The sequence below is a fragment of the Pseudomonas sp. B21-036 genome, from assembly GCF_024748925.1.
Lineage (GTDB): Bacteria > Pseudomonadota > Gammaproteobacteria > Pseudomonadales > Pseudomonadaceae > Aquipseudomonas > Aquipseudomonas palmensis.
On the sequence record NZ_CP087178.1, the window covers coordinates 5220825 to 5278495 of the forward strand.

47 protein-coding genes and 2 pseudogenes (2 of these 49 cut by a window edge) are annotated in these 57671 nt (G+C 65.7%); 18 read left to right on the top strand and 31 right to left on the bottom strand.

What is annotated here, in order from left to right:
- The 6 genes from LOY33_RS23850 to LOY33_RS23875 form a co-directional block, all read left to right on the top strand.
- Positions 1 to 389, top strand: the 3' portion of a protein-coding gene (locus tag LOY33_RS23850; RefSeq protein ID WP_043863669.1) for a PolC-type DNA polymerase III. 322 nt of this gene lie to the left of the window's left edge; only the last 389 of its 711 coding nucleotides appear in the window; its start codon lies beyond the left edge, outside the window; it ends in the stop codon at positions 387 to 389.
- Positions 390 to 496: 107 nt separating this feature from the next.
- On the top strand, positions 497 to 1015 hold the full coding sequence (locus tag LOY33_RS23855) for an RNA polymerase sigma factor (protein ID WP_258660271.1): 519 nt from the start codon (positions 497 to 499) through the stop codon (positions 1013 to 1015).
- Complete coding sequence (locus LOY33_RS23860) at positions 1012 to 1980, top strand: FecR domain-containing protein (protein WP_258660273.1); 969 nt, start codon at positions 1012 to 1014, stop codon at positions 1978 to 1980. The genes LOY33_RS23855 and LOY33_RS23860 overlap by 4 nt, the downstream gene beginning before the upstream one ends.
- Positions 1981 to 2124: 144 nt before the next feature.
- The gene (locus LOY33_RS23865; protein ID WP_258660275.1) at positions 2125 to 4560 is read left to right on the top strand and encodes a TonB-dependent siderophore receptor; all 2436 of its coding nucleotides are present in this window, start codon (positions 2125 to 2127) and stop codon (positions 4558 to 4560) included.
- An 8-nt stretch (positions 4561 to 4568) separates the two neighbouring features.
- Entirely contained in the window at positions 4569 to 5672 is a 1104-nt protein-coding gene (locus LOY33_RS23870) for a PepSY domain-containing protein (RefSeq protein ID WP_054915987.1), read from the top strand.
- Positions 5662 to 5841: a hypothetical protein gene (locus LOY33_RS23875; RefSeq protein WP_043863664.1), complete on the top strand. Its 180-nt coding sequence runs from the start codon at positions 5662 to 5664 to the stop codon at positions 5839 to 5841. The genes LOY33_RS23870 and LOY33_RS23875 overlap by 11 nt, the downstream gene beginning before the upstream one ends.
- Before the next feature lie 75 nt (positions 5842 to 5916).
- On the opposite strand, the gene LOY33_RS23880 is transcribed toward LOY33_RS23875, so the two are convergent.
- The 8 genes from LOY33_RS23880 to glnE all read right to left on the bottom strand — a co-directional run bounded on the left by LOY33_RS23880 (position 5917) and on the right by glnE (position 15978).
- Positions 5917 to 7359: a lipopolysaccharide kinase InaA family protein gene (locus tag LOY33_RS23880; RefSeq protein WP_043863663.1), complete on the bottom strand. Its 1443-nt coding sequence runs from the start codon at positions 7357 to 7359 to the stop codon at positions 5917 to 5919.
- Positions 7359 to 8111, bottom strand: a complete 753-nt coding sequence (locus LOY33_RS23885) for a lipopolysaccharide kinase InaA family protein (protein ID WP_054915989.1) — start codon at positions 8109 to 8111, stop codon at positions 7359 to 7361. The genes LOY33_RS23880 and LOY33_RS23885 overlap by 1 nt, the downstream gene beginning before the upstream one ends.
- Positions 8108 to 8842 carry a lipopolysaccharide kinase InaA family protein gene (locus LOY33_RS23890; RefSeq protein WP_043863661.1) on the bottom strand — a complete coding sequence of 245 codons (735 nt, stop codon included), beginning with the start codon at positions 8840 to 8842 and terminating at the stop codon, positions 8108 to 8110. Before LOY33_RS23890 ends, LOY33_RS23885 begins: the two co-directional genes overlap by 4 nt.
- On the bottom strand, positions 8842 to 9648 hold the full coding sequence (gene rfaP, locus LOY33_RS23895) for a lipopolysaccharide core heptose(I) kinase RfaP (RefSeq protein ID WP_058541815.1): 807 nt from the start codon (positions 9646 to 9648) through the stop codon (positions 8842 to 8844). The genes LOY33_RS23890 and rfaP overlap by 1 nt, the downstream gene beginning before the upstream one ends.
- A complete protein-coding gene (locus tag LOY33_RS23900; RefSeq protein WP_258660278.1) occupies positions 9645 to 10769 on the bottom strand; it encodes a glycosyltransferase family 4 protein in 1125 nt (374 codons plus the stop codon). The genes rfaP and LOY33_RS23900 overlap by 4 nt, the downstream gene beginning before the upstream one ends.
- Complete coding sequence (gene waaC, locus LOY33_RS23905; RefSeq protein ID WP_054915991.1) at positions 10769 to 11827, bottom strand: lipopolysaccharide heptosyltransferase I; 1059 nt, start codon at positions 11825 to 11827, stop codon at positions 10769 to 10771. The genes LOY33_RS23900 and waaC overlap by 1 nt, the downstream gene beginning before the upstream one ends.
- A gap of 1 nt (position 11828) precedes the next feature.
- Entirely contained in the window at positions 11829 to 12878 is a 1050-nt protein-coding gene (gene waaF, locus LOY33_RS23910; protein WP_043863657.1) for a lipopolysaccharide heptosyltransferase II, read from the bottom strand.
- A 163-nt stretch (positions 12879 to 13041) separates the two neighbouring features.
- Entirely contained in the window at positions 13042 to 15978 is a 2937-nt protein-coding gene (glnE, locus tag LOY33_RS23915; RefSeq protein ID WP_258660279.1) for a bifunctional [glutamate--ammonia ligase]-adenylyl-L-tyrosine phosphorylase/[glutamate--ammonia-ligase] adenylyltransferase, read from the bottom strand.
- A 383-nt stretch (positions 15979 to 16361) separates the two neighbouring features.
- Between glnE and aceE the strand changes: the two genes are divergently transcribed.
- The 5 genes from aceE (at position 16362) to LOY33_RS23940 (ending at position 25046) form a co-directional block, all read left to right on the top strand.
- Positions 16362 to 19007 carry a pyruvate dehydrogenase (acetyl-transferring), homodimeric type gene (aceE, locus tag LOY33_RS23920; protein WP_043863655.1) on the top strand — a complete coding sequence of 882 codons (2646 nt, stop codon included), beginning with the start codon at positions 16362 to 16364 and terminating at the stop codon, positions 19005 to 19007.
- 13 nt (positions 19008 to 19020) lie between these two features.
- Positions 19021 to 20658, top strand: coding sequence for a dihydrolipoyllysine-residue acetyltransferase (gene aceF, locus LOY33_RS23925; RefSeq protein WP_258660281.1), 1638 nt, complete (start codon positions 19021 to 19023; stop codon positions 20656 to 20658).
- A 317-nt stretch (positions 20659 to 20975) separates the two neighbouring features.
- Positions 20976 to 23669: a GGDEF and EAL domain-containing protein gene (locus LOY33_RS23930; protein WP_043863653.1), complete on the top strand. Its 2694-nt coding sequence runs from the start codon at positions 20976 to 20978 to the stop codon at positions 23667 to 23669.
- Positions 23670 to 23738: 69 nt separating this feature from the next.
- Positions 23739 to 24404: a peptide-methionine (S)-S-oxide reductase MsrA gene (gene msrA, locus LOY33_RS23935; protein WP_043863652.1), complete on the top strand. Its 666-nt coding sequence runs from the start codon at positions 23739 to 23741 to the stop codon at positions 24402 to 24404.
- Between the two features lie 9 nt (positions 24405 to 24413).
- Complete coding sequence (locus LOY33_RS23940) at positions 24414 to 25046, top strand: glutathione S-transferase (protein WP_043863651.1); 633 nt, start codon at positions 24414 to 24416, stop codon at positions 25044 to 25046.
- Positions 25047 to 25225: 179 nt separating this feature from the next.
- On the opposite strand, the gene creD is transcribed toward LOY33_RS23940, so the two are convergent.
- The 4 genes from creD to LOY33_RS23960 form a co-directional block, all read right to left on the bottom strand.
- On the bottom strand, positions 25226 to 26560 hold the full coding sequence (gene creD, locus LOY33_RS23945) for a cell envelope integrity protein CreD (protein ID WP_258660282.1): 1335 nt from the start codon (positions 26558 to 26560) through the stop codon (positions 25226 to 25228).
- A 94-nt stretch (positions 26561 to 26654) separates the two neighbouring features.
- Positions 26655 to 28088 (bottom strand): two-component system sensor histidine kinase CreC, encoded by a 1434-nt coding sequence (gene creC / locus LOY33_RS23950; protein WP_043863649.1) that lies wholly within the window; start codon positions 28086 to 28088, stop codon positions 26655 to 26657.
- A complete protein-coding gene (gene creB / locus LOY33_RS23955) occupies positions 28088 to 28768 on the bottom strand; it encodes a two-component system response regulator CreB (protein WP_123753443.1) in 681 nt (226 codons plus the stop codon). The genes creC and creB overlap by 1 nt, the downstream gene beginning before the upstream one ends.
- Before the next feature lie 141 nt (positions 28769 to 28909).
- The gene (locus tag LOY33_RS23960) at positions 28910 to 29410 is read right to left on the bottom strand and encodes an ATP-dependent zinc protease (protein WP_043863647.1); all 501 of its coding nucleotides are present in this window, start codon (positions 29408 to 29410) and stop codon (positions 28910 to 28912) included.
- A 180-nt stretch (positions 29411 to 29590) separates the two neighbouring features.
- On the opposite strand from LOY33_RS23960, the gene LOY33_RS23965 reads away from it, so the two are divergent.
- Positions 29591 to 30481, top strand: a complete 891-nt coding sequence (locus LOY33_RS23965) for an acyltransferase (protein ID WP_258660284.1) — start codon at positions 29591 to 29593, stop codon at positions 30479 to 30481.
- On the opposite strand, the gene LOY33_RS23970 is transcribed toward LOY33_RS23965, so the two are convergent.
- The 12 genes from LOY33_RS23970 to glyA form a co-directional block, all read right to left on the bottom strand.
- On the bottom strand, positions 30478 to 31635 hold the full coding sequence (locus LOY33_RS23970; RefSeq protein ID WP_258660285.1) for a glutathionylspermidine synthase family protein: 1158 nt from the start codon (positions 31633 to 31635) through the stop codon (positions 30478 to 30480). The genes LOY33_RS23965 and LOY33_RS23970 overlap by 4 nt on opposite strands.
- Positions 31636 to 31644: 9 nt before the next feature.
- Positions 31645 to 32340 carry a DUF1190 domain-containing protein gene (locus tag LOY33_RS23975; RefSeq protein WP_058541810.1) on the bottom strand — a complete coding sequence of 232 codons (696 nt, stop codon included), beginning with the start codon at positions 32338 to 32340 and terminating at the stop codon, positions 31645 to 31647.
- Positions 32341 to 32355: 15 nt separating this feature from the next.
- The gene (locus LOY33_RS23980; protein WP_043863643.1) at positions 32356 to 32784 is read right to left on the bottom strand and encodes a DUF350 domain-containing protein; all 429 of its coding nucleotides are present in this window, start codon (positions 32782 to 32784) and stop codon (positions 32356 to 32358) included.
- Between the two features lie 71 nt (positions 32785 to 32855).
- Complete coding sequence (locus LOY33_RS23985; protein ID WP_043863642.1) at positions 32856 to 33422, bottom strand: DUF2780 domain-containing protein; 567 nt, start codon at positions 33420 to 33422, stop codon at positions 32856 to 32858.
- 182 nt (positions 33423 to 33604) lie between these two features.
- Positions 33605 to 35959: a glucose/quinate/shikimate family membrane-bound PQQ-dependent dehydrogenase gene (locus tag LOY33_RS23990; RefSeq protein ID WP_258660286.1), complete on the bottom strand. Its 2355-nt coding sequence runs from the start codon at positions 35957 to 35959 to the stop codon at positions 33605 to 33607.
- Positions 35960 to 36154: 195 nt separating this feature from the next.
- Complete coding sequence (gene fdhA / locus LOY33_RS23995; protein ID WP_043863640.1) at positions 36155 to 37354, bottom strand: formaldehyde dehydrogenase, glutathione-independent; 1200 nt, start codon at positions 37352 to 37354, stop codon at positions 36155 to 36157.
- Between the two features lie 124 nt (positions 37355 to 37478).
- Positions 37479 to 38336, bottom strand: coding sequence for a formyltetrahydrofolate deformylase (gene purU, locus LOY33_RS24000; RefSeq protein ID WP_043863639.1), 858 nt, complete (start codon positions 38334 to 38336; stop codon positions 37479 to 37481).
- Positions 38333 to 38965 (bottom strand): sarcosine oxidase subunit gamma, encoded by a 633-nt coding sequence (locus tag LOY33_RS24005; RefSeq protein WP_100634804.1) that lies wholly within the window; start codon positions 38963 to 38965, stop codon positions 38333 to 38335. The genes purU and LOY33_RS24005 overlap by 4 nt, the downstream gene beginning before the upstream one ends.
- Before the next feature lie 130 nt (positions 38966 to 39095).
- Positions 39096 to 42113 (bottom strand): sarcosine oxidase subunit alpha, encoded by a 3018-nt coding sequence (locus LOY33_RS24010; protein ID WP_253086220.1) that lies wholly within the window; start codon positions 42111 to 42113, stop codon positions 39096 to 39098.
- The gene (locus tag LOY33_RS24015; RefSeq protein ID WP_043863636.1) at positions 42110 to 42439 is read right to left on the bottom strand and encodes a sarcosine oxidase subunit delta; all 330 of its coding nucleotides are present in this window, start codon (positions 42437 to 42439) and stop codon (positions 42110 to 42112) included. Before LOY33_RS24015 ends, LOY33_RS24010 begins: the two co-directional genes overlap by 4 nt.
- 13 nt (positions 42440 to 42452) lie before the next feature.
- Positions 42453 to 43703 carry a sarcosine oxidase subunit beta family protein gene (locus LOY33_RS24020; RefSeq protein WP_043863635.1) on the bottom strand — a complete coding sequence of 417 codons (1251 nt, stop codon included), beginning with the start codon at positions 43701 to 43703 and terminating at the stop codon, positions 42453 to 42455.
- Positions 43704 to 43718: 15 nt separating this feature from the next.
- On the bottom strand, positions 43719 to 44972 hold the full coding sequence (glyA, locus tag LOY33_RS24025) for a serine hydroxymethyltransferase (protein WP_054916001.1): 1254 nt from the start codon (positions 44970 to 44972) through the stop codon (positions 43719 to 43721).
- 177 nt (positions 44973 to 45149) lie between these two features.
- Between glyA and LOY33_RS24030 the strand changes: the two genes are divergently transcribed.
- Positions 45150 to 46193: a low specificity L-threonine aldolase gene (locus LOY33_RS24030; protein ID WP_043863633.1), complete on the top strand. Its 1044-nt coding sequence runs from the start codon at positions 45150 to 45152 to the stop codon at positions 46191 to 46193.
- A gap of 84 nt (positions 46194 to 46277) precedes the next feature.
- Here the strand turns inward: LOY33_RS24030 and LOY33_RS26160 are convergent, their stop codons facing one another.
- From LOY33_RS26160 to LOY33_RS24045, 4 genes and pseudogenes are all read right to left on the bottom strand, one after another.
- Positions 46278 to 47015 (bottom strand): methyl-accepting chemotaxis protein, encoded by a 738-nt coding sequence (locus LOY33_RS26160; RefSeq protein WP_370409087.1) that lies wholly within the window; start codon positions 47013 to 47015, stop codon positions 46278 to 46280.
- A 123-nt stretch (positions 47016 to 47138) separates the two neighbouring features.
- Positions 47139 to 48215: pseudogene (locus LOY33_RS26165) on the bottom strand (cache domain-containing protein); the annotation flags it as partial.
- Between the two features lie 159 nt (positions 48216 to 48374).
- Positions 48375 to 48677 carry a cell division protein ZapA gene (locus tag LOY33_RS24040; protein WP_043863631.1) on the bottom strand — a complete coding sequence of 101 codons (303 nt, stop codon included), beginning with the start codon at positions 48675 to 48677 and terminating at the stop codon, positions 48375 to 48377.
- Positions 48674 to 48904 carry a hypothetical protein gene (locus LOY33_RS24045; RefSeq protein WP_043863630.1) on the bottom strand — a complete coding sequence of 77 codons (231 nt, stop codon included), beginning with the start codon at positions 48902 to 48904 and terminating at the stop codon, positions 48674 to 48676. Before LOY33_RS24045 ends, LOY33_RS24040 begins: the two co-directional genes overlap by 4 nt.
- A 293-nt stretch (positions 48905 to 49197) precedes the next feature.
- Between LOY33_RS24045 and LOY33_RS26170 the strand changes: the two are divergent.
- The 4 genes and pseudogenes from LOY33_RS26170 to LOY33_RS24060 all read left to right on the top strand — a co-directional run.
- A pseudogene (locus LOY33_RS26170) lies at positions 49198 to 49953 on the top strand (MCP four helix bundle domain-containing protein); the annotation flags it as partial.
- On the top strand, positions 49945 to 50808 hold the full coding sequence (locus LOY33_RS26175; RefSeq protein ID WP_408980709.1) for a methyl-accepting chemotaxis protein: 864 nt from the start codon (positions 49945 to 49947) through the stop codon (positions 50806 to 50808). The pseudogene LOY33_RS26170 and the gene LOY33_RS26175, both read left to right, overlap by 9 nt.
- A 381-nt stretch (positions 50809 to 51189) precedes the next feature.
- Positions 51190 to 52611 (top strand): cytosine permease, encoded by a 1422-nt coding sequence (locus LOY33_RS24055; RefSeq protein ID WP_058541804.1) that lies wholly within the window; start codon positions 51190 to 51192, stop codon positions 52609 to 52611.
- Complete coding sequence (locus LOY33_RS24060) at positions 52608 to 53453, top strand: nitrilase-related carbon-nitrogen hydrolase (RefSeq protein ID WP_078480831.1); 846 nt, start codon at positions 52608 to 52610, stop codon at positions 53451 to 53453. Before LOY33_RS24055 ends, LOY33_RS24060 begins: the two co-directional genes overlap by 4 nt.
- Here LOY33_RS24060 and gbcB read toward each other — a convergent pair.
- On the bottom strand, positions 53450 to 54550 hold the full coding sequence (gbcB, locus tag LOY33_RS24065; RefSeq protein ID WP_043863626.1) for a glycine-betaine demethylase subunit GbcB: 1101 nt from the start codon (positions 54548 to 54550) through the stop codon (positions 53450 to 53452). The two genes, LOY33_RS24060 and gbcB, sit on opposite strands and share 4 nt — an antisense overlap.
- A gap of 282 nt (positions 54551 to 54832) precedes the next feature.
- On the opposite strand from gbcB, the gene gbcA reads away from it, so the two are divergent.
- Positions 54833 to 56125, top strand: coding sequence for a glycine-betaine demethylase subunit GbcA (gene gbcA / locus LOY33_RS24070; RefSeq protein ID WP_043863625.1), 1293 nt, complete (start codon positions 54833 to 54835; stop codon positions 56123 to 56125).
- A 684-nt stretch (positions 56126 to 56809) separates the two neighbouring features.
- On the opposite strand, the gene LOY33_RS24075 is transcribed toward gbcA, so the two are convergent.
- Both LOY33_RS24075 and LOY33_RS24080 read right to left on the bottom strand, forming a co-directional pair.
- On the bottom strand, positions 56810 to 57580 hold the full coding sequence (locus tag LOY33_RS24075) for an electron transfer flavoprotein subunit beta (RefSeq protein ID WP_258660289.1): 771 nt from the start codon (positions 57578 to 57580) through the stop codon (positions 56810 to 56812).
- A gap of 10 nt (positions 57581 to 57590) precedes the next feature.
- A protein-coding gene (locus LOY33_RS24080; protein WP_116052368.1) for an electron transfer flavoprotein subunit alpha/FixB family protein crosses the window boundary here: on the bottom strand, positions 57591 to 57671 show its final stretch. 1140 nt of this gene lie beyond the right edge of the window; only the last 81 of its 1221 coding nucleotides appear in the window; the start codon falls outside the window, past its right edge — the gene reads right to left on this strand; the stop codon is at positions 57591 to 57593.

The window sequence follows — 57671 nt, forward strand, 5'->3', positions numbered from 1 at the left end:
CGGCCGATGCACTGCTCGACCTCATGGCGTTCATCGGCGACAGCCCGCTGCTGGCGTTCCACGCCGGCTTCGACCAGCGCATGCTCAGCCGCGCCCTGAAGGACAGCCTGGGCTACCGCCTGCAGCACCCATTCATCGACGTGGCCGAGCTGGCCCCGCTGCTCAACCCCGACGTGGTGTTGCGCGACGCCGGGCTCGACGACTGGACCGCGCACTTCGGCCTGCAGGCCGGTGAACGCCACCACGCCAGCGCCGATGCACAGGTCACTGCCGAACTGGCACTGATCCTGTTCAGCCAGGCGCGACGCCAGCACATCGACAGCCCGCTGCTGCTGGAGCATCGCCTGCAAGGCTGGCGCCGGCGACGGCAACACAGCCACGGCTTCTGACCAGCCCCGGATACGTCATCCGATGAGCGTTAATTGCACAGTGCCAGCGGCTCTGACACAATCGCGAATAATTCTCGTTAGTTAACGCATCTATTCCGGGGAACACCTTGTCGTCAGTGCAAAGCCCACACGGTGAGCTGGTTGGTGCGCTGTACCGTGACCATCGCGGCTGGCTGCTGGGCTGGCTGCGGCGCAACGTCGCCTGTGCCGAGCGCGCCGAAGACCTGAGCCAGGACACCTTCGTGCGCCTGCTCGGGCGCGAGCAGCTGCCCGCACCACGCGAGCCGCGGGCGTTCCTGGCCGCGGTGGCGCGCGGCCTGCTGTTCGACCACTTTCGCCGAGCGGCACTGGAGCAGGCATACCTCGCCGAACTGATGCTGATCCCCGAAACCGAACAGCCGTCACCGGAAGAACAGCACCTGATCCTCGAAGACCTCAAGGCCATCGACCGCCTGCTGGGCAAGCTGTCGAGCAAGGCGCGCGCCGCGTTCCTGTACAACCGCCTCGACGGCATGGGCCATGCCGAGATCGCCGAGCGCCTGGGCGTGTCGGTGTCGCGGGTGCGCCAGTACCTGGCCCAGGGCATGCGCCAGTGCTATGTGGCGCTGTACGGCGAGCCGACATGACCGGCTTCAGTAGCAGGCCGGTATCGGCCAAGGTGCTTGATGCCGCCATCGCCTGGCAGCTGTGCCTGGATGCGGGCAGCACCGAGGAGCGTGCCGATTTCGAGCGCTGGCACGCGGCAGACGAAGAACATGCGCGGGCCTGGATGCAGCTGGGCATGCTCAACCAGCGCTTCGCCGCGGCGGCCGGCCCGGCGCGCAAGGCCCTGGGCGAAACCCGGGCCGGCCTGCGCCAGCGCGTGCGCAAGCTGGGCAGCGGGCTGGCCAGCATCGTGCTGGTGGGCGGCCTGCTCGGCTGGCTGAGTACCCACCAGAGCCTGGACTACTGGCTGGCCGACCAGCGCACGGCCACCGGCGAGCAGCGCAGCCTGCGCCTGGAGGACGGCACCCTGCTCAGCCTCAACACCCATTCGGCGGTGGATGTTCGCTTCGATGGCCAGCAGCGCCTGATCGTGCTGCGCGAGGGCGAGATTTCCATCGAGACCGGGCACAAGGATGACCGTCCGTTCATCGTCGCCACGGCCGACGGGCGCCTGCGTGCACTGGGCACACGCTTCCTGGTGCGCCTGGAAGACCAGGGCACGCGCCTGAACGTGTTGCAGTCGGCGGTGGCGGCCAAGCCGCAGGACAGCGGCGACGAGCAGATCGTGCGCGAAGGCCAGCAGGTGATGATGAGCCACGACCAGCTGGGCAGCATCGATCCGCTGGCCCTGGGCGCCGACGCCTGGACCCACGGCATGCTGGTGGTCGACAACGTGCGCCTGGATGCGCTGGTGCAGGAGCTGGGGCGTTATCGCAGCGGCTACCTGGGGGTGTCGCCGGAGGTGGCCGGGTTGCGCATTACCGGCAGCTTCCCGCTGCACGACACCGACCTTGCGCTGCAGTCGCTGCTGCCGACCTTGCCGGTGCAGGTGCAAAAGCGCACGCCATGGTGGGTGACGATCGTGGCCAAGGGCGAGACCCCGTAAAACGCCTTCGCCGGCAACGCCCTCCTGCAGGAGCGGGCGTTGCCGGCGAAGGCCTCAACATTATTTTTTGCCCACCCCCTGACACTTTTCCCTTTTCACTCGGCATGGAAGCTAGTTAGCACTATTGCGCCGAGGAACCGCTGCATGTCCCGTCCCCTTGAAAAGCTGTTGCGTCATTGCCTGCTGACCCTGGCCCTGACCAGCACCGCCGCCATCGCCGCCGAATCGAGCGCCGCGCGCAGCTACAGCCTGCCCGCCGGGCCGTTGTCGACCACCCTCAACCTGATCGCCAGCCAGGCCGGCATCGCCCTGACCCTGGACCCGAGCCTGGCCAGCGGACGCACCTCGGCGCCAGTCAGCGGCCAGTACGACGGCCTCGGCGCCCTGCAGGCCGCCCTGCGCGGCACCGGCCTGCAACTGCAGCAGAGCAGCGCCGGCACCTACAGCCTGATCGCCGCCCCCGAAGGCAGCCTGGCCCTGCCGGAAACCAGCATCAACGCCGCCGGCGACTACGAGAGCGCCTGGGGCCCGACCACCGGCTACGTCGCCACCCGCACCGCCGCCGGCACCAAGACCGACACTCCGATCGTCGAGGCGCCACGCTCGATGTCGGTGATCACCCGCGAACAGCTCGACCAGCGCCAGGTGCTCAACCTCAACGACGCGCTGCGTTACACCGCGGGCGTGCAAAGCAGCGGCTACGGCTCGGACTCGCGCGCCGACTGGCTGCGCGTGCGCGGCTTCGACCCCACCCAGTTTCTCGACGGCCTGCCGCTGCCCAAGGGTTCGTTCGCCAACCCCAAGGTCGAACCCTGGAACCTGGAACGCATCACCGTACTGCGCGGCCCGGCCTCTTCGGTGTATGGCCAGACCCCGCCCGGCGGCATGCTCGACATGCTCAGCCGACGCCCGCAGGCCGAAAGCGCGCACCAGATCGAAGCCCAGGTCGGCAGCAACGAACACCGGCAGATCAACTTCGACAGCACCGGCAAGATCGACGACGCCGGCCAGTTTCTGTACCGGGTCAGCGGCGTGGTACGCGACAGCAACGCACCGGTCGACCATATTCCCGACAAGCGCTACAACCTCGCCCCCAGCCTGACCTGGAACGTCGACGACGACACCAGCCTGACCTTCATCTCGCAGTTCACCCGCGACGATACCGGCATCACCGGGCAGTTCCTGCCCTTGCAGGGCACCCGGCTGGCCTCGCCTGCCGGGGCAAAGATTTCCCACCACAAGAACCTCGGTGAGCCGGACTGGGATTTCTACGACCGCACCTACTACGCCCTGGGCTACGCTTTCGAGCACCGCCTCGACGACGTATGGCAGCTGCGCCAGAACCTGCGCTACACCAAGAGCGACCTGTCGTTTCGCGCGGTCAACGTGGCCACCTTCAATACCGTAGAACCCGACGGCACGGTCAACCGCGAGGCCGGGATCATCAACGAAGACATCAGCCAGTTCGCCGTCGACAACAACCTGCAGGCCAACTTCAGCACCGGCGCGCTGGAGCACACCCTGCTGCTGGGCCTGGACCACCAGCGCTCCAACACCAACTACCAGTGGCTGTATGGCGGCTCGTACAACTACGACGCCAACGGCAACATCAGCGGCATCAACGTGCCGCCAATCAGCGTGATCCGGCCGGTGTATGGCGCCGACATGTCCAACGTGAACTACTTCGCACTGCAGGACTACGGCCAGAAAACCCGCCAGACCGGCGTCTACGTGCAGGACCAGATCGCCCTGGACAACTGGCGCCTGACCCTGGGCGGGCGTGAGGACTGGATTCACACCGGCACCACCTTCCACAACAAGGGCGACGCCACCAGCACCCAGCGCGACAAGGCCTTCACCGGCAACGTGGGCCTGAGCTACGTGTTCGACAACGGCCTCACCCCGTACCTGTCCTACACCGAGTCGTTCCAGCCGACCACCGGCGCCAACGTGGATGCAGCACAGTCGTTCAAGCCCACCGAAGGCCGCCAGTACGAAGTGGGCGTCAAGTTCCAGCCGGTGGGCAGCAACACCCTGCTGACTGCAGCCGCCTACGACCTGCGCCAGAGCAACGTGAAGGTCACCGAAGGCAGCATCTCTCGCAGTGTCGGTGAATTGCAGGTGCGCGGCATCGAGCTGGAAGCCACCAGCGCCGTCACCGAAAACCTCAAAATGGTCGGCTCCTACACCTACACCGATACCGAGATCCGCAAGGGCGTGCCTGGCGAAGTCGGCAACCGCATGGCGCTGATCCCGCGCAACCAGGCCACCCTGTGGGCCGACTACACCTGGCACGCCGGCCCGCTGGACGGCTTCGGCATGGGCGCCGGGGTTCGCTATGTCGGCGATACCTACGGCAACACCGCCAACACCGAGGTGGCGCATGTAGGCTCCTACACCGTGTACGACGCTGCCGTGCACTACGACCTGGGTCGCCTGGACAGCAGCATGAAGGGGCTGAGCGTGGCGGTGGAAGCCAAGAACCTGTTCAACAAGGACTACCTGGCCAACTGCGACGGGTTCTGGTGCTACTACGGCGACCAGCGCAACGTGGTCGCCAGCGTGAACTACACGTTCTAGGGCCAACGATGAAGAGCCAAACCATACGTCGCTGGTCGTGGGTGCATACCTGGAGCAGCCTGGTGTGCACGCTGTTTCTGCTGTTGCTGGCGCTGACCGGGCTGCCGCTGATCTTCCACCACGAGATCGACCACCTGCTGGGCGATGCGCCCGAGCTCAAGGTAATGCCCGCCGACACACCCAGACTCGACCTGCAGGCCCTGGTGCTCAAGGCCCAGGCCCATCGCCCGGGCGAGGTGATGCAGTACTTCGGCTGGGACGAGGACGACAGCAACGGCGTGATCGCGATCATGGCCGCCACCGCCGGTACCGAGCCCAACTCGTCGCACACCTTCATGCTCGACGGGCGTACTGGCGAGGTGGTGGAGATGCCCTCGGCCAACGGCGGCTTCATGCTGACCATGCTGCGCCTGCATGTGGACATGTTCGCCGGCTTGCCGGGCAAGCTGCTGCTGGCCTTCATGGGCCTGCTGTTCGTGGTGGCGATCATCTCCGGGGTGGTGCTGTACGCGCCATTCATGCGCAGGCTGAAGTTCGCCACGGTACGCCACGACAAATCGCGGCGCCTGCGCTGGCTCGACCTTCATAACCTGATCGGCATCGTGACCCTGACCTGGGCGCTGGTGGTGGGCGTGACCGGGGTGATCAGCGCGCTGTCCGACCTGGTCATCGCCGCCTGGCGCAACGACAGCCTCAGCGCGATGATCGCACCGTACCGCGATGCACCGCCGCTGACCGCACTGGCCCCGGCCAGCCGTCTGCTGGACATTGCCGCCGAGGCGGCGCCGGGCATGCAGCCGGACTTCATCGCCTTCCCCGGCACGCGCTTTTCCAGCGAGCACCACTATGCGGTGTTCATGAAGGGCAGCACCCACCTGACCGCTCACCTGCTGACCCCGGTACTGATCGATGCCAGCACCCTGCAGGTGACGGCGATTGGCGAGCGGCCGTGGTACATGGACGCGATGGGCCTGTCGCAGCCGCTGCACTTTGGCGACTACGGCGGCCGGCCGATGCAGATTCTATGGGCGCTGCTGGATGTGCTGACGATCATCGTGCTCGGCAGCGGCGTGTATTTGTGGTGGGTGCGCAGGCGACGTGATGAAGCGTGAATCGAGGTTCTGGAAGGTGTTCGGCATGCCGGGCCTGATTGCCCTGCTGGGCGCAGTGGGGCTGTTCGCGGCGCTGCTGGGGGATGGCCCGTGGGATGTGCTGGCGTGGGTGGGGCTGGCCCTGCCGGTGGGATACAGCCTGCGAGGTTTTTGGCCGGCCGCGCGATAATCTTGGTCGGCAAGGCCGGCGCCTGCAAGGTTTCACGTCGTCTGCAGGAGCCGGCCTTGTCGGCAAAGGCGCAGGTCAGTCAGCCAGTTTCGGCAGGCACTCATCCAGCCGCTGGTGCAACGCACTGTCCGCCGGCCAGTTGCGCAACAACCGCGCCCGGTCACGGGCGAAGGCCTTGGCGAAACTGAGTTGGGTGGCGTGCTGGCACATCGCATCAAGGTCGATCAGCGACCATTGACCGTCCTGCCAGAACAGGTTGTGACCCTTCAGGTCGCCGTGGCTGATGCGTTCGCCCATCAGCTGCTGCAACAGGGTCTGCAGCGCTTGCAGCTGCTCCTCTGGCACCTCGGCGCTGTCGACGTAGGGCGCAAAGCTCTCGATCAGGTCCGGCCCGTCGGCATACTCGGTCACCAGGTACGCACGGCTACGCAGCCCCAGCACGCGCTGCTCCAGCACCGCCAGCGGCCTGGGCGTGGCGATGCCGAGGAACTCCAGGCGATGCCCTTCGATCCACGAATGCCAGGCCCGGCTGGGGCGCCAGAAGCGCTTGAACCAGTGGGCGGTGTTCTTGATGTTGTAGCGCTTGAGCACCAGGCTGCGACCGCCCGCCTCGACCCGTGCCACACTCGCCGCGCCGCCAGTCTTGTACAGGTGGCCCTGGTCGATTAGCGCGTCGGCCTGCTCCAGCACCGGCAGCATGGCCGCCACCTCCGATCGACGGATCGCGCGCAGGCCCGAGGCCCCGCGCTGCACGCTGAACAGCGTGCACTCGCGACCGGCCTTGTCCAGGTAGTCCTTCAGACGCCAGCTGCGCACCTTGTCGATCTGCTTCTGCAAGGCTTCCAGCGGCAGCGCATGCTCGCCGTTGACCAGCACGTAGTGCACCAGCAGTTCCTCGACGAAGGGCTCCAGGCGCTTGGGCAACTGCGCAAAGAATACCCCCAGGTTCTGCAGCACCTGCTGACGCGACAGCGGCTGGCCCGGGGTTTCGGCCTTCACCCCCGCGCCATCGATCAGGTACAGCTCCCCGCCATGGCGCAGCAGGTTGTCCAGGTGCAGGTCGGCCTGCCACAGGCCCTTGGCATGCATCTGCGCCACGGCGCGCAGGGCTTCGCCCAGCACTTCCTGCTGGGCATCGGCAAGCACCGGCAGGCCCTCGACCGCCGCCCAGGCATCCGCCAGGCTGTGGGCGTGCTCAAGAAATTCGAACAGCAGCCAGCCGCCCTCGCCTTCACGCAGGCCGTCGGCCAGCAGCAACGGCGTGGTCAGCCCCTGGCTGGCCAGCAGGCGCGCACCGTCCAGTTCGCGCTGGAAGTGGCGGGCGGCGCTGCTGCCCACCAGCAGCTTGGCCAGCACCGGCTTGCCACGCCAGATCCCGGCACCGACATACCGCTGCCCCGGCAGCACCCGCAGCAGGCTGAGCAGTTGCAGCTCGGCCGGCCCGGCGGCGTCGGCCAGGGCAATGCTCAATGGCAGTTGCGGGCTGCGCCCGGCGTCCTTGAGTTCAGACAAACGCATCAGCGGGCCTCTTTTTCACGACGGCGATGCAGCAGGCGCTGCAGCCAGGTATCCACCAGCGTACTGTCGGCCGGTTGCTCCAGGTAGGCGGCCAGCATCAGCCGTACATCGCTCTCGCTCCATGCGCCGGCACGACGCAGCAGCGGCTCCAGGTCCTTGAGGCGATCACGCTGGCCCAGCAGCAGCGGCCGGGTTTTCTCCAGATCGATCAACTGCGCCTGCCAGCCTTCGCTGCGCTCGCGCAAAAAGATGTGCTTGGGGTAGAAGCAGCCATGCACCTGCCCCGCCGCGTGCACCGTGCGGGCCAGTTCGCCACAGGCGCGCAGGATGCCCTGGCGCTGCTCCAGGGCCAGTTGCGGCCACTGCCCGAGCAGGTGGTCAAGATCGCTCCAGTCATCCAGCGCACGGGTCATCAGGATCGCACGGCGCTCGCCGTCGACCCGGCGCTCGGCGTAGAACACCGCCTGCAAGGCCGGGATCTGCAGCTTCTGGTAGCGCTTGATGTTGCGAAACTCGCGGGCGAAGGTCGGCTCGCCGAAGGGGCTGTGCAGGGTGCGCGTGAGGTAGTCGCTCTGGCGCTTGAGGTAGAACCCCTTGCCCTCCAGCTCCAGGCGGTACACGCGGCTCCAGCCGCCGCGCCCGGTGTTGGGCTCGTCCACGGCGTCCAGCTGCAGCGCCCACAGCGCCTCGAAGCTGTTCAGGCCGTGGCGTTCAAGCAGTGCAGCTTCGGCACTGGCCAGGAAATCACTCATTCGCGCCCCTCGAAAAACGTCACGACGTGCCGCACGCGGCGCTTGTCCGACGCGTTCAGGCGATCGCGACGGCGATATTGCAGGTAGAACCGCAGGCGCTGGGTGGCCGACAGGTGATACTTGGCCACCTTGTCCAGGCAGGCCAGATCCTTGGTGATGCGATAGCGCAGCATGAAGCCGACCCAGAACGCACCGGTCGGGCAGTCGATGAAGAACAGCATGCCCTTGTCATCGACCAGCAGGTTGCGCCACTTGAGGTCGTTGTGGGTGAAGTGATGGTCGTGCATCACCCGCGTATGGCGGGCCAGCTGTCGGCTGACATGGTCGACCCAGCCGGCATCTGCCAGGCGCGGGTCGTTGCGCTTGGCCAGCGCCGAGAGGTCCTCGGTGCGCGGCAGCTCGCGGGTGATCATGGCGCCCCGGTGGAAGGCGAAGCCTCGCCGTTCCAGGCCGCAGGCCACCACCTCGGCGGTGGGGATGTCCCACTTGGCGAACTGCTTGAGGTTCTGCCACTCGGCCTTGATCCGCGGGCGCCCCAGGTAGCGGCGCAGGCCCTTGCCGGCGCCGGTGTAACGCTTGACGTAGTAGTTCACCCCGCCGCGCTCGACGCGAATCACTTCGCTGAGCGGGTCGTGGGTGAGGCGTTCGCCCTTGAGCGCGAACACCGCGTCGATGCTGCCGAAATCCTGTGCCAGGGCCGCGTAGGCCGGCTCCAGTGTCCAACCCGCCATCAGAGCGCGTCCCCATACCGTTGTTTACGCTCGTAGAGCTTGTTTGCCTTGCCCTCCAGCCAGCGCAGCAAGGTGGCGTGCTCGGCCAGGATCTGGCGCAGCGGCTGCTGGAAGTAGCCGCGCAGAAAGCGCAGCTTGTCGCGTCGGGTCAGGCCGATGTCCAGCGCCGAGAAGTACAGCGCGGCCAGGTCCTTGTCGCGCCAGCGTCGGGAAATGCTGGCGCGGGTCTGGGCCCGGTGCAGGTCGATCACCGACAGCCTGAAGTCGTCCGGGGTTACCGGGCGGTCGGTGTGCAGCAGAAAGTGGCAGATGTAGCAGTCGCGGTGGTTGACCCCGGCGCGGTGCATCATGCCGGTCATGCGCGCCACCTCGGCGATCAGCGCACGCTTGAGACGCGGCGCCGGCGGCGTCCTGACCCAGTCGAGGCTGAAGTCCTCGAGGCTGACGGTGGGCGCCAGCTCCTCGGTGACGATGAACGAATGCTGGGTCGCCGGGTTGCTGCCGCGTTCGCCGTAGGCCACCGCGGTCATGGTCGGCACGCCGACTTCGTGCAGGCGCTGGATGGCCTGCCATTCCTGTCCGGCACCGAGCACCGGCAGCTTGGCGGTGAACAGGTTCTTGAAGATCTCGCCCCAGCCGATGCCGCGGTGGATCTTGACGAAATAACCGTTGCCCTCGACCTCGGTGCGCAGCGTGCGCCGGCCTTCCAGCTCGCGGTACACCTCGCCTTGCAGGGCCTCGACGGCGTCGAAGGCATCGCGCCCGGCCCACAGGCGCTTGAAGGGTTCAGCCAGTATCAGTTTCATGCGCGCTCCTGCGCCAGGATCACGTCGGCCGCATGCTGCGGCATGCTGTACAGGTCGGCGGTGTCGGCGAATGCCAGGCCGTTGCGGCCCCAATCGGCACGCGCCGCATCGTCTTCGAGCATACGTTGCAGGTAGCGGTTGAGTTGCTCCTGCTCGAACGGCTCGTCGAGCACCAGGCCGGCATCGGCCTCAGCGATGTAATGGGCATAGCCGCACACTGCCGAAACCAGCACCGGCAACCCGGCCACCACGGCTTCGAGCAGCACGGTGCCGGTGTTCTCGTTGTAGGCCGGGTGGATCAGTGCGTCGGCCCCGAGCAGAAAGCGCGGGATATCGCTGCGGCCCTTGAGGAACTGCACCTGCTCGGTCAGCCCCAGCGTCGCGCTCTGCAGCTGGAACACCTTGGGGTCGTCCTGGCCGATGACCATCAGCCGGGTGCGCTTGCGCAGGCTGTTGGGCAAGGCGGCCAGCGCCTTGAGGCTGCGGTCCACGCCCTTGGTCTTGAAGCCCGAGCCGATCTGCACCAGCAGGCGCTCGTCGTCCGCCAGGTTGAACTCGCGGCGAAACTCGGTGCGGATCTCGGCGGCATTGGCCGGCGCCCGGCGGTCCTGGCTGATGCCCGGAGGCAGCAGGTGGAAGCGCTCGGCGGGGGTGTCGTAGTGCTTGACGAACAGCGGCTGCTGGACCTCGGAGATCATCAGGATCTGGGTCTTGGCGTCCTTGCCGAACACCGCACGCTCGTACTCGGCAAAGTGGCGGTAGCGGCCCCAGCGGCGGTACAGCGAGTGGCGCAGGTTCTGCGCCTTGTCCTCGAAGCAGCCGTCGGCGGCGTAGTACACGTCCAGCCCCGGCATCTTGTTGAAGCCGATCAGGCGGTCGACCGGGCGCCTGGCCAGGTCGGCCTGCATCCAGTCGGTGAGCTTCTCGTTGCGCCGATGGTTGAACAGCGCCTTGACCGGCGCCACCAGCACTTCGAAGCCCTCGGGCACGTCGCCCTCCCAGATCAGGGTATACACCCGGATCTGGTGGCCACGGCGCTGGCACTCCAGGGCGATGCGCATGAAGTCACGCTGCAGGCCGCCGAAGGGGAAATACTTGTAGAGCACAAAGGCCAGTTGCATCAACGCACATCCTCTGCCCGCAGCAACGCGCTCAACTGGCTCGCCACACGCTCGGGGTTCAGGCGAGTGAAGCACAGCGGCCACTCGCGTTTGAGATCGAACCGGCGCCGGTCGTCGGCGCTCGGCTTGTAGGTGCACTTCTTCTGCAGGCACGGGGCGCAGGGGAAGTCACTGCCCAGGTGCACCTGGGCCTTGCCGTAGGCCCCGGTCAGGCCCGGGTTGGTAGGGCCGAACAGCGACAGGGTAGGCACATCGAGTGCCGCCGCCAGGTGCCCAAGGCCGGTGTCGACGGCCACGCAGGCCTTGGCGGCAGCCAGCACCCGGGCGACCCCGGCCAGGTTCAGCCTGGGCAGCACCTGGGCGTTCTTCAGGCCCTGGGCGATGCGCTCGGCGCGGGCCTTTTCGGCCGGGTTGCCCCATGGCAGGCAGATATGCAGGCCGGCACGGCCCAGGCGTTCGGCCAACTGGCGCCAGTACAGTTCGGGCCAGTGCTTGGTGTCCCAGGTGGTGCCATGCAGGAACACCACGTAGGGCTTGGTGGGTATCTCTTCCAGGCGCGAGCGATCCAGGCCGTAGTCACCCAGCCCCGAGGGCAGGTCGTAGCCCAGCGCCAGGGCGAACAGCTGGCGCACCCGCTCCACCGCATGCTGCCCGCGGGCCACCGACAGGCGCCGGTCGTAGAAGCGGCTGGCCAGCCCCTCGCGTGCCGAGTAGCGGTCCAGCCCGGCCACCGGCGCCTTGACGTAGCGGGTCAGCCAGGCGCTTTTCACCAGGCCCTGGGCGTCGATCACCAGGTCGTACTTGCGCTCGCGCAGGCGCTTCTTGAACTGGCGCCATTCGCCGTTCTTCAAGGTTTGCCAGAGGTTCTTGCGCCAGCGACGGATGGCCACCGGGATCACGTGATCGACCGCAGGGTGCCAGGTGGGGATTTCGGCGAAGCCTTCCTCGACCACCCAGTCGAAGCGGATGCCGGGAATGGCGTGCGCCGCGTCGGTCAGTGCCGGCAGCGCGTGGATGACATCCCCCAGCGAGGAGGTCTTGATCAGCAGTACCCGCAACTTAATCGACCTCGACCGTGACGTCGACCAGCGACGGACCGTTGAGCCGCTGCAACGCCGAGGCCACCGCCTCCGGTTCCAGCAGACGCAGGCAATTGTAGTGGCCGAAGCGGCAGGTGCGGTCGAAGCACGGGCTGCATTCCAGCCCCAGGCGCACCACCTCGACCTGGTCGGCCAACGGTGGGGTGAAGCCCGGCGAGGTCGACCCGTACACCGCCACCAGCGGGCGATTGAGCGCTGCAGCCACGTGCATCAGCCCCGAATCGTTGGACACCACCGCATCGCTGCACGACAGCAGGTCGATCGCCTCGGCGAGCGAGGTCTCGCCGCTGAGGTTCACCGACTCTTCACGCAGGCCCGGGATCAGCCACTCGCGGATCGATTCACCCACCGCATGGTCGTTTTTGGAGCCGAACAGCCACACCTGCCAGCCTTCGCGAATCTTGATTTCCGCGACCTTGGCGTAATGCTCCGAGGGCCAGCGCTTGGCCTCGCCGAACTCGGCGCCGGGGCACAGCGCCAGCACCGGGCGGTCCAGGCTCAGGCCGAACTTGGCCAGCGCCGCATCGCGGCTGGCGGTCTCGATCTGCAGGCTGGGGCGCGGGTAGGGTTTGGGCAGCTCGGCACCGGCGGGGTAGCCCAGGGCCATGAAGCGCTCGATCATCAGCGGGTAGCGCGCCTTGTCGAGGGTGCGCACATCGTTGAGCAGGCCGTAGCGCAGCTCGCCACGCCAGCCGGTGCGCTGCGCGATACCGGCAAAGAACGGCACCAGCGCAGACTTGAGCGAATTGGGCAGCAGGATCGCCTGGTCGTACTGACCGGCCAGCGACTTGCCGATGCGCCGGCGCGTGGCCAGTTCCAGCGCGCCGTGGCCGAGCGGGAAGCTCAAGGCCTGGCGCACTTCGGGCATGCGCTCGAGGATCGGGCGGCTCCATTCGGGTGCCAGCACATCGATCACGCACGCGGGGTGACGCTGCTTCAGCACATGGAACAGCGTCTGCGCCATTACCATGTCGCCCACCCAACTGGGCCCAATGATCAAAATTCTCATGCTTTATCCAGAAACGATCAGGGAGGCTACAGCCTGTTTTCCAACAGCCTGGCCTCCCCTCTTTATAATCAGGCGTGGTGCGACCAGTGTACGCCACTCAGTGTAGGACGTGGTCGCCGCCGCTTCATTGCGCCGTATCGCCTGGTGGCTGTTCAGCCCGCGTTCAGGTCAACCCCAGCTCGCCCCAGATACGCCGTACCTGCCGGCGCTCGTCGACGAACTGCCCGGCGTCGATCACCCCGGCCTGCTTCTGCAGGGCCTGGCGGTGCGCGGCGGAGCGGAAGGCCTTGTACACTTCACGCAACAAAATTGCATCGCTGGCCGGCATCAGCCCGACCTCCTCCAGCCCTTCGAGAATGCGGATGTTGTCGGTGTAGCGCAGCAGTGCCGGGTGCGTGTGGGACCAGGCCAGGGCCGCGTATTGCACCATAAATTCAATATCGACGATACCACCGGCATCCTGCTTGATATCGAAGGCAACCCCGCTGTCGAAGGCGTTGGGCCCAAGCCCGGCCTGGGTCGCCCGGGTGCCGAGGTTGTCGCGCATCTTGGCGCGCATGTCGCTGACTTCGGCCCGCAGCTTGTCCAGGTCGCGGGCCTGTCCCAGCACCTGTGCCCGCACCCCCTCGAAGGCCGCCCCCACCTGCGGGCAGCCCACCAGCACCCGCGCACGCACCAGTGCCTGGTGTTCCCAGGTCCAGGCCTCGTTGCGCTGGTAGCGCTCGAAGGCGCCCAGCGAACTCACCAGCAAACCCGAAGCGCCGGACGGGCGCAGGCGCATGTCCACGTCATACAGCTGGCCGGAGTTGGTCTGGGTGGTCAGCAGGTGAATGATGCGCTGACCCAGGCGGGTGAAGAACTGCGCACTGTCGATGGGCTTGGCGCCATCGGTCTCGGCCTGGGGGTCACCGTCGTGGATGAACACCAGGTCCAGGTCCGAGCCGTGGCCCAGCTCGATGCCGCCGACCTTGCCATAGCCGACGATGATGAAGCCGGGGTCGCACAGGCTGCCATCGCTGCGCTTTGGCTGGCCATGACGCGCCACGGTCTGGCGCCAGGCCAGGGCCAGCACCTGGTTGAGAATGGCTTCGGCCAGCCAGGTCAGGTAGTCGCTGACCTTCATCAGCGGCAGGTTGCCGGCGATTTCCGAGGCGGCCACGCGCAAGCTGTGGGCCAGCTTGAAGTGACGCAGCGCTTCCATCTGCTGTTCAAGGTCATCCTCGGGGATGCGCGTGAGACGCTCGCGCAGCTCGGCGGCCAGCTCCGGTGCTTGGGGCGGGCTGAACAGGCGGCCTTCGTTGAGCAGTTCATCGAGCAGCAGCGGGAAGCGCGTGATCTGCTCGGCGATCCACGGGCTGGCGGCGCACAGGGTCAGCAGGCGGCGCAACGCACCGGGGTTTTCGGTCAGCAGCACCAGGTAGGCCGATCGCCGCGCCACGGCCTCCACCAGCGGTAGCACGCGTTCGAGCACCAGGTCCGGGTCGGCATGCTCCACCGCCTGCGCCAGCAGGCGCGGTATAAAGGCATCGAGGCGTTCGCGGCCCAGGCGCTGCATGGCACGCAACTGCGGGCTGGCGCGCAGGCTGGCCAGCTGCTTGAGCGCCCTGGCCGCATCGGCGAAGCCGGCGTCGGTCAACTGGCGGCAGGCGGCCTCTTCGTCCTGGGCTTCTTCCCACAGCGGCAGCCACTCGCCACCGACCACCACTTCGCCCTCCTCGCCTTCCTCTTCATCGGGGTCGGCGATCACCTGGCGGAAGTGCCAGTCGATGCGCCCGCGCCAGTGCATCAGTTGCGCGTGGAAGCTCGCCCAGTCGGCAAAACCGAGCATGAAGGCGATACGTGCGCGGTCCAGTTCGTCGTCGGGCAGCATCTGGGTCTGGCGGTCGGCGATGGCCTGGATGGCGTGTTCGGTATAACGCAGGAACTCATAGCCCTCGCGCAGCTCGCTCACCACCGCCGGCGGCAGGTAGCCCTGGCCTTCGAGCGTCGCCAGCACCTTGAGCAACGGTCGCTGCTGCAGGCTCAGGTCGCGCCCGCCGTGGATCAGCTGGAACGCCTGGGCGATGAACTCCACCTCGCGGATGCCACCGGCGCCCAGCTTGATGTTCTCGGCCATGCCCTTGCGCCGCACCTCCTGCTGGATCAGCTGCTTCATGGTGCGCAGTGCCTCGATCGCCGAGAAGTCCAGGTAGCGCCGGTACACGAACGGGCGCAGCAGGTCCTGCAGCTGCGCGCCGGCCTGCTGGTCGCCGGCCACCACACGGGCCTTGATCATGGCGTAGCGTTCCCAGTCGCGGCCCTGGTCCTGGTAGTACTGCTCCAGTGCATTGAAGCTGAGCACCAGCGCGCCGGACGAGCCGTAGGGGCGCAGGCGCATGTCGACGCGGAACACGAAGCCGTCGACGGTGATCGGGTCCAGTGCCTTGATCAGGCGCTGGCCCAGCCGGGTGAAGAACTCCTGGTTGTCCAGCGGGCGCTTCACGCCCACGGTTTCGCCGCCCTCGGGGTAGGCGAAGATCAGGTCGATGTCCGACGACAGGTTCAGTTCCACCGCCCCCAGCTTGCCCATGCCCAGCACCACCATCTGCTGGGGCAGGCCGCTGCGATTGCCGGTGGGGGTCCCGAACTGCGCGCACAGGCGCGGGTACAGCCATTGATACGCCTGGTCGATGGCGGCATCGGCCAGGTCGGACAGGTCGCGGCAGGTCTGCACCAGGTCGGCCTGGCGGGTCAGGTCGCGCCAGATGATGCGCACCTGCTGGCGGGTGCGCTGGCGGCGCAGGTTGCGCGCCAGTTCGTCTTCGCTGCCGGCGGCCTGCGCCGCGCCGGCCACCTGGGCACACAGCTCGCCGGCGGCGAAGGCGCGGTCGAGCTCGCCGCTGGCGGCCAGGGCCAGCAGCATCGCCGGGTCGCGCACGCTCTGTTCAAGCACGAAATCGCTGGCTGTCGCCACGCGGGCGAACTCGGCCCAGCGCTGCTCGTTCCAGTCGTCCAGGCTCAGCCCGTCGACGGCCGCGACGGCGTTGCGCAAAGAGGTGGCATTACGGCTGACCAGCGGTTGCAGGGCAGCGGGCAGTTCGGCCAGCAGGGGCAGGCTCATGGTCTATCCTTGATCGGCGTGAAAGGGTTGGTGGCACTTGGGCAAGGGAACTCGGCGTACGGTTCGACTGTCGTACAAAGGTCATAAATAGCTGAAAAACGTAATTCTTTGATAGAAATCATCGCAAACAACCGCATGCCGACCAGTTTTTAACCACCGGTATCGTTTTATCCCACAACCCGAGCAGGGGCCACGAGCCTTATCCGTGTAGTTTTACTACTGCTTTTTTACTGTCAACGCATGTAATGAGGATCGATTTGTAGTAAAACTACACGCCGCCGGTACAACGCCCGGTAATCCAAGAATTTCATGTCGTCTGCCCAAAAGGCCAGTCGCAAACTCAGGCAACCGATTCTGGAAGCCTTTCCGCCCTGGAGCAAGCCATGCAAGACCTCGATCCCGTCGAAACCCAGGAATGGCTGGACGCCCTGGAGTCGGTTCTCGACAAAGAAGGCGAAGACCGCGCTCACTATCTGATGACCCGTATGGGCGAGCTGGCCACCCGTAGTGGCTCCCAGCTGCCGTATGCCATCACCACGCCATACCGCAACACGATTCCCGTCACCCACGAAGCACGCATGCCTGGCGACCTGTTCATGGAACGCCGCATTCGCTCGTTGGTCCGCTGGAACGCGCTGGCCATGGTAATGCGCACCAACCTGAAAGACTCGGACCTGGGCGGCCACATCTCCAGCTTCGCCTCCAGCGCCACGCTGTACGACATCGGCTTCAACTACTTCTTCCAGGCCCCGACCGACGAGCACGGCGGCGACCTGATCTACTTCCAGGGCCATGCCTCGCCGGGCGTCTACGCCCGTGCCTTCATGGAAGGCCGCATCAGCGAAGACCAGATGAACAACTTCCGTCAGGAAGTCGATGGTCAAGGCCTGTCGTCCTACCCGCACCCGTGGCTGATGCCTGACTTCTGGCAGTTCCCGACCGTGTCGATGGGTCTGGGCCCGATCCAGGCGATCTACCAGGCACGTTTCATGAAGTACATGGAAAGCCGCGGCTACATCCCTGCCGGCAAGCAGAAGATCTGGTGCTTCATGGGCGACGGCGAGTGCGACGAGCCGGAATCCCTGGGCGCGATCTCCCTGGCAGGCCGCGAGAAGCTGGACAACCTGATCTTCGTCATCAACTGCAACCTGCAGCGCCTCGACGGCCCGGTTCGCGGCAACGGCAAGATCATCCAGGAACTCGAAGGCGTGTTCCGTGGTGGTGGCTGGAACGTCAACAAGGTGGTCTGGGGCCGTTTCTGGGACCCACTGCTGGCCAAGGACGTCGACGGCATCCTGCAGCGCCGCATGGACGAAGTCATCGACGGCGAGTACCAGAACTACAAGGCCAAGGACGGCGCGTTCGTCCGTGAGCACTTCTTCAACACCCCGGAACTCAAGGCCATGGTCGCCGACCTGTCCGACGACGAGATCTGGAAGCTCAACCGTGGTGGCCACGACCCGTACAAGGTCTATGCAGCCTACCACCAGGCGGTCAACCACAAGGACCAGCCTACGGTCATCCTGGCCAAGACCATCAAGGGTTACGGCACCGGTGCTGGCGAAGCCAAGAACACCGCGCACAACACCAAGAAGGTCGACGTCGACAGCCTGCGTCACTTCCGCGATCGTTTCGACATCCCGGTCAAGGACGAAGACCTGGAGAACCTGCCGTTCTTCAAGCCTGAAGAAGGCAGCGCCGAAGCCCGTTACCTGAGCGAGCGCCGTTCTGCCCTGGGCGGTTTCGTGCCACAGCGCCGGGCCAAGAGCTTCAGCATCCCGACCCCGCCACTGGAAACCCTCAAGGCGATCCTGGACGGCTCGGGCGACCGTGAAATCTCCACCACCATGGCCTTCGTGCGCATCCTCGCGCAGCTGGTCAAGGACAAGGAAATCGGCCAGCGCATCGTCCCGATCATCCCGGACGAAGCGCGTACCTTCGGTATGGAAGGCATGTTCCGCCAGCTGGGCATCTACTCGTCCGTCGGTCAGCTCTACGAGCCCGTCGACAAGGACCAGGTGATGTTCTACCGCGAGGACAAGAAGGGCCAGATCCTCGAGGAAGGCATCAACGAAGCCGGCGCCATGTCGTCGTTCATCGCCGCCGGTACCTCGTACTCGAACCACAACCAGCCGATGCTGCCGTTCTACATCTTCTACTCGATGTTCGGCTTCCAGCGTATCGGCGACCTGGCCTGGGCCGCTGGCGACAGCCGCACCCGTGGCTTCCTGATCGGCGGTACTGCCGGGCGTACCACCCTCAACGGTGAAGGCCTGCAGCACGAAGACGGTCACAGCCACATGCTGGCCGCGACCATCCCGAACTGCCGCACCTATGATCCGACCTACGGCTACGAGCTGGCGGTGATCATCCAGGACGGCATGAAGAAGATGACCGAAGAGCAACAGGACGTCTTCTACTACATCACCGTGATGAACGAGTCCTACCAGCAGCCTGCCATTCCGGCCGGTGTCGAGGAAGGCATCATCAAGGGCATGTACCTGCTCGAGGAAGACACCAAGGACGCAGCGCACCACGTCCAGCTGATGGGCTCCGGCACCATCCTGCGCGAAGTGCGTGAAGCGGCGAAGATCCTGCGTGAAGAGTTCAACGTCGGTGCCGACGTGTGGAGCGTCACCAGCTTCAACGAACTGCGTCGCGACGGCCTGGCCGTGGAGCGCAGCAACCGCCTGCACCCTGGCCAGAAGCCCAAGCAGACCTACATCGAGGAGTGCCTGGGCGGCCGCAAGGGCCCGGTCATCGCCTCTACCGACTACATGAAGCTGTTCGCCGAGCAGATTCGTCAGTGGGTACCGAGCAAGGAATTCAAGGTCCTGGGTACCGATGGCTTCGGTCGCAGCGACAGCCGCAAGAAGCTGCGTCACTTCTTCGAAGTCGACCGTCACTTCGTGGTGCTGGCTGCCCTGGAAGCCCTGGCTGACCGTGGCGAGATCGAACCGAAGGTCGTGGCCGATGCCATCACCAAGTTCGGCATCGACCCGGACAAGCGCAACCCACTGGACTGCTGAGGAGTATTTTTAAGTGAGCGAACTCATTCGCGTACCTGACATCGGCAGCGGTGAAGGTGAAATCATCGAGCTGTTCGTCAAAGTCGGCGACCGTATCGAAGCCGACCAGAGCCTGCTGACCCTGGAGTCGGACAAGGCATCCATGGAGATCCCGGCCCCCAAGGCCGGTGTGATCAAGGCCCTGAAGGTCAAGCTGGGCGACCGCCTGAAAGAAGGCGACGAACTGCTGGAACTGGAAGTCGAGGGCGCCGCTGCGGCGCCCGAGGCACTGGCTGACGCTGCGCCTGCCGCCGAACAAAAGCCTGCTGCCGCCCCGGCTGCAGAGGCTGCCCCGGCACCGGCCGCTGCACCTGCGGCTGCCACTGTGCAGGACATCCACGTGCCGGACATCGGCTCGTCGGGCAAGGCCAAGATCATCGAGCTGCTGGTCAAGGTCGGCGACAGCGTCGAAGCCGACCAGTCGCTGATTACCCTGGAGTCCGACAAGGCCTCGATGGAAATCCCGTCGCCGGCTGCCGGCGTGGTGGAAAGCATCGGCGTCAAGCTCGAAGACGAAGTCGGCACTGGCGACTTCATCCTCAAGCTCAAGGTCCAGGGCGCCGCCGCGCCAGCAGCGCCTGCCGCTGCTGCACCGGCTGCCAAGGCTGAAGCGGCCCCGGCTGCTGCGCCTGCCGCCGCACCGGCTGCCAAGGCCGAAGCCGCACCGGCCCCGGCCGCTGCGCCAGCGCCAAGCGGTGCCAAGGTTCACGCCGGCCCTGCCGTGCGTCAGCTGGCCCGCGAGTTCGGCGTCGAGCTGAGCGCCGTGGCTGCCAGCGGCCCGCACGGCCGCGTGCTCAAGGAAGACGTGCAGGTGTACGTCAAGGCCATGATGCAGAAGGCCAAGGAAGCACCGGCTGCCGGCGCGACCGGTGGTGCGGGCATCCCGCCGATCCCGGCAGTCGACTTCAGCCGCTTCGGTGAAACCGAAGAAGTGCCGATGACCCGCCTGATGCAGGCTGGCGCCACCAACCTGCACCGCAGCTGGCTGAACGTGCCGCACGTGACCCAGTTCGACAGCGCCGACATCACCGAGCTGGAAGCCTTCCGCGTTGCGCAGAAGGCCGTGGCCGAGAAAGCCGGCGTCAAGCTGACCGTGCTGCCCTTGCTGCTCAAGGCCTGTGCGCACCTGCTCAAGGAACTGCCGGACTTCAACGCGTCGCTGGCCCCTAGCGGCAAGGCGATCATTCGCAAGAAGTACGTCAACGTCGGTTTCGCCGTGGATACGCCAGACGGCCTGCTGGTCCCCGTGATCAAGAACGTCGACCAGAAGAGCCTGCTGCAGCTGGCTGCAGAAGCGGCGGCCCTGGCTGAAAAGGCCCGCACCAAGAAGCTTTCTGCCGACGACATGCAGGGCGCCTGCTTCACCATCTCCAGCCTCGGTCACATTGGCGGCACCGGCTTCACGCCGATCGTCAACGCACCGGAAGTGGCGATCCTGGGTGTGTCCAAGGCCACCATCCAGCCGGTGTGGGATGGCAAGGCGTTCCAGCCCAAGCTGATGCTGCCGCTGTCGCTGTCGTACGATCACCGCGTGATCAACGGTGCCGCTGCCGCGCGCTTCACCAAGCGCCTGGGCGAGCTGCTGACCGACATCCGCACCATGCTGCTGTAACTGCTGCACGCCGTGCTCCCCTGCCGGGGAGCACGGACACTGTTTTCGAGCTGCCACGCTCGTACCTCAACCCCGCCATCTGGCGGGGCTTTTTTTGCCTGCGATTCATGCCGTGCCGCTCAACGTCCCACCTTGAGCGGCACCGCCAGACGCAATCCGTCGCGGCATTACTGAAGAATTTGTACCTGTCAGCCGATACAGATCAAGCCAGGCCACTCTATTGCTTGTCAGCCTCAAGCACATGATGCAACCTTGCTCAAACGCGTAGCAGCACTTCGCCCAGCCCGCGCCAACAGCCTTCTTGAAGCGAGCTTCCCATGAAAAGCCAACCTGATGCCGCCAGCCGTACGGTGGCCGAGGTAGTGACGCAGTTGCCGGTGCCTTCGCGGCTCGGCATGCTGCGTTTCGAGCGGCTGAATGAGGCCAGCTGGGCCATGCTGTTCCTCGACCCGGGCTGCGAGCGTCAGTTCGGCCAGGCGGCCGTCGACCTGTGTGCGCTGATCGGCTCGCCCTATGCCAGCCTGATGGAGCCCGAGGCACGCTACAAGCTGCACGACACCATCGAGCTGCAACTGGCGCAGCGTCCGTACTACCTGGTGCGTTATACCCTGCACACCAGCCTGGGCCCGCTCAATATGCTGGAGCTGGGCGAAGCTTACCGGCAGCACAACCGCCAGTTGCTGCGCGGCTATCTGCTGGTGCTCGATGCCCAGCCCAACGACACACCCGACCTTTCGGCGGCAGAACTCGAAACCCGCAACAACCGCCTGCAGATCGCCCTGCAGCTCAACCAGCAGGCGCAGCAGGAACAGCTCGAGCACCTGGAGCGGGTACGCGCCCAGCAGGACCTGATCCTGCGCCTGGCGCGCCAGCGCTACAGCGCCGACAACTCGCTGCAGGAAGCCGCCGAGCTGATCACCCGCAGTGCCTGCGAAATCTACAGCATCGACTGCGCCAGCATCTGGTACCTGGAAGGCCAGCAACTGGAACCGATCTCGGCGTTCTACCGCGCCACCCAGGAGTACCGCCTGCCCGAGGCGATCGATGCCGGGCGATTTCCCGACTACCTCGAGGCGCTGCACACCAGCCGCGCCATCGATGCGCACAACGCGGCGCGCGACCCACGCACCCGCGAAATCTCCGAGAGCCTGCGCCAGCGCGGTATCCACGCCATGCTCGATGCCAGCATCCGCATCGACGGCCAGGTGGTCGGCGTGCTCTGCCTGGAACACAGCGGCTCGACCCGGGCCTGGCAATCGGATGAAATCGCCTTTGCCGGTGAGCTGGCCGACCAGTTCGCCCAGGTCATCAACAACCACAACCGGCGCACCGCCACCAGCGCCCTGCACCTGTTCCAGCGCGCGGTGGAACAAAGCGCCAACGCCTTTCTGCTGGTCAACCGCGATGGCGTGGTGGAATACGTCAACCCCAGCTTTACCGAGATCACCCAGTACACACCCGAAGAGGTGCATGGCCACCGCCTGTCCGAGCTCACCGCACTGGAGAACCTCAGCGAGCTGCTGTTCGACTCGCCATCGAGCCTGGCCATGGGCAACAGTTGGCAGGGCGAATTCAAGAGTCGGCGCAAGAACCTCGAGCCCTACTGGGGCCAACTGTCGATCTCCAAGGTGTATGGCGACAACCGCGAGTTGACCCACTACATCGGCATCTACGAAGACATCACCCAGAGCAAGCTGGCCCAGCAGCGCATCGAACGCCTGGCCTACACCGACAACCTCACCAGCCTGGGCAACCGCCCGGCGTTCATCCGCAGCCTCGACGAGCGCTTCGAGCGCGACAGCGACAGCCCCATCTGCCTGCTGCTGGTGGACATCGACAACTTCAAGCGCATCAACGACAGCCTCGGGCACCAGACCGGCGACAAGCTGCTGATCAGCCTGGCCCGGCGCCTGCGCAACAGCCTGAGCCCCGGTGGCAGCCTGGCGCGCTTTGCCAGCAACGAGTTCGCCGTGCTGCTGGAGGACAGCAGCCTGGATGCCGGCCAGCAGGTGGCCCAGCAGTTGCTCAACACCCTCGACAAGCCGATGTTCGTCGACAACCAGCTGATCAGCGTGACCGGCTCGGTGGGCCTGGCGTGTGCGCCGCTGCACGGGCGCGACCCGCAGACCCTGATGAAGAACGCCGGCCTGGCCCTGCACAAGGCCAAGGCCAACGGCAAGCACCAGGTGCAGGTGTTCACCGAGGCGCTCAACGCCGAGGCCAGCTACAAGCTGTTCGTGGAAAACAACCTGCGCCGCGCCCTGACCCAGAACGAACTGGACGTGTTCTACCAGCCCAAGCTGTGCCTGCGCAGCGGCCGCCTGCTCGGCCTGGAGGCCTTGCTACGCTGGAACCACCCGGAGCGGGGCATGATCCGCCCCGACCAGTTCATCAGCGTGGCCGAGGAAACCGGGCTGATCATCCCCATCGGCAAGTGGATCGCGCGCCAGGCCTGCCGCATGAGCCAGCTGCTGAGCACCGAGGGCATGGGCAACCTGCAGGTGGCGATCAACCTGTCGCCCAAGCAGTTCTCCGACCCGGAGCTGGTCAGCTCGATCGCCAACATCCTCAAGGAAGAAGCCCTGCCGCCACACCTGCTGGAACTGGAACTGACCGAGGGCCTGCTGCTCGAAGCCACCGAGGATACCCACCGCCAGCTCGACGAGCTCAAGCAACTGGGCCTGACCCTGGCCATGGACGACTTCGGCACCGGCTACTCCTCGCTCAGCTACCTGAAGAAATTCCCGATCGACATCATCAAGATCGACCGCAGCTTCATCCACGAGATCCCGGACAACCAGGACGATATGGAAATCACCTCGGCAGTGGTGGCCATGGCTCACAACCTCAAGCTCAAGGTGGTGGCCGAAGGCATCGAGACCGCCGAACAGCTGGCGTTCCTGCGCCGCCACCGCTGCGACGTCGGCCAGGGCTACCTGTTCGACCGGCCGATCCCCGGCAGCGAGCTGATCGAAAAACTCAAGCGCTATCCGCGTGGCCCAATCGCCTGACAGCGGCGAAACACTCGGGCACACTACGGGTCTACCCCCTACACATCCTGCCTTGAAGAGGAACCGCCCATGGTCCTGCGCTCGGAGATTCTGGTGAACAAAAACGTACTGCCTGCCGCCGAACAGGCGCTGCCGGGTCGCGAGACCCCGATGACGCTGCCCGAGAAGCATTTCGTGTTCGAAGACACACCGCTGCTGGGCCCGTTCTTCGAAGACGTCGATTTCGCGATCTTCGGCCTGGGCTGCTTCTGGGGCGCCGAGCGGCGCTTCTGGCAGCGTGAAGGTGTGGTCAGCACCGTGGTCGGCTACGCCGGCGGTTTCACCCCCAACCCCACCTACGAAGAAGTCTGCTCGGGCCTGACCGGCCACACCGAAGTGGTGCTGGTGGTGTTCGACAAGGCCAAGGTCAGCTACCAGGACCTACTGACCATGTTCTGGGAGCTGCACAACCCCACCCAGGGCATGCGCCAGGGCAACGACGTCGGTACCCAGTACCGTTCGGCCATCTACTGCACCAGCCCCGAACAGCTGGAACTGGCCGAGGCCAGCAGGCAGGCCTACCAGGCCGAGCTGAACAAGGCCGGTTTCGGCCAGATCACCACCGAGATCGCCCAGGCACCGACCGTGTACTTCGCCGAGGCCTATCACCAGCAGTACCTGGCCAAGAACCCGAATGGCTACTGCGGCATCGGCGGCACTGGCGTGTGCCTGCCACCCAGCCTGCAAGGCAACTGAGGCCACGCCATGAGCACACCGAGCATGACCCTGTTCCATGCCGCCGCCTCGCCGTTCGTGCGCAAGGTTCGCGTGCTGCTGCACGAAACCGGGCAGGCCGAGCGGGTAGCCCTGCATCCCGTCGACCTGAGCCCGATCAAGACCGATGCCGAGCTGAACCTGGGCAACCCGGCGGGCAAGATCCCGGCGTTGCGCCTGGAGGACGGCACGGTGCTGCATGACAGCCGCGTGATCGTCGAGTTTCTCGACCATCAGCATGTGGGCAACCCGCTGATCCCGCGCGAGGGCCCGGCGCGCTGGCGGCGCCTGACCCTGGCGTCGCTGGCCGATGCGATCATGGACGCGGCGGTGGTGGCGCGCTACGAGACCTTCCTGCGCCCTGAAGAGAAGCGCTGGACGCCGTGGGTCGACGCCCAGCAGGACAAGATCCGGCGCGCGCTGGCGCACCTGGAAGACGAGCACCTGGCCGAACTGGCCTCGGTGTTCGACGTGGCGGCAATCGGGGTGGCCTGCGCGCTGGGCTACATCGACCTGCGCCTGCCGGACCTTGGCTGGCGCGAGCGCCAGCCGAAACTGGCAGCCTGGTATGCCGAGGTGAGTCAGCGCGAATCGATGCTAAAGACCGCCCCTTCTGTGGCCTGATCGGGCCTCATCACGGGTCAAGCTCACCCCCACAGATCTGCTGCTGCCCTTGAGGCTTGTACCGGACCTGTGGGAGCGGGCTTGACCCGCGATGAAGTCGACGCTGATCTCGGCAGCCCAGATCAACCTGATTTCCCCCACCATCACAGCCCCCAGCGTGCGTTCCTCTCTCAATCCGCTCATTTCAAGATCCCCTGCCCAACCTGATACCAGTCCAGGCGGCGTGTCAGCACCATGAACACCCCAAGCAGGCCGAACAGCAGCAACGAGCCCATCAGCAGCGCGTAGTCCTCGGCGCCCAGCAGCCCGTAGAGCATCGCGTACAGCACCAGCAACCCCGCCGCAAACCCCAGCCCGCGCGCCAGGCTGCGCAGCACGTGGCACAGGTAGAAGCCGATCAGCAGCACGCAGCCGCCCGCCGACAGCGCATACGCCAACCCGAACCCCAGGTGCTCCGACAACGACAGCAACAGCAGGTAGAAGAACGCCAGGGCCACACCCACCAGCGCGTACTGGATCGGGTGCACGCTGAGGTTCTTGAGAATCTCGAACAGGAAGAACCCGGCAAAGGTCAGCGCAATGAACAGCAACGCATACTTGATCGCCCGCTCGCTCTTGAGGTACTGGTCCACCGGGTCGACGAAGCTCACGCCGAAACTGCGCCCGTGAAAGTCGTCGCAGGCGTTGTTGACCACACACTGGGTCAGCGCATCCTCCAGGTTGGTGGAGAAAAACGAGGTCTGCCAGCGCGCGCTGAAGCCGTGGGCGTCGATCTCGCGGCTGATGGGCAGGTAGTTGCCGATGAAGCTTGGATGCGGCCAGTTCGCCGCCATGTTCACCGTGGTGCTGCGCCCTACCGGCAGCAGATGCAGGCGCCCGGTGCCCTGCAGGCTAAGGTCGAAGGCGTAGTCCAGGCGGGTCTCGGCGCGGCCGTCGAGGTCGGGCAGCGCCACGTGCACACCGCCGCCCAGCCAGCCCAGCCCCGTGCCCGCGGCGAAGGCCAGCGACTGGCCATTCACGTTCAGTTCCAGGCTCTTCTCGATACCGCGGATATCGCTGATGCCCACGGCCAGAAACGCCGGGTCGAAGCGGTAATCGTCGAAGTCTTCGGTGATGCCCCACTGCGCCGGCACCTTGAATTGCCCGCTGATGCGGTTGTCGGCGTGGAACAGGCGCGCCTGGTAGATGCCCCGCGAACGCAGCTCGGTGTCGACCTTGGCGTCGACCTCCAGGGTTTCGGGCAGAAAGTACAGATGCCCGGCCACCGTGCTGGTCTGCTGCTGGGTGCTGCCATCCACGGTTTTCCAGGTGCGCTGGATCTTGCGGTACGGCACCACCAGCAGCGGCCCGCTGATCTGCTGGCTGTAGCTGGAGCTCTGGGCGATATCCTCGACCACACTGTCGCGCTGCTGCTGGCGGTCCTGGATCAGGCCGCCGATCATCAGCAGGGGTATCAGCAGCAACACGATCAGAAAGGCGATGGCGCCCAGTTTGATGCTCAGGGTTCGGTTCATGGGCAATGGCTCCGGTTTCGATGGAGCCAGTCTGCCCGCCGTGCATGGAGCGGGTTGGGCGCTTGTGTGGAGTTATGTGGAGAGTGCGTGGAGCTCAGCCCAGCCGCTCGTTGGGCAGCCACAGGCGCACCCGCACACCGTCCTCGACGTTGGCCACCTCCAGCGAGCCGCCATGCAGCTGCATCACTTCCTCGACGAAGTTCAGCCCAAGGCCTGTGCTCTTGCGCCCCGTGCCCGGGCGCGGCAGCGAGTAGAAGCGCTCGCTGAGCCGGCCCAGGGCATAGTCCGGGATCGCCGCCCCCTGGTTGTACAGGCTCAGCGCCAGCCGTGGGCCCCGTGTCTCCAGGTCGACCACCAGCAGGCCGCCCGGCGGGGTGAAGTCCAGGGCATTCTCCAACAGGTTGCCGATGGCCTGGCGCAGCAGAAACGGCTCGCACAGCAGCCGCACGCTGGCCGGTACCCGCTGGCGCACCTGCAGGCCGGCGCTTTCGATGCGCGCGCTCTGGGCCAGCAGCACCTCGTCCACCAGCGCCGCCAGCGGCACCTGCTGCTGGTCTTCCAGGCCCTGGCGCTGCTCGACCTGAGCCAGGTCCAGCAGCCGCTCGATCAACTGCTGCATGCGCGCGCTCTCGCTTTCGATATTGCTGGCAAAGCGTTGGCGCTGCTCGTCGCTCATCGGCCCCTGCAGCAGCTCGCTGGCCCCGCGAATCGCCGCCAGCGGGCTTTTCAGCTCGTGGGTCAGGGTGTGAACGTAGCGCTCCACATACGCCCTGCCCTCCAGCTGCGTGCGCATGCGCTCCACCGCACCGGCCAGTTGCGCCAGCTCGCCGCCGCGGTAATGCGGCAAGGCCACGCGTTCACCCTCGCTGACCGCCTGTGCATAGCGCGTCAGCCGACGTAGCGAGCGCGCCAGCCACCACGACAGCCCGGCGCCCACCAGCAGGCCCAGCACGATCAGGCCAAGGCCCAGGTTGAACAGGCGCCGCTCGGAGCGATCGATATACGGCTGCAACGACTTGTTCGGCTTGGCCACGGTGACCACGCCGATGATCTTGCCGGCATCGATGATCGGCGCCGCCACGTGCATCACCGACGACTCCGGGTCGTCCGGATCGCTGCGGGTGGAGCGGGCGCCATACTCGCCGCGCAGGGTCAGGTACACGTCGTTCCAGCGCGAATAGTCCTGGCCCAGGGCTTCGCCGCTGGAGTCGAGCAACACCTTGCCGTTGGCGTCGGTGACGTAGATGCGGTGGTTGACCTCGTTCTTGGCCAGGCCCCAGATATCGGCCCTGGGCTGGCGCTTGCCGTAAGCCTTGAGCAGCTCGGGCAGCCGGCCCTGGCCGAGGGTGCCGGCCTTGACCTCGTCGCGCAGAATCTCGGCCAGCAGGTTGGCGGTGTCCACCAGGGTTTCCTCGGTGGACTGGCGCACACCCGGGCGCACCTGTTCGCGCACGGTGTTGAGAATGAAGTAGCCGGTCAGCCCGACGAACAGGAAGTACACCAGGAAGATGCGGATGCCCAGGCGCATCAGCTGTGCCCGGGGCTGTAGCTGTAGCCCAGGCCGCGGTGGGTCTGGATAGGTTCGGCGTCGGCCTGCACGGTGCGCAGCTTGGCGCGCAGGCTCTTGATGTGGCTGTCGACGTTGCGCTCGTAGCCGGCCTCGGCCGGCACGCCGGTGGCATCCAGCAGTTGTTCGCGGCTGAACACCCGTTCGGGTTGTTCGAGCAGGCATTGCAGCAGGCGAAATTCGTGCCGGGTGAGGTTGAGCGATTGACCGCGATAGCTGATCTGCAGGCGCTGGGAGTCGATGCTGAAGGGCGTTTCGGGGGCCTCGGGTTCGCTGCGCGGGGTCATGCGCTTGAGGATGGCGCGTACCCGCGCCGCCACTTCACGCGGGCTGAAGGGTTTGACCACATAGTCGTCGGCACCGATCTCCAGGCCCACCACGCGGTCGATCTCCCCATCGCGGGCGCTGAGGAACATCACCGGCACCTCGCTGAAGCGGCGCAGCTGGCGGCAGGTTTCGAAGCCGTTGATATCCGGCAGGCCGATATCGAGAATGATCAGGTCAGCCGGGCGCTGACGCTGCTGTTCCAGCGCGGCGCTGCCCAGGGTCACCCATTCGGTGCTGTGACCGTCTCCTTGCAGGGCAAAGATCAGGGTGTCGGCGATGGCCGCTTCGTCTTCGACAATCAGTATGTGGGGCATGAGCGGTGCAGGCCTGGCAGGTTTGGGTGCACTTGTAGGGGATTATCCCTCGACTGACAAGGCCCTGTCGCGGCTCAAGCCCGCTCCCACGGGAGAACGACGGCCCTTGTGGGAGCGGGCTTGAGCCGCGATGGATTCAACTCAGCATTCAGGCTTGCCCGCCGTAAACCGGCGCGCCGGGTTCACCGCCGCGCCGAACTCGCGCAGCGCCTTGGCCCCGATCAGCAGCGGGTAGTTGAAGCTGCTGCGGTCGGTCAGGTTGACCTCCACCGTGCGCTTGACGTCGCCCAGGCACAACTCCAGCTCCACCACCGGACGCTTGGCCGGGTCGGGTGCTTCGCCGTCCTCGTCTTCATCGGCGCGGCTCTTGATCTTGCTGATGCGCGCCACCTTGTGTTCATACACCTTGCCGTCGGCATCCTTGGTCGCCAGGCGGAACCGCACCCAGTCCTCACCATCGCGCTTGAAGCGCTCGATGTCCTTGGCCGACAGCGACGCGGTCAGCGCGCCGGTGTCCATCTTGGCCTTGAACGTCTGGTCGAGGTCCGCCACGCCAATGTATTCATAACGGCCATACAGGGTCGGCTCGGCGGCCATCACCGGCAAGGCCAGCAGGGAAAGCAGTGCAAGTACGGATTTCACCGGGTCAGCTTCCTTGAGAAAAGTCTGTGTTTAGACTGCCGCAGCAGCATAGGTTCGTCGCCACAGGGTATTCAACACAATGTGAAACATTTGTCCGCGCCGTGGGCTGCCCAGAATTTGGCCTGAACCGAATCCCTGCTTATCATGGCCGACCGCCTAACCGAAAATCAGAGTTTTCTTATGCGCCGCCTGCTTACCGGCAGTCTTGTAACCCTGCTGCTCTTGCTCAACACCCTGGTGCTGATCGGCCCGTTGCTGGTCTTCGCCCTGCTCAAGCTGGTACTGCCCGGCCGCTACCGCGACTACGCCTCGTGGGCGGTGATGTGGATCGCCGAGACCTGGGCCGAGATCGACAAGCTGATCTTCGCCCTGTGCATCCCCACCCGCTGGGACGTGTGCGGCGCCGCCGACCTGCGCCTGGACACCTCCTACCTGATGGTCAGCAACCACCAGAGCTGGGTGGATATTCCCGCGCTGATCCAGGTGTTCAACCGGCGCATTCCGTTCTTCAAGTTCTTCCTGAAAAAGGAACTGATCTGGGTGCCGTTCCTGGGCCTGGCCTGGTGGGCGCTGGACTACCCGTTCATGAAGCGCTACAGCAAGGCCTTCCTCGAACGCCACCCGCACCTCAAGGGCCAGGACCTGGAGATCACCAAGGCCGCCTGCGAGCTGTTCAAGCGCCAGCCGGTGACCGTGGTCAACTACCTCGAAGGCACCCGCTTCACCCCGGCCAAGCGCGATGCCCAGGGCTCGCCGTTCCGCCACCTGCTCAAGCCCAAGGCCGGCGGCGTGGCGTTCGTGCTCGCCGCGCTGGGCGAACAGCTCGACGCCCTGCTCGACGTGACCCTGGTGTACCCCGGCGACACCGCGCCGGGGTTCTGGGACCTGGTCAGCGGTGCAGTGCCGCGGGTGATCGTGGACATCCAGGTACGCGCACTGGACCCGGCCCTGTGGCGCGGCGACTACGAGAACGACCCGCAATTCCGGCGCAGCGTACAGGACTGGGTCAACCAGCTGTGGCACGACAAGGACGCGCGCATCGAGCAACTGCGCCAGGAGCTGCGCCGCTAGCCGATGATCGCGTGGGGCACGAAGCGGCTGCTGTCCTTGGTGATCAGCGAGTTGTCCTCGCGAATGCCGATGCCTGCCGGCTGATCGCCAACCACCCAGCTGCCGATCACCGTGTGGCTGCCGGCAAACCGTGGCAAGGCATGAAACTGCTGGATCACGTGGGGGCCACTGCCATACGGCCCCTCCTCCTTCACCCGCTGCCCGTCAGGGGTATGAATCTCCACATTCGCCCCTTCCCGCGAGAAGAACGGCTTGCGCACCCACCCCGGCGCCAGCGGCCGTTCGGGCGTGGCGTCGATGAATGCGGGCAGCAGGTTCGGGTGCCCTTCGTGCTGCTCCCACAGCAGCGCCAGCATGCCCTTGTTCGACAGCAGCGCCTTCCAGGGCGGCTCGACGAACAGCGTGCCGCTGCCGGCAATCGCCGGGCCGTAGCGGTCGTGGAACATGTCTTCCCACGGGTAGAGCTTGAACAGGCTGGGGATCGGCGCCCCACTGTGGTCGATGAAACGCCCGGCCGGGCTCAGGCCAATGTCTTCCACATCGATCAGGCGTGTATCGAGCCCGGCGGCGGTGGCAATGTCGCACAGGTACTGCACCGTGCCACGATCCTCCAGCGAGTCCCTGACCGAGGCAAAGTAGAACGGCGTGGCAAAGGTGTTGGCGCCGAACACCTGGCCGAGTTTCTCTTCAAGGCTGTTGAACTGGTCGGCATCGGCCGGCAGTACACCGCGCTGCATCTGCTGCTCAAGCCACAGGTACTGGAAGAAGCCGGCCTCGTACAGCGAGGTGGGTGTGTCGTAGTTGGCTTCCAGCAGCTTGGCCGGGCCATGGCCGTCGTAGCTCAGGTCCATGCGCCCGTAGAAATGCGGGTGCCCGTCGCGCCATGAGCGGCGGATCAGGTCGCGGTAGTCACGCGGGATGGCCAGGCGGTCGAGCAGCTCTTCGCTATCCACTGCCCGCGCCACCAGGTCCATGCACAGCTCGTGCAACTGGCGGGTGGGTTCTTCGAGGTCGTCCTCGATCTGGCGCAGGGTGAACTGGTAGCACGCCGACTCGTCCCAGTACGGCTCGTCGCCGAAGGTGTGGAACCTGAAGCCGTAATGTTCGGCGGTGGCTTTCCAGTCCGCGCGCGGGGTGCAGGCAATACGTTTCATCGCCCGCCCTCAGGAACCGAAACCGAAGCCGCCACGGCCTGGTACATGGGCCGCGAAGCCGGGGTGGCTGCCCACCGTCCAGGGCCGTGCCGAGGCCATGAAGCGCGCCGGCAGCACCGACGCATGGGCATCGGCACCAGCCCCGCCGTTGAAACGGCTGGACGGCGCGTGGTCCTCGACCAGCCCGGCATACTGGTTGCCGCTGTTGACCTGGTCGGTCAGCGAGCTGGCCCTGAACCCTTCGCGCCCTTCACGCTCGTGGTAGATCGCCTCCGACAGGTAGCGCGGCTCGACATTGACGTAGTCGTAGCGGCCACCGCCGCCGCCATACACGGCCGACGAGGTGGTGCTGGAGGTCTGGTTCAGCCCGTCGTCATACACCTGGCGCTCGGTGGTCAGGGCGAAGCCTTGCATGCGCGGCATGTGGAAGCTCGCGCCCTGACCTGGCTCGCACTGCTCGAAGCTGGCCAGGCAGTCTTCCAGGCGGGTGAAGCGTGGGGCGTTGGCATCGTGGTGCTGGCGGGCGACGTTCCAGGCGTTGTCGCACACCGAACGGCTTACCCCGGCCAGGGCGCAGCTGTCGACGTCCTGGTAACGCTTGACCTCGCTGACCACGCGGGTGGCGCTGCGATCACTGTCACAGGCGGCCAGCGCCAGCGGCAGGCTGCCCAGGGCAATCAGCCGAATGCTCGTGCTGCGTTTCATGGCTGTGCTCCGCTGTCAGGCCGCTGGGGTCATGCACGCGGCATTGAGCATGCCGATGCCGATGGCCACGGCAGCCAGCAGGATGGCGGCCGCGTTTTCCTGACGGCGGATACGCTCGTCCATGCCCTTGACCACCACGCTGACCACCACGAACGCGAGCAACTGCACGGCGCCGGCGATCACCGACCACAGCAGGAAGTCGAGCAGCGAGATCGAATGGGAGATGGCCCCGGACACGGGAATGGCGAAACCCAGCAGCGCACCGCCCAGGGCGATGGCGGCAGCGCTGTTGCCTTCGCGGATCAGGGCAAATTCGTTGTAGGGGGTCAGGCGGGTATAGATGAACGCATAGAGTGCGAACAGCACGGCGGCGCCGGCCATGTAGAACAGAAAACCCAGCACGGCATCGGCCGGCAGGGACATCTTCAGGGCATCCATGAACATCGGGGTCGCACTTCCTTGCTTGAACGGGGCGGGACATATACCACACCGCCCCGCCTCGGCAAACCGCCGGCTTACACCGAAGGCACGGCGGCCGGGGTGCCCCAGATGCCGCCCAGGCTCTGCAGCAGCGAACCGGCCACGCCTTGCTGGCCCAGGTACTGCAGGATCAGCGGGGCGAACTGGGCGATCATGCCGGTGTTCATGCCCAGGGCGCCGAAGGCGTTGTTCAGGTCGTCGGTGTCCTTGACGTTGCCCAGTGCGTTGCTCAGGGCCGAGGAATTGCCGCTCTTGCCGAGCAGCTCGCCCAGGCCGCTGAGGCCGCCCAGGGCATTGTCGCCGGACAGCAGGTCAAGGCCGGGCACGGCCTTGCTCAGTTGCGAGTAGTCGCTGCTGCTGAGCTGATGCCTGGCCAGGCCCAGCAGCGCGCCGGTGCCGCCAATGGCCTGTTCGGGGGTGATATCGAGTTGGTCGCCCAGGGTATTGAGCAGGTTGGCCGAGGGGGCCGGGGCTTGAACGGCAGCGTCCTGCTGTTTGTTGCCTTGCATGGCAGACACGGCGTTGGCGGCATCGTTGAGATTGAAGGCCAGGGCCGAGGTGGTGGCGAGTGCCAGCAGGGAGAGCAGTGCGAAACGTTTCATGGGGCGGACCTCGTAGGAAAGCGAGGTTTCGACCCGTATCTGCGGCGAATGTTCCGCCGTCATCGCCTGTAGGAACCGGCCTTGCCGGCGAAAGCAGCACCGCGATATCCAGGGATACGCGGTGGCCGCTTTCGCCAGCAAGGCTGGCTCCTGCAACAGAATGGCAACCCGCCCTACGGCAACTACGGCAAGGCGTACGCAATCACGTAATCACCCCGATCCGGCGACTGACGCGCACCGCCAGCACTGATCAGGATGTATTGCTTGCCGGTCTTGGGCGACACGTAGGTCATCGGCCCCGACTGGCTGCCCACCGGCAGACGCGCCTTCCAGATCTCGTTGCCGTTGCCCGAGTCGAACGCACGCAGGTAGAAGTCCTGGGTGCCGGCAAAGAACAGCAGGCCCGACTGGGTCGACAGCGAAGCGCCCAGGGTCGGCATGCCGATCGGGATCGGCAGGTGCATGCGGATGCCCAGCGGCCCGGTGTCCTGCACGGTACCGACCGGCACCTGCCACATCAGTTTTCTGGTCTTCAGGTCGATGGCCGACATGGTGCCGAACGGCGGCCTCTGGCACGGAATACCGGCCGCGGACAGGAAGCGCTGGCGCATCGCGCCATACGGCGTACCGTCCTGCGGCACCACACCCATCTCGATGCCGCTGGCACCTTTGGGAATGTCTGCACGCGGGATCATGTAGTTGGCCAGGCCCAGACGCATGTCGTTGACGAACATGTAGTTGCTGGTCGGGTCGACCGACACGCTACCCCAGTTCATGCCACCCAGCGACCCGGGGAACTGCAACGCCGGGTCCAGCCCTGGCGGGGTGTACACACCCTCGTGGCGCATGCCCTTGAACGAGATGCGGCACAGCAGCTGGTCGAACGGAGTCGCGCCCCACATGTCCGACTCTTTCAGGGTCTGGTTGCCGATCGACGGCATCTCTACCGAGAACGGCTGGGTCGGCGAATAACGCTCGCCCGGCACGTTGCCCTGGGGCACCGGCTTCTCTTCGACCTTGGCAATCGGCACACCGGTTTCACGGTTGATCACGAAGATCTCGCCCTGCTTGGTCACCTGGGCCAGCGCCGGTTGCACGCCACCCTTGTCATCCGGGATGTCGTACAGCAGCGGCTGGGCCGGCAGGTCGAAGTCCCACAGGTCGTGGTGGGTGGTCTGGAAGTGCCAGCGCACCTGGCCGTTCTTCACGTCCAGCGCCACGATCGAGGAGCTGTACTTGTCGTCCAGTTCGGTACGGGTGCCGGCGAAGAAGTCCGGGGTGGCGTTGCCGGTCGGCAGGTACACCAGGCCCAGCTTGGCGTCATAGGACATCGCCGACCACACGTTGGGCGTGCCACGGGTGTAGGTCTGGCCTTCGGGCGGACGCTTGGTGATGTTCGGGTTGCCCGGGTCCCAGGCCCAGGCCAGCTCGCCGGTACGCACGTCATAGGCACGCACCACGCCCGGCGGTTCGCCGGTGGAGAAGTTGTCGGCCACGCGGCCACCGACGATCACCACATCGCCGGCCACCAGCGGGGTGGAGGTCTGCTGGTAATAGCCCGGCTTGATCTCGCCCATGTCGACGCTCAGATCGACCACGCCGTTATCGCCAAAGTCGGCACATGCTTCGCCGTTTTCAGCGTTGATCGCGATCAGGCGGGCATCGCCGGTGGGCAGGAACAGGCGCTTGGCGCAGGCCTGCGGGCCGGAGTCGGCGGCCAGCGGGGTTTCGGAGTAGCCCAGGCCACGGCAACGCTGCCAGTTCGGCGCGCTGCCCTTGGGGTCGAACATCCAGCGCTGCTTGCCGGTGTCCACGTCCAGGGCGAAGACCTTGCCGTAGGCGGTGCAGGAATACAGGGTGTCGCCGATCTGCAGCGGCGTGTTCTGGTCTTCGGCACCGGCGCCGGTGCTTTGCGGCACGTCACCGGTATGGAAGGTCCAGGCCACCTGCAGCTTGTCGACGTTGCCCTTGTTGATCTGGTCCAGCGCGGCAAAGCGGTTGCCGGCGGTGGTGTTGCCCCAGTGCGCCCAGTCCTTCTGCTCGGTGCCCGGCTTGACCGGCTGCACCGCAGGCTCGCTGCTGGCGGTGACCACGTGGGTGGGCACGAACATGTAGCCCAGGGTGGCGACCACGCCAACGGCCAGCACACCGGCCACCGCGAACGCGCCACGCCCGGCCGCACGACCGTCGGCGCGTTGCAGGCTCGGGAACACCAGCGCGATGACCAGGCCGATCACGGCAAAGGTCAGTACCCGCGAGACCAGCGGCCAGAAGTCCAGGCCGGCATCCCACACCGCCCAGATCGCGGTGAGTACCAGGGCCACCGCGTACAGCCAGGCGCCCGACGGCTTGCGCCGCGCGATCAGCACACCGCTGACCAGCATCGCCAGGCCCATCAGAAGGAAGTACCAGCTACCACCGAGGCTGCTCAGGTACGCACCGCCCCCTGCCAGCACCAGGCCGATCAGGGCGATCAGGATGCCCAGACCTCCCAGCAGCCACTTTGCGGTGCCCGGAGCACCTGCCTGTTCGTTCATGTGATTACCGTCCTAAACGTAGTGAAAAACCACCGTCAACAGTTGGCCGACCCAATCCCGAGCATAGTCGGCGCATTTAGGTAGCTTGCTTGTTAACCAGTTAGTACGTTTAAGGGTAACAAAAAATTGCGGGCTACTGCGACAATTTGTCTGTCAGCCCGGCTTCAGGGGCCTGAAACCGGGTAGACATTGGTCTTACGCTGCGCTGAACAGCGTGTGCGGGTCGATCACGAATTTCTTCGGCACGCCGGCATCGAACTCGCCGTAGCCCTCGGGCGCCTGATCCAGGCTGATGACCTGCACGCCGACCACCTCGGCGATGTTGATGCGGTCCCACATGATGGCCTGCATCAGGGCGCGGTTGTACTTCATCACCGGGGTCTGCCCGGTGTGGAAGCTGTGGGACTTGGCCCAGCCCAGGCCGAAACGGATGCTCAGGCTGCCCATCTTGGCTGCGGCATCCACCGCGCCCGGGTCTTCGGTCACGTACAGGCCGGGGATGCCGATCTTGCCGGCGACCCGCACCACCCCCATCAGCGAGTTGAGCACCGTGGCCGGCGCTTCGTGCTGGGCCCCGGCATGCCCGTGGCCACGGGCTTCGAAGCCCACCGCATCGACCGCGCAGTCCACCTCCGGCTCGCCCAGCAGGTTGGCGATCTGTTCGTGCAGCGGGGTGTCCTGGGACAGGTCGGCGACCTCGAAGCCCTGGGCCTTGGCATGGGCCAGACGTACCGGGTTCACATCACCGATGATCACCACCGCCGCACCCAGCAGCCGCGCCGAGGCGGCAGCGGCCAGGCCGACCGGGCCGGCACCGGCCACGTACACCGTGCTGCCGGGGCCGACACCTGCGGTGACCGCACCGTGGTAGCCGGTGGGCAGGATGTCGGAGAGGCAGGTCAGGTCGCGGATCTTCTCCATGGCCTTGTCGCGGTCGGGCAGCTTGAGCAGGTTGAAGTCGGCGTAGGGCACCAGCACATATTCGGCCTGCCCGCCGGTCCAGTCGCCCATGTCGACATAGCCGTAGGCGCCGCCGGCGCGGGCCGGGTTGACGCTCAGGCACACGCCGGTGTGTTGTTCCTTGCACGAGCGGCAGCGCCCGCAGGCCACGTTGAACGGCACCGAGACCAGGTCGCCCAGTTGCAGGTTCTCGACGTCACGGCCTTTCTCGATGACCTCGCCGGTGATTTCGTGCCCCAGCACCAGGCCGGTCTGGGCAGTGGTACGACCGCGCACCATGTGCTGGTCGGAGCCGCAGATATTGGTGGAGACCACCCGCAGGATCACGCCGTGTTCGATCTTGCGCCCACGTGGGTCCTGCATTTTGGGATAGGGGATTGTTTGCACCTCGACCTTGCCTGCGCCCAGGTACACCACACCACGATTGCCAGACATGCTTTCACCTCGCTCGATTGTTGTTATGTCGCGCTGAATGTTCTGTCCGTCTTTCGGGCCTCATCGCGGGTCAAGCCCGCTCCCACAGTCCCTGTGGGTGCGGGCTTGACCCGCGATACGCCCGCTACAGCACCACCGTGCGATTGGCGTTCAAAAACACCCGCCGCTCGATGTGATACCCCACCGCCCGCGCCAACGTCAGGCATTCGATATCGCGCCCGCGGGCAATCAGGTCTTCAGGGTAGTGGCTGTGATCCACGGCTTCCACGCCCTGGGCAATGATCGGGCCCTCGTCCAGGTCGTTGTTGATGTAATGCGCAGTGGCCCCCACCAGCTTCACGCCCTTGTTGTAGGCCTGGTGATACGGCTTGGCGCCCTTGAACCCCGGCAGCAGCGAGTGATGGATGTTGATCGCCCAGCCATCCAGGCGTCGGCACAGCTCCGGCGACAGCACCTGCATGTAGCGCGCAAGGATCACCAGCTCGGCGCCGGACGCCTCGATCACCTGCAGCACCTTGCGCTCCTGCGCCGGCTTGTCCTGCGGGTCGAGGGCAAAGTGGTAATAGGGGATGCGGTGCCAGTGCGCCAGCGGCTCCAGGTCCGGGTGGTTGGAAATCACCGCCACCACGTCCATCGCCAGCTGGCCGATGCGCTGGCGGTACAGCAGGTCGTTGAGGCAATGATCGGCCTTGGACACCATGATCACCACCTTGGGCCGGTGCCTGGGCGCAGTCAGCTCGAAGGTCATGCCGAACGCTTCGCCACGGGCGGCCAGGCCTGCGCGAAAGGCCTGCTCGTCGAATGCCTCGGGCTGGCGAAACTCCACCCGTATGAAGAACCGCGCCGACAGCCGGTCATCGAACGAATGATGCTCGGTGACGTAGCACTGCTGCTCGTACAGGTAGCGCGTCACCGCGTCCACCGTACCCAGCAGGCTGGGGCAGTCGGCGGTAAGGATCCAGGTGTCCGGCGCACGGCTCATGAGGCGATGCTCAGGCCATGTTCGGCGCAGGCATCCTGCAGCCACAGCCACCAGTAGTCGCTGAAGCTGCGCCGGATCAGCAACTCCCAGGTGTCCTCCCCGGTGCGCCGGATCACCAGCTGGGACTTGGCGAACACCGTGCCCACCGCCTTGCCCACCGGGAAGTTGTTGGGGTGCACGTCGTAGCTGGTGGACTTCATCAGCACCTCGCGCACCCTGGGCCCGCTCAGTTCGAGCAGGGTCTGCCCGCCGCTGACGTTGACCACCTGGATGTGTTGCCCGTCGAGGGCTTCGCGCAGCTTCTGCTCGGCGGCCAGCTCCTCGCCACCGGGCACGATCAGCAGCCACTCGTCGGGGCCCATCCACTGCAGCGAGGCCTCGCCGCTGGCGACCACGGTGAGTGCGACCGGCAGTTCCAGGCCCAGCGCTTGTTGCACGCCGCTGACGAAAGCCGGGTCGTGGGCGTTGCCGCGCAGGGTCAGGTGGCCGAGGAACTTCTTCTCGCGCAGGGTCACGCCGGGGTTCTTGCGGCCCTTGCCGACCAGGCTGGGCAGGTCGGCGTGATGCAGGGGTGATTCGGCCCTGGCGTCAGTCTCGGGGCGTTGCGGGTAGACGTTGATTGCGCTCATTACATACCTGCCTTGAATTCAGTAGTGCTGTGATCTCTTTGTAGGAGCCGGCCTTGCCGGCGAAGGCCGCGACCCGGTTGCAACCCGGTGCGCGGTGGTCGCTTCGCCAGCAAGGCTGCTCCTGCAACCATCAGATGTTCTGCCGCTCACCCTTCGGATCAAAGAACACCGAGGCGCAGATCTCGGCCTCGATCACGCTGCCATCGGCCTGCGGCGAAAACACCCGCTCGCCCATGCGTTTGAGCCCGCCCTTGACCACCCCCATGGCAAACGAATAGCCCAGCGAGTTGCTCGCGTAGCTCGAGGTCACGTGCCCCACCATGTCCATCGGAATCGGCTGTTTGGGGTCCAGCACCAGCTGCGCGCCCTCGGGCAACCACTGGCTCGGGTCCACCGGCTTGAGCCCCACCAGTTGCTTGCGGTTCTCGCGTACGCAGTCTTCCCGGTTCATGCCGCGCCAGCCGATCCACGAGAACGGCTTGGTGCGCCCCACGCACCAACCCATGTTCAGGTCGTCCGGGGTCATCGAGCCGTCGGTGTCCTGGCCGACAATGATGAAACCCTTCTCGGCGCGCAGCACGTGCATGGTCTCGGTGCCATAGGGGGTGAGGTTGTACGGCTTGCCGGCGGCGACGATCTGCTCCAGCACGCCCATCGCGTAATTGGCCTGCACGTTCACTTCATACGACAGCTCGCCGGTGAACGAGATGCGGAACACCCGCGCCGGCACCCCGCCCACCAGGCCCTCCTTCCAGCTCATGAACGGGAAGGCGTCCCTGTCCAGGTCGATGTCGGTCACTTCAGCCAGCAGCTTGCGGCTGTTGGGCCCCGACAGGGTCAGCGTGGCCCAGTGGTCGGTGACGGAGGTGAAGTACACCTTCAGCTCCGGCCATTCGGTCTGCTGGTAGATCTCCAGCCATTGCAGCACCCGCGCCGCGCCGCCGGTGGTGGTGGTCATCAGGAAGTGGTTGTCGCCCAGGCACGCGGTCACGCCATCGTCGAAGACCATGCCGTCTTCCTTGCACATCAGGCCGTAGCGCGCCTTGCCCACGTCGAGCTTGGTCCAGGCGTTGGTGTAGATGCGGTTGAGGAACTCGCGGGCGTCCGGGCCCTGGATGTCGATCTTGCCCAGGGTCGAGGCATCCAGCAGGCCGACGCTGTCGCGCACCGCCTTGCATTCGCGGGCCACCGCCGCCTGCAGGTCTTCGCCGCCGCGGGGGAAATACCACGGGCGCTTCCACTGGCCGACGTCCTCGAACTCGGCGCCGTTCTTCACATGCCAGGCATGCAGCGCGGTGAAGCGCACCGGCTCGAACAGGTGGCCGCAATGGCGCCCGGCCACCGCGCCGAAGGTCACCGGCGTGTAGTTGGGGCGAAACATGGTGGTGCCCATCTGCGCAATGCCGATGCCCAGCGAGCGTGCGGCGATCGCCAGCCCGTTGATGTTGCCCAGCTTGCCCTGGTCGGTGCCGAACCCCAGCGCGGTGTAGCGCTTGACGTGCTCCACCGACTCGAAGCCTTCGCGGGTGGCCAGTTCGATGGCGGCCGCAGTCACATCGTTCTGCTGGTCGACGAACTGCTTGGGTGCCCGCGCGGTGTTGCGGTCATGGGGTACCTGGAACAGCGCCACGGTGGGCTCCTCCGGACGCACCAGCACCTTGGGCAGGACGCCCTCCACTGCCTTGAAGCCGGCCTCGGTGGCCGCACGCACGCCGCCTTCGAAACCGTCGGCCAGCGCATCGCCCAGGGCGAACACGCCATTGACGCCACCCACGCACACGCGCTTCTGCGGCGCTTCGCCGGGCACGAAGCCGAGAATGTCGTCGCGCCACAGCGGCTTGCCGCCCAGGTGCGAAGCCAGGTGCACCACCGGGCTGTAGCCGCCCGACGTCGCCACCAGGTCGCAGTCCAGCCATTCGCCGGGGCTGGTGACCTGGTGTGCGGCCACGTCGATGGCTGCCACCCGCGCTGCCGTCACATGCTTGCTGCCGCGCGCCTCGATCACCGCGCTGGAGGTGAGGATGCGAATGCCCTTGGCACGTGCCTCCTCCACCAGCGAGCCACGCGGGTTGTGCCGCGCATCGGCGACCGCGACCACCTTGAGCCCGGCGTCGTGCCAGTCCAGCGCCACGCGATAGGCGTGATCGTTGTTGGTCGACAGCACCAGCTTGCGCCCCGGCGCCACGCCATAACGGCGCACGTAGGTAGATACCGCGCCGGCGAGCATGTTGCCCGGCACATCGTTGTTGCCGTACACCAGCGGCCGCTCGTGGGCACCGGTGGCCAGCACCACACGCCCGGCGCGCACACGGTGCATGCGCTGGCGCACCTGGCCGATGGGTGCGCGGTCGCCCAGGTGATCGGTGAGGCGCTGGTGGATCGTGAGGAAGTTGTGGTCGTGGTAGCCGTTGACCGTGGCCCGCGCCAGCAAGGTGACCTCGGGCATGCCCTGCAGCTCGTCGATCACCTTGGCCACCCACTCGGCGGCGGGCTGGCCGTCGAGGGTTTCGCGGGTATCGAGCAGGCTGCCGCCGAACTCCTCCTGCTCGTCGGCCAGGATCACTCGCGCCCCGCTGCGCCCGGCTGCCAGTGCCGCAGCCAGCCCGGCGGGGCCTGCGCCCACCACCAGCACATCGCAGTGGTGGTTCATGTAGTCGTAGCTGTCCGGGTCGTTTTCCAGCGGCGAACGGCCCAGGCCCGCGGCCTTGCGGATGTACTTCTCGTAGGTCATCCAGAACGACTGCGGGTACATGAACGTCTTGTAGTAGAACCCCGGCGGCATCAGCTTGCCGCCGACCTTGCCGAGGATGCCCATCACGTCGGTGTTCACGCTGGGCCAGCCGTTGGTGCTGGTGGCCACCAGCCCGGCGTACAGCGCCTGCTGGGTAGCGCGCACGTTGGGTACCTGGGTGGCCTCGCTGGCACCGATCTGCAGGATCGCGTTGGGCTCTTCGCTGCCGGCGGCGATGATGCCGCGTGGGCGCGAGTACTTGAAGCTGCGCCCCACGATGTCGACGCCATTGGCCAGCAGCGCGGCGGCCAGGGTGTCGCCCTGGTAGCCCTGGTAGCGCTGGCCGTTGAAGGTGAAGTCGAGGACCTGGCTGCGGTCGATACGACCGCCGTTGGGCAGACGATAGCGCTGGCTCATACCTTTTCTCCCTGGCCGGTGACAGCCAGCTGCGGGACGTTTTCCTGGGCGCGCGCCTGGGGCCTGGCACCAATCGGATAGGTTTCGAGAATCTCGTAGGTCACGGTGTCGCGGGTGGCGTTGAAGTACTGGCGGCAGCCCGCGGCATGGATCCACAGCTCGTGGTGCAGGCCGCGCGGGTTGTCACGAAAGAACAGGTAGTCGCCCCACTGCTCGTCGGTGCAGGCATTCGGGTCCAGCGGGCGCGGAATGTGCGCCTGGCCGGCGGCATGGAATTCTTCCTCGGAGCGCAGCTCGCCGCAGTGGGGACAGAAGATGTGCAACATGGAGTGTCTCCTGTTAGTGGGCGACAGCGGCAGCGCCGTGCTCGTCGATCAGGGCGCCGTTATGGAAACGGTCGATGGAAAACGGCTTGGCCAGTGCATGCATCTCGCCGGTGGCCAGGCTTGCGGCGAACACGTGGCCCGAGCCAGGTGTGGCCTTGAAACCGCCAGTGCCCCAGCCGCAGTTGAAGAACATGTTCGCCACCGGGGTCTTGGAGATGATCGGGCAGGCGTCCGGGGTGGTGTCGACGATACCGCCCCACTGGCGGTTCATGCGCACCCGCGACAGGATCGGGAACATCTCGACGATGGCCTGCAGGGTATGTTCGATCACCGGGTACGAACCGCGCTGGCCGTAGCCCACCCAGCCGTCGATGCCGGCGCCGATCACCAGGTCGCCCTTGTCCGACTGGCTGATGTAGCCGTGCACCGCGTTGGACATGATCACGCTGTCGATGATCGGCTTGAGCGGCTCGGACACCAGTGCCTGCAGCGGGTGCGACTCGATGGGCAGGCGAAAGCCGGCCAGCCTGGCCATGTGCCCGGAGTTGCCGGCGGTGACCACGCCCACGCGCCGCGCACCGATGAAGCCCTTGTTGGTCTCGACGCCGACCACCGCGCCGTTTTCCTTGCGAAAGCCGATCACCTCGGTCTGCTGGATCAGGTCCACGCCCAGGGCATCGGCGGCACGCGCATAGCCCCAGGCCACGGCATCGTGACGCGCCACGCCGCCGCGCCGCTGCACGGTGGCGCCGAGAACCGGATAACGGGTGTTCCTGGAGCAGTCCAGGTGCGGAATCTCGTCGGCAACCTGCTTGCTGTTCAGCAGTTCGCCGTCCACGCCGTTGAGCCGGTTGGCGCTGACCCGGCGCTCGGAGTCGCGCATGTCCTGCAGGGTGTGGCACAGGTTGTAGACCCCGCGCTGGGAGAACATGACGTTGTAGTTGATGTCCTGGGACAGCCCCTCCCAGAGCTTCATCGCGTGCTCATAGAGGTGCGCCGACTCGTCCCACAGGTAGTTGGAGCGCACGATGGTGGTGTTGCGCGCGGTGTTGCCGCCGCCCAGCCAGCCCTTCTCGACCACCGCCACATTGGTGATGCCGTGCACCTTGGCCAGGTAGTAGGCGGTGGCCAGGCCGTGCCCGCCGCCGCCGACGATGACCACGTCGTAGACCTTCTTCGGGGTGGGCGTGCGCCACATGCGCTGCCAGTTCTCGTGGTGGCTGAGCGAGTGCTTGAAAAGGCCGAAGCCCGAATAGCGTTGCATGGTCTGTTACTCCACTCAGCGGTAAACCGGAAAATCCGCACACAGTGCCGACACGCTCCTGGCCACGTCGGCCTCGACATCGGCATCGCCCAGGTGGTCGAGGATGTCGCAGATCCAGCCGGCCAGCTCCGTGCACTGGGCCACCTTGAAGCCACGGCTGGTGACGGCCGGGGTGCCGATGCGCAGGCCCGAGGTGACGAACGGCGACTGCGGGTCGTTGGGCACGGCGTTCTTGTTGACGGTGATGTGGGCGCGCCCCAGGGCGGCATCGGCGTCCTTGCCGGTCAGGCCCTGGCGGATCAGGCTGACCAGGAACAGGTGGTTGTCGGTGCCACCGGACACCACGTCGAAACCACGCTCGATGAACACCGCAGCCATCGCCCGGGCGTTGTCGATCACCTGTTGCTGGTAGGCCTTGAAGCCGGGCTCCAGGGCCTCCTTGAAGCACACCGCCTTGGCCGCGATCACATGCATCAGCGGGCCGCCCTGCCCGCCGGGGAACACCGCGGCGTTGAGTTTCTTTTCCAGCGCTTCGTTGGCCCTGGCCAGGATCAGCCCGCCACGCGGGCCACGCAGGGTCTTGTGGGTGGTGGTGGTGACCACGTCGGCATAGGGCAGCGGGTTGGGATACAGGCCCGCCGCGACCAGCCCGGCGACGTGGGCCATGTCGACGAACAGGTAGGCGCCGACCTTGTCGGCGATCTGGCGAAAGCGTGGGAAATCGAGGGTTTTGCTGTAGGCCGAAAACCCGGCAATGATCATCTTCGGCTGGTGCTCGACGGCCAGGCGCTCGACCTCGTCGTAGTCGATCAGGCCGGTGCGGGTATCGATGCCGTATTGCACGGCGTTGTACAGCTTGCCGCTGAAACTGACCTTGGCACCGTGGGTGAGGTGGCCGCCGTGGGCCAGGCTCATGCCCAGCACGGTGTCGCCGGCCTGCAGCAGGGCCAGGTACACCGCGGCGTTGGCCTGGCTGCCGGAGTGCGGCTGGACGTTGGCATAGTCGGCGCCGAACAGCTGCCTGGCACGATCGATGGCCAGTTGCTCGACCTTGTCCACGTGCTCGCAGCCGCCGTAGTAGCGCTTGCCCGGGTAGCCTTCGGCGTACTTGTTGGTCAGGCCGCTGCCCTGGGCCTGCATCACGCGCTTGCTGGTGTAGTTTTCCGAGGCGATCAGTTCGATGTGGTCTTCCTGGCGCTGTTCCTCGGCGTTGATCGCCGCCAGCAGTGCATCGTCGTAACCCTGGATCTGGTCGTGCTTGGTGAACATCGCATCTCTCCCGGCAGTGGCATGGACAGCGCCCTTTGGCTGCGATGGTAGGGCTGGCGCGGGCCGTCCAGATGCCTGCGCACGCCACGCAAAGGTGCGTTTACGACATGGCCCTTGTAGTCGGCGATTTGATAGTTGGTTTAGAGTGCTTGCCTGCGTCGACCACAGGACAGTGCAATGACAGAACAAAGCCAGCAATTTGCCAGCGACAACTATTCCGGCATCTGCCCCGAAGCCTGGGCGGCGATGGACAAGGCCAACCAGGGCCACGAACGCGCCTACGGCGACGACCAGTGGACCGCCAAGGCCTCCGACCACTTTCGCAAACTGTTCGAGACCGACTGCGAGGTGTTCTTCGCCTTCAACGGCACCGCCGCCAACTCCCTGGCCCTGTCGTCCCTGTGCCAGAGCTACCACAGCGTGATCTGCTCCGAGACCGCCCACGTCGAGACCGACGAATGCGGCGCGCCGGAGTTCTTCTCCAACGGCTCCAAGCTGCTCACCGCCCGCAGCGAAAACGGCAAGCTCACGCCCGAGTCCATCCGCGAAGTGGCGCTCAAGCGCCAGGACATCCACTACCCCAAGCCACGCGTGGTGACCATCACCCAGGCCACCGAAGTGGGCAGCGTGTATCGGCCCGAAGAGCTCAAGGCGATCAGCGCCACCTGCAAGGAACTGGGCCTTAACCTGCACATGGACGGCGCGCGCTTCAGCAATGCCTGCGCGTTCCTGGGCTGCTCGCCGGCCGAACTGACCTGGAAGGCCGGCATCGACGTGCTGTGCTTTGGCGGCACCAAGAACGGCATGGCGGTGGGCGAGGCGATCCTGTTCTTCAACCGCAAGCTGGCCGAAGATTTCGACTACCGCTGCAAGCAGGCCGGGCAGCTGGCGTCGAAGATGCGCTTTCTGTCGGCGCCGTGGGTGGGGTTGCTCGAAGACGGTGCGTGGCTGCGCCATGCGCAGCACGCCAACCACTGCGCGCAGTTGCTCAGCGGGCTGGTGGCGGACATCCCGGCGGTGCAGTTGATGTTCCCGGTAGAAGCCAACGGGGTGTTTCTGCAGATGCCGGAGCCGGCACTGGAAGCGCTGCGCGCCAAGGGCTGGCGGTTCTACACCTTCATCGGCAGCGGCGGCGCACGGTTCATGTGCTCGTGGGACACCGACGAGGCACGGGTGCGCGAGCTGGCGGCGGATATTCGTGCGGTAACGCTGGGTCGCTGATGGCCCCTTCGCCGGCAAGGCCGGCTCCTACAGACACCGCCAACCTGTAGGAGCCGGCCTTGCCGGCGAAGCAGTCACCCTGATCTAGAGCCTGAACCCACCCATCTGCCGCGCCAGGTCATCGGCCAGCCCGCGCAACGCCTGGCAATCCACCCGACACGCCTCCACCTGCGCCACCGTCTGGCGCGCCAGGTCGGAAATCCCCTGCACGTTGCGGTTGATCTCCTCGGTCACCGCCGACTGCTCCTCGGTGGCCGTGGCCACCTGCAGGTTCATGTCGGTGATGTGTTCCACCTGCCCGGTAATGGTGGTCAACGACGCTCCGGTCTGCTGGCTCGACGCCACGCCGGTGCCGGTCGCCGCCTGCCCCGCCTGCATCGACGCCACCGCGCTGCCCGCCCCCTGCTTGAGGCGCTGGATCATCTGCTGCACCTCGTCGGTGGACACCTGGGTTCGCTGGGCCAGGGTACGTACCTCGTCGGCCACCACAGCGAAGCCACGGCCCATCTCCCCGGCCCGCGCCGCCTCGATCGCCGCGTTCAACGCCAGCAGGTTGGTCTGCTCGGAAATGCTGCGGATCACCGCCAGCACCTCGTCGATGGACGCCACCTCCTGTGCCAGTTGGCCAACCGCACTGGCCGCCACGCCGATCTCGCCCGACATGCCTTCGATGTGCGCAATCGAGCGCTGCACCACCTCGCGCGCCTGCAACGCTTCGGTGCGCGCGGTCTGCGAGGCGTGCGCGGCCTGGCCGGCATTCTGCGCGATGTCCTGCACGGTGAGGCCCATCTGGTGCACGGCAGTGGCCACCATCTCGGTCATCTCCTGCTGACGATGGGAGCGCCCGGCGGTGTCCTCCACCACCGCGCTCACCTGCCCCACGGCGCTGCGCAGGTGCTCGGTGGTGCGCAGCACCTCGCCGATCAGGTCGCGCTGGCTGTCCAGAAACCGATTGAAACCCCGGGCCAGGTCGCCCAGTTCATCGGCCCGCGACTCGTCCAGGCGCTGGGTCAGGTCGCCACCGCCCTGGGCAATCGCGGTCAGCGCACCGGTCACCCGGCGCAGCGGACGCACGATGCCGCGCGCCAGCCATACCACCAGCAGCAGCGACAGCAACGCCACCGCCGCGCCGATCAGGCTGGTGAGCCACACGGCCTGGTTCACCTGGGCGTAGATCTGCGCCTCGGGCACCTCGGCCACCAGCGTCCAGTTCAGGTCGCGCAGCGGCAGGCTCAGGGCCAGGTAGGTCTCGCCATCGCGCTCGAAGCGGCTCTGCTGCAGGCCCTCGTGCGGGGTCAACGCACGCTGGGCGGCGCCTTCGCCGATCTGCTCGGCCAACTGGCGCTTGCCACTGAACTCGGACTGCGGGTGCACCTGGATCAGGCCATCGCCGCGCACCAGGAACACCCGGCCGCGCTCACCGAAACTGAAGTCGTGGATCAGTTGGGACAACTCGGTCATGCGCAGGCCCAGCCCGGCAATGCCCACCAGCTGGCCGGCTTTTTCCACCCGAAAGTCGATGAACAGCGCCAGGTCGCCACTGCTGATGTCCGTGTCGATATTGAGCAGGCGCGGCTTGCCGCTGTCGATGAACCCGAAGAACCACGAGTCCTTCGGGTTGTCGCGGCTCAAGGTGCGGTCCAGCCCGCCCTGGTTGTAGTAGTGATTGCTGCGCGTGGCGGCGAACAGCGCGGTGAACGCCTGGTTGTGCACACGCACCGACTCCAGGTACTCGACGAACGCACCGGCCTGTTCGGGGGGCTCCCCCGCTGCCAGCCAGTCGCGCAACAGGGTGTTGTTGGCAATGTCGGCCGCCGCCGTCAGAGGCCGGCCCAACATACGCTCGATATCGTTGCGCATGGCCTCGATACTCGCCGGCAGCGCCGTCTCCACCAGGTAGCGCTCGGTCAGTCGATTGACCGCCACGGTGTAGATACCAACCACGATCAGAATGCTCGCCACCAGGGCCGCGCCCATGCTTGCGATCAATTGCCACTGGATACTGCGCCGCCAGAACTGCATGAATTTCCCCTGAGTTAAACCAGCCGTGTACCGCAAACACCAGGCCAATTGTATACAACAGAAAATACAATGCTAGCAGTCAGCCACACTCGGGCCGCTCACTGCCCCCAGGGGTCAGTGAGCCAGCACAGTAAAGAGGGAATGCACGCGAGGGGGAAATCAGCTGTTGCCGATTGTCCGGGCAATGACGTCGACCGTGGCGCTGACTTGCTCTTGATAACGGTCGAGGGCTTCCTGATGTGCCTGTTGCAGTTCGATCTGCTGCGAGCACAGGTTCAGGGCGGCCAGCACCAGCAACTTGTCGCCGATCAGCGACGGGTACTTGCGCTTGGTATCGGCCAGGGAGGCCTTGAGCATCTGCACCGCCTGCGCCAGGGTCTGCTCCTGACCTTCAGGGGCCTTGATCGAATAGTCATTGCCCATTATCGACACGACATTGATCGACTGCGCGGTGGTCTTCATGCGGTAACGGCGCCGCCACCGGCACGTTCAACCAGCGCCTGGATACGCGCGGCGGTTGCACCTTGCTTCTCTTCCTGCTCCATCAGGCTCAGTTGCAGGCTTTCGTTCTCGTCCTTGGCCTGGGCCAGTTCGTCGCTCAGCTGCGCGTTGCGCTCGGCCAGGTCGAGGTTCTTCTGCACCAGGTCGTTGACCAGTTGCTCCAGTTGACTCAGGGATGTTTCCAGCATGATTGCGTTCTCACGGTTTTTCAGGGGGCGCACACGATAAAGAAATCTCACCGCACTCGCCAGGGATATCGGGGCCAGAGCCTCGACCGGGTGCAGATTGACCCGTCGATCGGCAACCGGTTCCAGCGCTTGGTCGGATGCCGGGGTAAAAAAAATGACCGGTGGTTCACATTTAGTTACATGCCCCCTCAAGTCTGCCCTGCTTTGACCGATAGGCAATAAGAGTTGCCCCACGACGCATGGACCGCGCGCATTCCTATTCCCTGCCGGATAAAACCATGTCATTACGTAACATGAACATCGCCCCGCGCGCACTTCTGGGGTTTTCGCTGATCGGCGCCCTGATGCTTGCATTGGGCATCTTTGCCCTCAACCAGATGGGGCAGATACGCAAGGCCGGCGAAGCCATCGAACAGATCAGCGTGCCCAGCATCACCAACCTCGACCAGCTCACCCAACTCACCCTGCGCCTGCGCACGTTGTCCTACCGCCTGCTGCTCAACCGCGAAGCCGCCACCCTGCAGGACACCGTGCAACTGCTGGCCAAGCGCAATGCCCAGATCGACGAAGCGCGCCGGGCCTACGAGCCACTGATCGAAGGCGACGAGGAACGGGGCGCGTACAACCAGTACGTGCAGCTGCTCAACCAGTACCGCCAGCTCGAAAACCGCATGGTAAGCCTGTCGCAGGCCGGTGATGTGGAAGCACTGCGCAGCCTGATCAACCACGACCTGCTCGACAACTCCGAGCAGATCAGCGCAGTCACCGATCGCCTGGTCAAGATCAACACCGATCAGACCCGTGTGACCAACCAGACCGCCGCCACGCAATACGACACGGCCTTCACCCTGGTGATCGTTCTGCTGGTGGCCGCCACCGCACTGACCCTGCTGTGCGCGCTGCTGCTCACCCGCAGCATCGTCAAGCCGATCGACGAAGCGCTGCAGGCGGCCGAGCTGATCGCCGATGGCAACCTGACCAAACCGATCAACACCACCGGTACCGACGAAGCGGCGCGCCTGCTGCACGCCATGGGCAAGATGCAGCACAAGCTGCGCGACACCCTGCAGCAGATTGCCGGCTCCGCCACCCAGCTGGCCTCGGCTGCCGAAGAGCTGAATGCAGTCACCGACGAAAGCGCGCGCGGCCTGCAGCAGCAGAACAACGAGATCCAGCAGGCCGCCACTGCCGTCACCGAGATGACCAGCGCGGTGGAAGAAGTGGCACGCAACGCGGTGAGCACATCCGAGGCATCCAAGCAGGCCACCCGCTCGGCCGGCGACGGTCGCGACCTGGTCATGGAGACCGTCAGCGCCATCGAGCGCATGAGTGCCGACGTGCAAGGTACTGCCGAGCTGATCGGCAACCTGGCCGGCGAGTCGCGTGACATCGGCAAGGTGCTCGATGTGATCCGCGGCCTGGCCGACCAGACCAACCTGCTGGCCCTCAACGCCGCCATCGAGGCAGCGCGTGCCGGTGAAGCCGGGCGCGGCTTCGCCGTGGTCGCCGACGAAGTGCGCGCTCTGGCCCACCGGACCCAGCAGTCGACCAGCGAAATCGAGCGCATGATCGGCAGCATCCAGGGCGGTACCGAACAGGCGGTGAACTCGATGCGCCACAGCACCGAACGCGCCGAGTCGACCCTGAGCATCGCCCGCGGCGCCGGCCTGTCGCTGGAGACCATCACCACCGCAGTGGCCGAAATCAACGAACGCAACCTGGTGATCGCCAGCGCCGCCGAAGAGCAGGCCCAGGTGGCCCGCGAAGTGGACCGCAACCTGGTGAACATCAACGACCTGTCGGTGCAGTCGGCCACCGGGGCGCACCAGACCAGCGCCGCGAGTGCCGAACTGTCTCGCCTGGCGGTGGGCCTGAACGGCCTGGTCGCACGCTTCAGCGTGTAGGTCGCCACCGGGCCCCGGCGCAGTGCGCGCCGGGCGCCCGGCTTTTTCGATCGGCCCCCGCTCGCCGTCGAAAACACTATCTCGTCAGACTTATCTAAAGTTGCTCACAAACTATTCCTAATATTAAGTAGGAATATTCACTGCACTTTAACTTCGGCATCAAAAACCTCACGCCGCACGATAACTTTTCGCAATAACCTCCCCGCATTGCAGACTGGCATAAATACCAGTTTACAAATCAGAATGGCTCTACATCGGACATTACAGACACTTTCAGGCAAGTACCTGCGCGCTCGCTGAAAGTGTGTCGTTGTTCCGTTAGTTGCAGCTTCATCTAACCTCATCAGCATTGAACCTTTCGCCCGAATGCCTGGGAACGCCATGAACAATGCGGCACCTGCACCTGAAACGTCAGGCCTGAAGATAGAAATCCGTACCATCCACCCGGTGCCCCTCGACGAGCGTCACGGCAAGGCCTGGCACCTGGGCCCCTTCTGGTTCACCGGCAACTTCGTACTCACCACCATGGTCACCGGCTTCGTCGGGCCCGCCCTGGGTCTGGCCGCCTGGCAGGCGGTGCTGGCGATCCTGCTCGGGGTGGCCCTGGGCACCCTGTGCATGGCCCTGCATGCCAACCAGGGCCCGCGCCTTGGCCTGCCACAGATGATCCAGTCCCGTGCCCAGTTCGGCCTGCGGGGCGCCGTGCTGCCGTTCATGGCGGTGGTGTGCGTGTACATCGGCTTCAACGTGTTCAACGTGATCCTGGCCACCGATGCGCTGACCACTGTGCTGCCGGGCAGCGATGCCTTCTGGTACGCACTGCTGATCGCGGTGGCCGTGGTGATCGCCGTGGTCGGGCACGACCTGCTGCACACCGTGCAGCGCTGGCTCACCTACCTGCTGATCGGCGTGTTCGGCCTGCTCACCCTGGCAGCGCTGCTGTTGCTGGAGGCCGACACCGTTCAGCGCCAGCTACAGTTTTCCTGGTCGGGCTTTCTCATCCAGCTGTCGGCCGCCGCCGGCTACCAGATCAGCTACTCGGTGTATGTCTCGGACTACTCGCGCTACCTGCCGCCCAGCACCTCGGCGCGCAAGGTGGTGCTATGGACCTATCTGGGCGCCGCAGGCTCTGCGGTGTGGCTGATGTCGCTGGGCGCACTGGTAGCCTCGGCAGTGGTGGCGCCCGAAGCCATCAGCAGCCTGCAACACCTGGGCAACCGCTTCCTGCCCGGCTTCGGCACTTTCGCGATCCTGATGGCGGTGCCGGCGCTGGTGGGCATCATGGCCGTCAACTGCTACGGCGCGCTGCTGACCGGCATCAGCGCGATCACCGCGTTTCGCCCGCTGGCGCCGGGGCTGGCCGGGCGTGCCCTGGGCCTGGGCGGCATTGGCGCGGTGGTGTACCTCACCGCCATCGCGTTGCCCGACAGCTACCTCGACAGCTTCAACCTGTTCCTGCAACTGATGCTGTATGTGCTGGTGCCCTGGAGCGCAATCAACCTCACCGACTACTACCTGTTGCGCAAAGGCAACTACGTGATCCCGGCCATGTTCGACCCGGCGGGCGAATACGGCCAGTGGGCCTGGGCCGGCATCCTGGCCTACCTGGGGGGGCTGCTGGCGATGCTGCCCTTCGTGTCGCTGGCCGGCGTGCAAGGGCCGGTGGCGGTGGCGTTGTCCGGCGCCGACCTGGCCTTCGTTCCCGGCTTCATCGTTTCGGCCCTGCTGTACTGGCTCCTGATGCGCCACCTGCCCGGCACCCCGCCGCCCCCGGTCGCCGAGCGCAAGGCGCCGCAGCCATGACCCCATCCCCGCAAACCGTGCGTGTCGGGTGCTACCAGTTGGCGCCCACCATTGCCAATCCAAGCTACAACCTCGACCGTACCCGGGTGGCCATCGCCGAGGCCGCCGAGCGCGGCGCGCAACTGCTGGTACTGCCCGAGCTGGCGCAGAGCGGCTACGCGTTCTACGACCGCGAAGAGGCCCACGCGCTGTCCGAGCCCCGTGACGGGCCGACCCTCGAGGCCTGGGCCCGGCAGGCCGCCAAGTACCAGATCATCGTGGTGGGCGGCTTCTGCGAGCGCCTGCCCGACGGCCAGGTGGCCAACAGCTCGGTGCTGATCGAGCCCGATGGCCGACGCACCTTCTACCGCAAGGCCCACCTGTGGGACCGCGAAACGCAGATCTTCACCCCCGGCAGCGAGCCGCCGCCGGTGGTGGACACCCACCTGGGGCGCATCGGCATGATGATCTGCTACGACCTGGAGTTTCCCGAATGGGTGCGCCTGGCGGCGCTGCGCGGTGCCCAGCTGCTGTGCGCACCGGTGAACTGGCCGGACACCTCCCGGCCCGGCTTCCAGCGCCCGGCCGAGGTCATCCGGGTTCAGGCCAGCGCCTCGGTGAACCGGCTGTTCGTCATTGCCTGCGACCGCTGTGGCGAGGAGCGCGGGGTTGGCTGGGTGGGCGGTTCGACCCTCACCGATGCCGACGGCTATGTGCTCAAGGGCGGCAAGCGTGTCGGCAAGAAGCAGCTGCTGCTGGCCGACATCAGGCTGGGCCAGGCACTGGACAAGCAGATCAGCGACCACAACCACGTGCTGGCCGACCGGCGCCCTGCGCTGTACCACGAGCTGCTGCGCGACTAGAACTCGATGCGCACGTCACCACGCGGCACGCTGCAGCACGACAGGATATAGCCTTCGGCCTCGTCGTCCTCGGTGATGCCGCCGTTGTGCTCCATGTCCACCTCGCCACCCAGCTTGAGCACCTTGCAGGTGCCGCAGATACCCATGCCGCAGGCCTTGGGGATCATCAGCCCGAGCTTGGCGGCTGCCGCATGCACCGTCTCTCCCGGCGCCACGCGGATGCTCTTGCCGCTGGCGGTGAACTCCACCTGGTGCTGGTCGGCCACGTCCACTTCGGCGGCCTCGGCGGCCTGCTCGGCGTTCTCTACCGCATCGGCCTTGGCCTCGGGCGGCGTGGCGCCGAACGACTCCTCATGGTAGCGCTGCATGTCATAGCCGCTGGCTTCGAGCATGCGCTTGACCGCGTTCATGTAGGGCGTGGGCCCGCAGCAGAAGATCTCGCGTTCCAGGTAATCGGGCGCGATCAGCTCCATCAGCTTCTGGTTCAGGTAGCCGCGATAACCGGCCCATGCCTCGCCCAGGCCATGCTTCTCGCAGATGATGTGCAGGCTGAAGTTGTCGATCCGCGAGGCCATGTGCTCCAGCTCGCGGTGGTAGATGATGTCCTTGGGCGAACGCGCGCTGTGCACGAACACCATGTCGACATTGGCATTGGTGTCATAGAACCAGCGCGCCATGGACATCACCGGGGTGATGCCCACCCCGCCGCTCAGATACAGCACCCTGGGGCTGGGGAAGTCCATCGCGTTGAACAACCCCACCGGCCCGTGCACGGCCAGCTCCTGGCCTTCATGCAGGGTGTCGTGCAGCCAGTTGGAAACCTTGCCGCCGGGTACGCGCTTGATGGTCACCGAAAAGCTGTAGGGCACCGAGGGCGAGCTGGAGATGGTGTACGAGCGCATGATCGGCTGACCGTCGATTTCCAGCTCCAGGGTCACGAACTGCCCCGGCTTGAAGAAGAACAGGATCGGCTGGTCGGCCATGAAGCAGAAGGTGCGCACATCCCAGGTTTCCTGAATGACCTTGACGCAGCGCACGGTATGCCGGCCGTTGGCCCAGGTCTGAGTGGTCACCGGGTTGAGGAAGTTGTTCGACATGCTCGTCTCCGCGGCCGATCGGGGCCTGTTATGGCGACGATGATGCGCAAGGTGCAGGCGGCGCACATTCCTGTTCGCGACATCGGCGTACTTATCGCGACCAGCCCCCGCCCACAAGGGCTCGCGCGTCGGGAACGGATCTGGCCATGTCGCCCATGGGCATGGTTGCCGGCGCGGGCGAACGCACACTCCATCGCACATCAATCTGCTGTCTGAGCCCCGCGTCGCCACACGAACGATTAGCCACTTTCGCGGCCCGCACGGGCCATGAGGACCTGAACGATGGACGTCACCGCAACCTTGAGCCTGGGCGACCCACTGGACGCTGCACGCAAGGCCACCGCCGACATGCTGCAGACCCGCGAGCGCACCTTCTCGCTGCCGCAACCCTTCTACACCGATGAGCGGTTGTTCCAGATCGACATGCAGGAGATTTTCCACAAGGAATGGCTGATTGCAGGCATGACCTGCGAGATCCCGGCCAAGGGCAACTACCTGACCCTGCAGATCGGCAAGAACCCGATCATCGTGATCCGCGGTGCCGAGGGCAAGGTGCATGCCTTCCACAACGTGTGCCGCCACCGTGGCTCGCGCCTGTGCACCAGCGACAAGGGCAAGGTGGCCAAGCTGGTGTGCCACTACCACCAGTGGACCTACGAGCTGGACGGGCGGCTGCTGTTCGCCGGCACCGAGATGGGCGACGACTTCGACATGCAGCAGTACGGTCTCAAGCCGGTGAACGTGAAGACCGCCGGTGGCTACATCTTCGTCAGCCTGGCCGACAACCCGCCGGCCATCGATGACTTCCTCGCCACCCTGGCCCATTACATGGAGCCCTACGACATGGAGAACACCAAGGTGGCGGTGCAGACCACCCTGATGGAAAAGGCCAACTGGAAGCTGGTGCTGGAGAACAATCGCGAGTGCTACCACTGCAACGCCTCGCACCCGGAGCTGCTCAAGACCCTGCTCGAATGGGACGACGTCACCGACCCGCGCGCCGACCAGGCGTTCAAGGATCACGTGGCGGCCAGCGCTGCGGCGTGGGACGCGGAGAAGATCCCCTATGCGCATGCCAGCTTCGGCCTGCGCAACCGTATCGTGCGCATGCCCCTGCTCAAGGGCACGCTGTCGATGACCCTGGACGGCAAGCTGGGCTGCCAGAAACTGATGGGGCGCATCCAGAACCCCGACCTGGGCTCGATGCGCATCCTGCACCTGCCGCATTCGTGGAACCACTGCATGGGTGATCACATCATCGTGTTCACGGTATGGCCGATCAGTGCCCAGGAGAGCATGGTCACCACCAAGTGGCTGGTGCACAAGGATGCGGTTGAGGGCGTGGACTACGACCCGGCGCGCATGCGCCAGGTGTGGGACGCAACCAACGACCAGGACCGGCGCCTGGCCGAAGAGAACCAGCGCGGCATCAACTCGACGGCGTATCAGCCGGGGCCGTATTCGAAAACCTACGAGTTTGGCGTGGTGAATTTCGTGGACTGGTACAGCGAGCGGATGCTGAGCAACCTGGGCGCGGCGCCGGCGCCTTACCTGAAGGGCGTGGCGGCGCAGTAGTCCCATTCGCCGGCAAGGCCGGCTCCTACGCATCAACTGTAGGAGCCGGCCTTGCCGGCGAAGAACCCCATAACCTGTACAAATTTTGACCAACCCCCGCAAACCCCAGCCCCTATTGCCCCATACCTACTCCACCAACACTTTATCCACAGCCACACCCACAGCAATTGTGGGCAACCCTTGTGGAAAACTTCCGCCCAGCGCCCTTCAATCCACAGCGTGCAATAGATCAAAAAGTGATCAAACCTCTGTAAGCCTTTGAATACGTGCCCCCCAGCACTGCACGAACACCTTATCCACAAAGCCGCCAACAGACTTTGTGTGCAAGTAGCCCTCTTTGCAAAACCCATGTGGATAAACCGCCGAAACCCCCGATTTTCGCTGCCGCGTGAGTATTTCGCGGTGGATTGACGAGGTTTTGTGCGTTTTTTGATCAAATAGCTGAACACCTTTAACCACGTGACCTGCAGCCATGTCCGAACAGATTATCCACAGAGCCGCCAACAAGGATTGTGAGCAAAACTGCCGTCTCGCTGGACGACGGGCATGAAAAAACCGCGAAAAATTCGCGGCGTGTATTGATCACTATTTGAACAATAGCCTGCAGGCCACGGTTGACGTGGCCTGCAGCCATAGGCAAACACTTTATCCACAGAACCGCCAACAGACTTTGTGCACAACCCTTCAGCGCAGCACACCCTCCTCCACCAACAGCTTCAGGATCGCCTCGGCGCCTTCGCTCGGGGTCACGCCCTTGAGTACCTGTCCACCGCCGCCACTGGCCTTCGCCGTGGCGGCTTTCATGCGGTCGGCACCGCTCTTGGCCTTGATCACCTTGAGGCGTTTGGGCCGGGGTCTGGCCGGCTGCAATACAGCATCTGTGAATAACTCGTCCTCCACCACGGCCACCTTATGGGCCGCCAACAGCCCGCGTTGCGCCGGCCCATAGGCGCTCTGGCGCGGCACCGGCGCGGCGTTATCCACAGTGGCGAGCATCGGCAGGCGCACGCTCAGGCGGCGCCGCTGCCCCCGTGGCAGGGCCTGCAGCACCTGGGCCACGCCATTGTGGATGGATTCCACCTGCGCCAGCCCCACCACCAGCGGCCAGCCCAGGCGTTCGGCCAGCAGAAACGGCAGCATGCCCGAGCCTTCGCCGGTTTCGGCCTGGCTGCCGCTCAGCACCAACTGCGCCCCCGCCTCGCGCAGGTAGTCGCCGAGCACGCCCAGCACATCGGCGCCTGCGGGCTGCTGCAACACGTCCAGCTGCGCCAGCCCCATGCCCAGGTACGCGCGCAGCGCAGGCTCGTGCGGGTCGCCGGCATGCAGCACCTGCAGGTTATCCCCAGCCAGTTGCAACCCCAGCTCCACGGCCCGCGCATCCTGTTCGGCGCGGCGCATGCGCCCCGAGGTGGGGTGGGCGCCGATCGAGACCAGGCTGATGACCTTGATGTTCATGAATGCCCCCTCAGGCCGCATCGCGCCGGGCGCCGTTGCGATAGTTGTCCACAGCCTCGATCAGCGCCTGCAAAATCGCCGCGCTGTCACC

Coding starts and splice junctions, on each gene's coding strand:
- LOY33_RS23860 (WP_258660273.1), top strand. CDS start 1,012: ATGACCGGCTTCAGTAGCAGGCCGGTATCGGCCAAGGTGCTTGATGCC.
- LOY33_RS23865 (WP_258660275.1), top strand. CDS start 2,125: ATGTCCCGTCCCCTTGAAAAGCTGTTGCGTCATTGCCTGCTGACCCTG.
- LOY33_RS23870 (WP_054915987.1), top strand. CDS start 4,569: ATGAAGAGCCAAACCATACGTCGCTGGTCGTGGGTGCATACCTGGAGC.
- LOY33_RS23875 (WP_043863664.1), top strand. CDS start 5,662: ATGAAGCGTGAATCGAGGTTCTGGAAGGTGTTCGGCATGCCGGGCCTG.
- LOY33_RS23880 (WP_043863663.1), bottom strand. CDS start 7,359: ATGCGTTTGTCTGAACTCAAGGACGCCGGGCGCAGCCCGCAACTGCCA.
- LOY33_RS23885 (WP_054915989.1), bottom strand. CDS start 8,111: ATGAGTGATTTCCTGGCCAGTGCCGAAGCTGCACTGCTTGAACGCCAC.
- LOY33_RS23890 (WP_043863661.1), bottom strand. CDS start 8,842: ATGGCGGGTTGGACACTGGAGCCGGCCTACGCGGCCCTGGCACAGGAT.
- rfaP (WP_058541815.1), bottom strand. CDS start 9,648: ATGAAACTGATACTGGCTGAACCCTTCAAGCGCCTGTGGGCCGGGCGC.
- LOY33_RS23900 (WP_258660278.1), bottom strand. CDS start 10,769: ATGCAACTGGCCTTTGTGCTCTACAAGTATTTCCCCTTCGGCGGCCTG.
- waaF (WP_043863657.1), bottom strand. CDS start 12,878: ATGAGAATTTTGATCATTGGGCCCAGTTGGGTGGGCGACATGGTAATG.
- glnE (WP_258660279.1), bottom strand. CDS start 15,978: ATGAGCCTGCCCCTGCTGGCCGAACTGCCCGCTGCCCTGCAACCGCTG.
- aceE (WP_043863655.1), top strand. CDS start 16,362: ATGCAAGACCTCGATCCCGTCGAAACCCAGGAATGGCTGGACGCCCTG.
- LOY33_RS23930 (WP_043863653.1), top strand. CDS start 20,976: ATGAAAAGCCAACCTGATGCCGCCAGCCGTACGGTGGCCGAGGTAGTG.
- msrA (WP_043863652.1), top strand. CDS start 23,739: ATGGTCCTGCGCTCGGAGATTCTGGTGAACAAAAACGTACTGCCTGCC.
- LOY33_RS23940 (WP_043863651.1), top strand. CDS start 24,414: ATGAGCACACCGAGCATGACCCTGTTCCATGCCGCCGCCTCGCCGTTC.
- creD (WP_258660282.1), bottom strand. CDS start 26,560: ATGAACCGAACCCTGAGCATCAAACTGGGCGCCATCGCCTTTCTGATC.
- creC (WP_043863649.1), bottom strand. CDS start 28,088: ATGCGCCTGGGCATCCGCATCTTCCTGGTGTACTTCCTGTTCGTCGGG.
- creB (WP_123753443.1), bottom strand. CDS start 28,768: ATGCCCCACATACTGATTGTCGAAGACGAAGCGGCCATCGCCGACACC.
- LOY33_RS23965 (WP_258660284.1), top strand. CDS start 29,591: ATGCGCCGCCTGCTTACCGGCAGTCTTGTAACCCTGCTGCTCTTGCTC.
- LOY33_RS23970 (WP_258660285.1), bottom strand. CDS start 31,635: ATGAAACGTATTGCCTGCACCCCGCGCGCGGACTGGAAAGCCACCGCC.
- LOY33_RS23975 (WP_058541810.1), bottom strand. CDS start 32,340: ATGAAACGCAGCACGAGCATTCGGCTGATTGCCCTGGGCAGCCTGCCG.
- LOY33_RS23980 (WP_043863643.1), bottom strand. CDS start 32,784: ATGTTCATGGATGCCCTGAAGATGTCCCTGCCGGCCGATGCCGTGCTG.
- LOY33_RS23985 (WP_043863642.1), bottom strand. CDS start 33,422: ATGAAACGTTTCGCACTGCTCTCCCTGCTGGCACTCGCCACCACCTCG.
- LOY33_RS23990 (WP_258660286.1), bottom strand. CDS start 35,959: ATGAACGAACAGGCAGGTGCTCCGGGCACCGCAAAGTGGCTGCTGGGA.
- fdhA (WP_043863640.1), bottom strand. CDS start 37,354: ATGTCTGGCAATCGTGGTGTGGTGTACCTGGGCGCAGGCAAGGTCGAG.
- purU (WP_043863639.1), bottom strand. CDS start 38,336: ATGAGCCGTGCGCCGGACACCTGGATCCTTACCGCCGACTGCCCCAGC.
- LOY33_RS24005 (WP_100634804.1), bottom strand. CDS start 38,965: ATGAGCGCAATCAACGTCTACCCGCAACGCCCCGAGACTGACGCCAGG.
- LOY33_RS24010 (WP_253086220.1), bottom strand. CDS start 42,113: ATGAGCCAGCGCTATCGTCTGCCCAACGGCGGTCGTATCGACCGCAGC.
- LOY33_RS24015 (WP_043863636.1), bottom strand. CDS start 42,439: ATGTTGCACATCTTCTGTCCCCACTGCGGCGAGCTGCGCTCCGAGGAA.
- LOY33_RS24020 (WP_043863635.1), bottom strand. CDS start 43,703: ATGCAACGCTATTCGGGCTTCGGCCTTTTCAAGCACTCGCTCAGCCAC.
- glyA (WP_054916001.1), bottom strand. CDS start 44,972: ATGTTCACCAAGCACGACCAGATCCAGGGTTACGACGATGCACTGCTG.
- LOY33_RS24030 (WP_043863633.1), top strand. CDS start 45,150: ATGACAGAACAAAGCCAGCAATTTGCCAGCGACAACTATTCCGGCATC.
- LOY33_RS26160 (WP_370409087.1), bottom strand. CDS start 47,015: ATGACCGAGATGGTGGCCACTGCCGTGCACCAGATGGGCCTCACCGTG.
- LOY33_RS24040 (WP_043863631.1), bottom strand. CDS start 48,677: ATGAAGACCACCGCGCAGTCGATCAATGTCGTGTCGATAATGGGCAAT.
- LOY33_RS24045 (WP_043863630.1), bottom strand. CDS start 48,904: ATGCTGGAAACATCCCTGAGTCAACTGGAGCAACTGGTCAACGACCTG.
- LOY33_RS26175 (WP_408980709.1), top strand. CDS start 49,945: ATGCAGCACAAGCTGCGCGACACCCTGCAGCAGATTGCCGGCTCCGCC.
- LOY33_RS24055 (WP_058541804.1), top strand. CDS start 51,190: ATGAACAATGCGGCACCTGCACCTGAAACGTCAGGCCTGAAGATAGAA.
- LOY33_RS24060 (WP_078480831.1), top strand. CDS start 52,608: ATGACCCCATCCCCGCAAACCGTGCGTGTCGGGTGCTACCAGTTGGCG.
- gbcB (WP_043863626.1), bottom strand. CDS start 54,550: ATGTCGAACAACTTCCTCAACCCGGTGACCACTCAGACCTGGGCCAAC.
- gbcA (WP_043863625.1), top strand. CDS start 54,833: ATGGACGTCACCGCAACCTTGAGCCTGGGCGACCCACTGGACGCTGCA.
- LOY33_RS24075 (WP_258660289.1), bottom strand. CDS start 57,580: ATGAACATCAAGGTCATCAGCCTGGTCTCGATCGGCGCCCACCCCACC.